This is a genomic window from uncultured Bacteroides sp. (assembly GCF_958445495.1).
Taxonomy (GTDB): domain Bacteria; phylum Bacteroidota; class Bacteroidia; order Bacteroidales; family Bacteroidaceae; genus Bacteroides.
This window is the reverse complement of the sequence record NZ_CAUCSQ010000009.1, coordinates 57,672-115,342: the sequence shown is the minus strand read 5'-3', so window position 1 is coordinate 115,342 and position 57,671 is coordinate 57,672. Positions and strand designations below refer to the sequence as shown.

Annotated in this window: 38 protein-coding genes and 1 tRNA gene (2 of these 39 cut by a window edge); 13 read left to right on the top strand and 26 right to left on the bottom strand. The window is 45.4% G+C overall.

Annotated features, from left to right (window positions below; all coding sequences use genetic code 11):
* The 7 genes from wecB to Q5076_RS05130 form a co-directional block, all read right to left on the bottom strand.
* Window positions 1–832: the 5' portion of a non-hydrolyzing UDP-N-acetylglucosamine 2-epimerase gene (wecB, locus tag Q5076_RS05160; protein ID WP_303011365.1), read on the bottom strand. Its footprint begins 317 nt before the window's first position; 832 of the gene's 1,149 nt are visible here — the first part of the coding sequence; its start codon is at window positions 830–832; its stop codon lies off the left edge, out of view.
* A 9-nt stretch (window positions 833–841) separates the two neighbouring features.
* Complete coding sequence (gene wecC / locus Q5076_RS05155) at window positions 842–2,047, bottom strand: UDP-N-acetyl-D-mannosamine dehydrogenase (protein ID WP_303011363.1); 1,206 nt, start codon at window positions 2,045–2,047, stop codon at window positions 842–844.
* Window positions 2,048–2,075: 28 nt separating this feature from the next.
* A complete protein-coding gene (locus Q5076_RS05150; protein WP_303011361.1) occupies window positions 2,076–3,218 on the bottom strand; it encodes an MraY family glycosyltransferase in 1,143 nt (380 codons plus the stop codon).
* A gap of 33 nt (window positions 3,219–3,251) precedes the next feature.
* Window positions 3,252–3,830 (bottom strand): UpxY family transcription antiterminator, encoded by a 579-nt coding sequence (locus tag Q5076_RS05145; RefSeq protein WP_303011360.1) that lies wholly within the window; start codon window positions 3,828–3,830, stop codon window positions 3,252–3,254.
* Window positions 3,831–4,177: 347 nt separating this feature from the next.
* A complete protein-coding gene (locus Q5076_RS05140) occupies window positions 4,178–5,134 on the bottom strand; it encodes a site-specific integrase (protein ID WP_303011359.1) in 957 nt (318 codons plus the stop codon).
* 189 nt (window positions 5,135–5,323) lie between these two features.
* Window positions 5,324–5,665, bottom strand: a complete 342-nt coding sequence (locus Q5076_RS05135; RefSeq protein ID WP_303011358.1) for a hypothetical protein — start codon at window positions 5,663–5,665, stop codon at window positions 5,324–5,326.
* 130 nt (window positions 5,666–5,795) lie between these two features.
* The gene (locus Q5076_RS05130) at window positions 5,796–6,515 is read right to left on the bottom strand and encodes a DUF3845 domain-containing protein (protein WP_303011387.1); all 720 of its coding nucleotides are present in this window, start codon (window positions 6,513–6,515) and stop codon (window positions 5,796–5,798) included.
* A gap of 107 nt (window positions 6,516–6,622) precedes the next feature.
* Here Q5076_RS05130 and Q5076_RS05125 point away from each other — a divergent pair, with 107 nt between their 5' ends.
* Window positions 6,623–7,207, top strand: coding sequence for a Crp/Fnr family transcriptional regulator (locus tag Q5076_RS05125; protein ID WP_303011357.1), 585 nt, complete (start codon window positions 6,623–6,625; stop codon window positions 7,205–7,207).
* Between the two features lie 90 nt (window positions 7,208–7,297).
* Here the strand turns inward: Q5076_RS05125 and Q5076_RS05120 are convergent, their stop codons facing one another.
* From Q5076_RS05120 to Q5076_RS05110, 3 genes are all read right to left on the bottom strand, one after another.
* Window positions 7,298–8,203 carry an AraC family transcriptional regulator gene (locus Q5076_RS05120; protein ID WP_303011355.1) on the bottom strand — a complete coding sequence of 302 codons (906 nt, stop codon included), beginning with the start codon at window positions 8,201–8,203 and terminating at the stop codon, window positions 7,298–7,300.
* Window positions 8,204–8,290: 87 nt separating this feature from the next.
* Window positions 8,291–10,039: a bifunctional UDP-sugar hydrolase/5'-nucleotidase gene (locus Q5076_RS05115; protein ID WP_303011354.1), complete on the bottom strand. Its 1,749-nt coding sequence runs from the start codon at window positions 10,037–10,039 to the stop codon at window positions 8,291–8,293.
* On the bottom strand, window positions 10,036–11,958 hold the full coding sequence (locus Q5076_RS05110) for a HAMP domain-containing sensor histidine kinase (RefSeq protein WP_303011353.1): 1,923 nt from the start codon (window positions 11,956–11,958) through the stop codon (window positions 10,036–10,038). The genes Q5076_RS05115 and Q5076_RS05110 overlap by 4 nt, the downstream gene beginning before the upstream one ends.
* A 122-nt stretch (window positions 11,959–12,080) precedes the next feature.
* Between Q5076_RS05110 and Q5076_RS05105 the strand changes: the two genes are divergently transcribed.
* Window positions 12,081–14,213 carry a Tex family protein gene (locus Q5076_RS05105; protein ID WP_303011352.1) on the top strand — a complete coding sequence of 711 codons (2,133 nt, stop codon included), beginning with the start codon at window positions 12,081–12,083 and terminating at the stop codon, window positions 14,211–14,213.
* Here Q5076_RS05105 and Q5076_RS05100 read toward each other — a convergent pair.
* Complete coding sequence (locus tag Q5076_RS05100; protein WP_303011351.1) at window positions 14,185–15,081, bottom strand: CPBP family glutamic-type intramembrane protease; 897 nt, start codon at window positions 15,079–15,081, stop codon at window positions 14,185–14,187. The two genes, Q5076_RS05105 and Q5076_RS05100, sit on opposite strands and share 29 nt — an antisense overlap.
* Window positions 15,082–15,184: 103 nt before the next feature.
* Between Q5076_RS05100 and Q5076_RS05095 the strand changes: the two genes are divergently transcribed.
* Window positions 15,185–16,234: a leucine-rich repeat protein gene (locus tag Q5076_RS05095; protein WP_303011349.1), complete on the top strand. Its 1,050-nt coding sequence runs from the start codon at window positions 15,185–15,187 to the stop codon at window positions 16,232–16,234.
* 165 nt (window positions 16,235–16,399) lie between these two features.
* On the opposite strand, the gene Q5076_RS05090 is transcribed toward Q5076_RS05095, so the two are convergent.
* On the bottom strand, window positions 16,400–18,019 hold the full coding sequence (locus tag Q5076_RS05090) for an ABC-F family ATP-binding cassette domain-containing protein (RefSeq protein WP_303011348.1): 1,620 nt from the start codon (window positions 18,017–18,019) through the stop codon (window positions 16,400–16,402).
* Between the two features lie 353 nt (window positions 18,020–18,372).
* Between Q5076_RS05090 and Q5076_RS05085 the strand changes: the two genes are divergently transcribed.
* Both Q5076_RS05085 and dnaJ read left to right on the top strand, forming a co-directional pair.
* Entirely contained in the window at window positions 18,373–18,960 is a 588-nt protein-coding gene (locus tag Q5076_RS05085) for a nucleotide exchange factor GrpE (protein WP_303011346.1), read from the top strand.
* A 38-nt stretch (window positions 18,961–18,998) separates the two neighbouring features.
* The gene (gene dnaJ, locus Q5076_RS05080) at window positions 18,999–20,174 is read left to right on the top strand and encodes a molecular chaperone DnaJ (RefSeq protein ID WP_303011345.1); all 1,176 of its coding nucleotides are present in this window, start codon (window positions 18,999–19,001) and stop codon (window positions 20,172–20,174) included.
* 350 nt (window positions 20,175–20,524) lie between these two features.
* Here dnaJ and Q5076_RS05075 read toward each other — a convergent pair whose 3' ends face one another.
* From Q5076_RS05075 to Q5076_RS05025, 11 genes are all read right to left on the bottom strand, one after another.
* Window positions 20,525–22,159 (bottom strand): RagB/SusD family nutrient uptake outer membrane protein, encoded by a 1,635-nt coding sequence (locus Q5076_RS05075; protein WP_303011385.1) that lies wholly within the window; start codon window positions 22,157–22,159, stop codon window positions 20,525–20,527.
* Between the two features lie 77 nt (window positions 22,160–22,236).
* Window positions 22,237–24,987, bottom strand: coding sequence for a SusC/RagA family TonB-linked outer membrane protein (locus Q5076_RS05070; protein WP_303011344.1), 2,751 nt, complete (start codon window positions 24,985–24,987; stop codon window positions 22,237–22,239).
* 228 nt (window positions 24,988–25,215) lie between these two features.
* Window positions 25,216–27,288: a family 20 glycosylhydrolase gene (locus Q5076_RS05065; RefSeq protein ID WP_303011343.1), complete on the bottom strand. Its 2,073-nt coding sequence runs from the start codon at window positions 27,286–27,288 to the stop codon at window positions 25,216–25,218.
* Window positions 27,288–29,612, bottom strand: a complete 2,325-nt coding sequence (locus tag Q5076_RS05060) for a glycoside hydrolase family 20 protein (protein ID WP_303011341.1) — start codon at window positions 29,610–29,612, stop codon at window positions 27,288–27,290. Before Q5076_RS05060 ends, Q5076_RS05065 begins: the two co-directional genes overlap by 1 nt.
* Window positions 29,613–29,650: 38 nt before the next feature.
* On the bottom strand, window positions 29,651–32,245 hold the full coding sequence (locus Q5076_RS05055; protein WP_303011340.1) for a glycoside hydrolase family 2 protein: 2,595 nt from the start codon (window positions 32,243–32,245) through the stop codon (window positions 29,651–29,653).
* Between the two features lie 434 nt (window positions 32,246–32,679).
* A complete protein-coding gene (locus Q5076_RS05050) occupies window positions 32,680–35,835 on the bottom strand; it encodes a cyclically-permuted mutarotase family protein (RefSeq protein WP_303011339.1) in 3,156 nt (1,051 codons plus the stop codon).
* Window positions 35,835–36,500, bottom strand: coding sequence for an SGNH/GDSL hydrolase family protein (locus Q5076_RS05045; protein ID WP_303011338.1), 666 nt, complete (start codon window positions 36,498–36,500; stop codon window positions 35,835–35,837). Before Q5076_RS05045 ends, Q5076_RS05050 begins: the two co-directional genes overlap by 1 nt.
* 7 nt (window positions 36,501–36,507) lie before the next feature.
* A complete protein-coding gene (locus Q5076_RS05040) occupies window positions 36,508–38,544 on the bottom strand; it encodes a family 20 glycosylhydrolase (protein WP_303011335.1) in 2,037 nt (678 codons plus the stop codon).
* A 20-nt stretch (window positions 38,545–38,564) separates the two neighbouring features.
* Window positions 38,565–40,205: a sialidase family protein gene (locus tag Q5076_RS05035; protein ID WP_303011333.1), complete on the bottom strand. Its 1,641-nt coding sequence runs from the start codon at window positions 40,203–40,205 to the stop codon at window positions 38,565–38,567.
* Between the two features lie 175 nt (window positions 40,206–40,380).
* A complete protein-coding gene (locus tag Q5076_RS05030; protein ID WP_303011331.1) occupies window positions 40,381–42,012 on the bottom strand; it encodes a RagB/SusD family nutrient uptake outer membrane protein in 1,632 nt (543 codons plus the stop codon).
* A gap of 26 nt (window positions 42,013–42,038) precedes the next feature.
* Entirely contained in the window at window positions 42,039–45,332 is a 3,294-nt protein-coding gene (locus tag Q5076_RS05025) for a TonB-dependent receptor (RefSeq protein WP_303011328.1), read from the bottom strand.
* Window positions 45,333–46,829: 1,497 nt separating this feature from the next.
* Here Q5076_RS05025 and Q5076_RS05020 point away from each other — a divergent pair.
* The 6 genes from Q5076_RS05020 to Q5076_RS04995 all read left to right on the top strand — a co-directional run bounded on the left by Q5076_RS05020 (window position 46,830) and on the right by Q5076_RS04995 (window position 53,501).
* Window positions 46,830–47,048, top strand: coding sequence for a hypothetical protein (locus Q5076_RS05020; protein WP_303011326.1), 219 nt, complete (start codon window positions 46,830–46,832; stop codon window positions 47,046–47,048).
* A 626-nt stretch (window positions 47,049–47,674) separates the two neighbouring features.
* Window positions 47,675–49,768 (top strand): ATP-binding protein, encoded by a 2,094-nt coding sequence (locus Q5076_RS05015; protein WP_303011324.1) that lies wholly within the window; start codon window positions 47,675–47,677, stop codon window positions 49,766–49,768.
* Between the two features lie 242 nt (window positions 49,769–50,010).
* A complete protein-coding gene (locus Q5076_RS05010) occupies window positions 50,011–50,922 on the top strand; it encodes a YafY family protein (RefSeq protein ID WP_303011323.1) in 912 nt (303 codons plus the stop codon).
* Entirely contained in the window at window positions 50,922–51,440 is a 519-nt protein-coding gene (locus Q5076_RS05005; protein WP_303011384.1) for an exonuclease domain-containing protein, read from the top strand. Before Q5076_RS05010 ends, Q5076_RS05005 begins: the two co-directional genes overlap by 1 nt.
* A 14-nt stretch (window positions 51,441–51,454) precedes the next feature.
* The gene (locus Q5076_RS05000; RefSeq protein WP_303011321.1) at window positions 51,455–52,735 is read left to right on the top strand and encodes a PD-(D/E)XK nuclease family protein; all 1,281 of its coding nucleotides are present in this window, start codon (window positions 51,455–51,457) and stop codon (window positions 52,733–52,735) included.
* Complete coding sequence (locus Q5076_RS04995; protein ID WP_303011318.1) at window positions 52,722–53,501, top strand: metallophosphoesterase; 780 nt, start codon at window positions 52,722–52,724, stop codon at window positions 53,499–53,501. Before Q5076_RS05000 ends, Q5076_RS04995 begins: the two co-directional genes overlap by 14 nt.
* A 247-nt stretch (window positions 53,502–53,748) precedes the next feature.
* On the opposite strand, the gene Q5076_RS04990 is transcribed toward Q5076_RS04995, so the two are convergent.
* From Q5076_RS04990 to Q5076_RS04980, 3 genes are all read right to left on the bottom strand, one after another.
* Window positions 53,749–54,018: a hypothetical protein gene (locus Q5076_RS04990; protein ID WP_303011316.1), complete on the bottom strand. Its 270-nt coding sequence runs from the start codon at window positions 54,016–54,018 to the stop codon at window positions 53,749–53,751.
* 439 nt (window positions 54,019–54,457) lie between these two features.
* A tRNA-Thr gene (locus Q5076_RS04985) sits at window positions 54,458–54,530 on the bottom strand.
* Window positions 54,531–54,606: 76 nt separating this feature from the next.
* Window positions 54,607–55,815, bottom strand: a complete 1,209-nt coding sequence (locus tag Q5076_RS04980) for an ROK family transcriptional regulator (RefSeq protein ID WP_303011314.1) — start codon at window positions 55,813–55,815, stop codon at window positions 54,607–54,609.
* Between the two features lie 136 nt (window positions 55,816–55,951).
* On the opposite strand from Q5076_RS04980, the gene Q5076_RS04975 reads away from it, so the two are divergent.
* Both Q5076_RS04975 and Q5076_RS04970 read left to right on the top strand, forming a co-directional pair.
* A complete protein-coding gene (locus tag Q5076_RS04975) occupies window positions 55,952–56,398 on the top strand; it encodes a YhcH/YjgK/YiaL family protein (RefSeq protein ID WP_303011312.1) in 447 nt (148 codons plus the stop codon).
* Between the two features lie 564 nt (window positions 56,399–56,962).
* Window positions 56,963–57,671, top strand: the 5' portion of a protein-coding gene (locus Q5076_RS04970) for an MFS transporter (RefSeq protein WP_303011310.1). 527 nt of this gene lie beyond the right edge of the window; the window shows 709 of its 1,236 coding nt (coding positions 1–709); the start codon lies at window positions 56,963–56,965; its stop codon lies off the right edge, out of view.

Here is a 57,671-nt window from a genome sequence, read left to right as displayed (position 1 = left end):
TATTCTTTAAGTTGGAAAAGTTCTCACCGAATACTTCATGAATAGGTTTACGTACATTAGGATTCAAATGCATCGGATAGACAAAATCTACATTTGGATACTTTTGGGCAAGAGCTTTTATAGCCGTACACATTCGAATAAAACCACCTCCAAAATTTTCACGACGATGTCCTGTAATAAGCACTAACTTTTTACCACATTGCAGTCGTGTTGCATCGTACCCGCTCCGGTGGAGAACTTTTTCCAATTCAGAAGCAAGAACTGTATCCGTTTTTATTTTCATCACAACTTGATACAAAGCATCAATGACCGTATTTCCTGTAACGACAATTGAATCAGGAGCAATATTCTCCTTCAAAAGATTACTTTTACTCAATAACGTAGGTGCAAAATTATAAGTAGCAATACGACCTGTTATTTGGCGGTTGATTTCTTCCGGCCACGGACTATATATATTATGTGTACGAAGTCCAGCTTCCACATGTCCTACAGGAATTTGTTGATAAAAAGCAGCAAGAGCAGCAGCAGTACTAGTAGTAGTGTCGCCATGCACTAGTACAACATCCGGTCGAACTTTTTTTAGAACATCGCGCATACCGACAAGAACACAAGCTGTCACATCATAAAGATCCTGCCCTTGCTTCATTATATTAAGATCATAATCCGGTGTGATTTCAAATAAATCCAATACCTGGTCTAACATTTGACGATGTTGTCCGGTAACACAAACAATGGTTTGAAATTTATCAGGATATTTTTGAAACTCCTTAACCAATGGCGCCATTTTAATAGCTTCGGGACGAGTCCCGAAGACTAACATTACCTTTTTCATTATGTGTATCTATTTTTTGAAAATACCGCAAAAATCTAAAATAACTTTATCCTCATGGTAATCAAGTTTTTTAAACGGTTCATGGGCAGTCAGGAAAACTATAATATCCGCCTTTTCATACGCCTCTTTATAATCTGTAAGTTTAAAAACATTATGTTCTTTTACATTAGGTTCTACAACTAAAATATTGGCATTATTACAACTTTGCATGACCTTAGTAACAATGTATTTGGCAGGAGATTCACGCAAATCATCAATATTAGGTTTGAAAGCAAGCCCCATCATAGCGACACAAGGTTTACGATGATGTTCAAGCTCGAATTTCAACATTTCATTCTGTACTTTTTCCGCACACCAAAATGATTTATAATTATTAATTTCCCGCGCCTGAGCGATAATCTTAGATTCCATTGGAAATTCAGCAGTAATGAAATAGGGATCTACCGCAATACAATGTCCTCCTACACCACAACCAGGCTGTAAAATATTAACACGCGGATGTTTATTTGCCAAACTAATTAATTCCCATACATTAATACCAGCTTTATCACAAATCAGCGAAAGTTCATTAGCAAAAGCAATTTGTACATCCCGACTTGAATTTTCAGTCAACTTACACATTTCGGCAGTTTTACAATTTGTACGATGAAGTGTACCTTGTACAAACTGGCTGTAAAAAGCAATAGCTTTATCAGTAGACAAATCATCCATACCACCAATAACACGATCATTATGTATGAGTTCATAAATAACATTACCAGGTAATACACGTTCGGGGCAATATGCAATATATATTTTATCAATCAGTTCAGGACGTTCTGAAAAAATAAGACTCTTCATCTTATCAGTAGTACCCACAGGCGAAGTAGATTCTATTACATAAAGATCACCTTCCTTTAATAAAGGAAGCACAGCACGAGTCGCTGCTTCAACATACGAAATATCAGGCTCATGATTTCCCTTGAATGGCGTAGGAACCACCACAAAATAAGCATCACTTACTTCAGGAACAGTAGTGGCTTTCAAGCTACCCATTTTAACAACCTCTTGCAACATCTCTTCCATACCCGGCTCTATAATGTGCAATTTGCCCTGATTAGTCATTTCAACAACTTTCGGATTAATATCAACTCCGACTACTTGAACACCGTGTTTAGCGGCAATAATAGCTGTAGGCAGACCAATATAGCCTAATCCCATAAAACAAGCTTTCATGATTATTTTATTTTGAATATGATTGAATTTATTCATTGAATGGTACATGCAGATAAGTCTTATACCACTTTCTCCCCGTCAACTTTTCATGTTTCACAATAGCCCGATTGATAACCATGTGCAAAACACACCAAAATACCAAATCAAAAAGAAGCATGAAAGTCGCATTGATATAATATGACAATATAAAATTAGCAGCAACCAAAGACAGAGACAGCAATAACAGCGTAACCATTACCGTACGTACTTTCATGCCTGTACGCAAAAACTTATGATGAATATGATTCTTATCAGGTAAAAAGGGATTGCGCCCATCCTTGGCACGAGAATAAAAAACACGCACCACATCAAGCAAAGGGATAAGAAGGGTAGATATGGTGACCATATTCAGATTCAGTTCAAACGGGTCCCAATACCACTGACGGGTCCAGAAATGAAGTATCAAAAAACTCAGGATATAACCGAGAGTCAGACTGCCGGCATCTCCCATAAACAATTTGCGACCTGACACACTGAAAACATTATAATAATAGAAAATGAGGACAACTCCTAAAGTGGCGGAAGCCAAAAGAGCATGAGTCCACTGATCTACAAAGGCACAAACTATAATCAATAACCCCAATGCGATGCAGCTAAGTCCGGAAGCAAGACCGTCAATCCCATCTATCAGGTTAATCGCATTCGTTATATAAACCACGAGAAAAACCGTCAAAGGCATGCCAATATATGAAGGAATCTCATGAAGCCCCAATAAGCCCCCCAAATCATTTATCCAAAGACCGGAAAGAGGCAGAAAGGAAGCGGAAAGAATCTGAATCACAAACTTATAACGGTATCCCACCCCGACCAAATCATCAGCTACGCCGACCAAATAAAGCAAAGTAGTGCCAGCAACCAGAAAAAGATAACGCATGAACAGACCGGACGACCAAACAGAAACAACAGGAGCATTCATATAATAACCGACGCCTGTAACAACACATACGGAAATCAAGATGACAGGAAGAAAAGCAAAACCACCCAAGCGGGGAACCGGAGTCTTATGGACCTTACGCGCATCAGGAACGTCAAAAAGACGCTTCTTATAAGAAATGAATATTATTCTTGGAATAATAATAGTCGCAAGCACTACCGAGAGTAAAAAAACACCCTCAATATAAATGTACATCATAATGAAGTTTTCGAATTTATATTTCTGTTTTATCTAGACCCTCTCACCAAGAGACTCCACATACCCCACCGGCATATCCGCACAAGCACAACCCAACATATTCAGACGGACAGCAATCTTACTCCTGCCGTCAACAGTGACCAACTCACCCAACAAACCCCTTAAAGGACCCTTGATGACACGGACCTTCTCGCCACGTGCCAAAGGAGAACTGTTCATCGAAATCACATCATCAGAATAGTCCAGCATAAAACGGAAACGAGCCATCTGGTCGTCAGGAATTACGGTAGGACTGCTCTCACCACGCATTACCAGATAGCGGCTTACGGTAGAAAAAGAAAGAACCTCCTTACGCTCCTCAGGAGTAACATGGACAAAAACCATCATGGGAAGCAATACGGATTCCACAACCTTGCGGCGGTCACTCCACTGGTGAACCTCCTGTTGAACCGGCACGAAACTCTCGATACCAATCTTGCCCAAACGCTCGCAAACCTTCTTCTCGTGATGCATACGGACCAACGCGACATACCAGCGTCTTGAGTGTGCTACGCCTTCCCCTGTCCCATAAATAGGCCCAGCAATTAAAGTTCCTTCTTCTCTTTGAATCATACTTTTTTACCCCATAAAAATCCGTTACTTCTTAGGTAACGGAAATAAATTTGTTGCAAAGATATGCAAAAATGTAAATAGCATACAAGCAAAATCTTCTTTTTTTTCGCTTTTACTTCAATATATAGCAAAAATATATTTGGACATGAAGATTATCTTTCTTCATGTCTATTTTTTCTTATGCTTCATCTTCAAGCATGTTTTCTCCTTCGCGTAGGTTGGAAAGCATGCTTGCGGGCAGTTTGTGTCTATGTTTATCTGTTTTCATCTGTTGTTGCGAATGGATACTTATTTCCGTTACCTAAGAAGTAACAGCTTCTATTTATACTTTATTATCAAGAACTTAACTAAATAGACAACTTCTTTTTGTAATTCCTTACGTAAAAATAATTCATCCTATTAACTTTAGTACGCTCCGCCAAATCAAAACTCTTCAAATAAATCTGTGTTGTCTTAATTGATTTATGTCCCAATGACTCGCTAATCATTTCTATCGGCACACCTCTATATTTAGCCGTCGTAGCCCATGAATGCCGGAAAGAATAAGAAGTGACAGAAGAGTGCAACCGGAAATGCCTGGCTAAACTTTTCAACTGATTATTGAAACGGCGCAACGCAGACTGATACTCGATATAAGCCCCCTCTTCCTTCAATCTGTGTCGTCCACTCAATATCTTGAAAAGATAGTCCGGATAATCGGAAGAATCTACCGACCGGTCATTATTCAAAAGCCTGGACATAATATTGACGGCGCTATCCAGTATTTCCATACTCATAGGCGTACCGGTTTTAATACGATTGTATTTTAAAATCCCATCCTTCAAATCTGCCTTCTTCAAATGGGCAAGGTCAGAAAACGACATACCGCAAAATAAAAATAACAGTTTGGCAATATCCTGCGTATGGCGCAATTTGTCAACCCCGGGATCTTCATAAAGCAACGTATGCAATTCATGAACAGGAATCGCCTTCTTTTGACGAGAGTCCACACCTGTGAAAACATCATGAAACAAACGATAAATATAAGGAGCCTGACCATCATCCACTCCCCGGTTATAAATGGAACGCAACATCCTCATATAAGTAGAAATAGTATTCAATCTCAATTGGGAAGCCGCAAGATAGTTGCCATACCGTTTTAAATTCTCACGGGTGATTTGATTGAACGATACCGTTTTTGTTCCACAAAACACAGTGAAAGAACGGAGAGCATTCTGATAAACATGAGCAGTAGCATAACGCCCCTCCCGACGCAAACAACTGACATAGTTGTTGGCACATACAGTAAATCCGTCTTTTTTCATAACTTATTTCTTAAACAATTTACAAATTAGTTTGATAACACAGAAATAGAACGAATTTACGACCAACAGAGTGGTATATAAAAGTTTTCTTATAAAGTTTTAGCACCCTATACCTTTTCTTCTCAAAAAAGCCCCAAGCATGAAAAACGGAGTTACAATAAAAATTCTAAGCTTCCCTATTGATAATCATCAAAAACACCCTAAAATCAATCCGCTGCAGTTCAAGTTGATACCCCCTCTTCCAAATCCGTCCTCCTCGGACCATATACCGGCATAAGAACACTGTTTACCAGAATAAATTCCCCAAAAGAATTCATCCCCCCTTTCAACCCAACCTTGCGTATCCACCCCAAAATAAAATAAAGGTGCCTGAACTACTTCACACCCCAATTCAACGGATGCAAAAACATCATACCCCCATAAACGTTTTCGGAATAAAAAAAGACCGCCGCCTTCAACAGATATACATAAATTATCAAACAAGAACCCAATACATCTTTCAAATAGCCGCCCATATACTTCTTGATTCAAAAGCCCCTTGCCTTAACCCCGGCTTAAAAACTGACACAAAAAGCTCTTTCCAACCTGTAAATAAAAACCGCCTCGCTTCCATATTCTGGAATCCAGCTTCCTAACCCAACCGGTTCACCTCACGGACAACCTATTTTTTAACATATATCTTAAAATAAGACTCCTTATCAATCCTTAGCCGAACCCTGTTTTCCCGTTTCTGCCCCGCCAGATTGACAAACAAGTTAAAATATAACTGGCTGAAAGATAGACCGGAACGATTATAAGTTATATCGAACGTCCAAGTCCTACGGAAAGAATCAAAAGCAGCAAATGACTGTTCCCCTCCCTTGCACATGAAAACCTCCGGGAAAGATTCGGGAGGATAAGGTTGAAACAAACCGGCCAATTGCGCATAAACATAATCAATCATCCATTCATCCCCGGTTGAAACCAGTTCCCCCTTTAAGCGAAGCTCAACCGCATAACCGGCATCCACATCCGTCGAAGTATAAACAGGAACCTGGCTCTCCGCCGGATAATTGCCATCTTTGTAACCCAGGCTCATAGTTAACCCGGATTCACCGACCCCGTTAAATCCCGGAACATTCCCGGTCCCCAACCGATTCCTCAAATTTATCATAAACGTCAGCTTGCCGATAGTAAGGTCTCCCGGATATTGTGCAAGCGTATCCAACACATAATCCTCCTCATTATAACATTGGGCCACCAATACCCTTTCCTCTTCCGGCAAGGCAGGTCCGCCCCTCTCGATATCCACATTACCTACGGGATAATATATAGCATCTTCATCCTTTGCACAACTGCACAAACACAATAGCAATATCACTACTCCTACAATTTTATCCATCATTATCTACCTCCAGATTTACCTCACAAAGATACATCTTTTTTGCACCACACTTGATTTATGTCAATCGTTTTTAGTATTTTTGCACACATCAAGACAAAAGGAACATGGATACACTATTAAGAGACACAGTAAATGCCGTTGTAAATTCCCGTTTCCCGGAAATGAGTATCGAAGGAAGACGGCAAATAGAGAATATTCTCATCCGTGAAGAAATCCCGAAAGGAGCCATCGCGCTAAATGAAGGAGAAATAGCCCATGAAATCGTTTTCGTCGGTAAGGGAATGATTCGGCAGTACTACTATAAAAACGGGAAAGACATAACCGAACATTTCTCATACGAAGGTTGCATTGTAATGTGCATCGAGAGCTTCTTAAAACAGGAACCCACCCGGCTGATAGTAGAAACCCTGGAACCCTCCATCATCTATTTGTTTCCCCGCGACATACTGCAAAAATTAGCGAGGGAAAATTGGGAAATCAATATGTTCTATCAGAAAATATTGGAATACTCTCTGATTGTATCACAAGTCAAGGCAGATTCATGGCGTTTCGAATCTGCCCGTGAACGTTACAACCTGCTGCTTGAAACACATCCGGAAATTATCAAGCGGGCTCCATTGGCGCACATCGCTTCCTATCTGTTAATGACACCGGAAACGTTAAGCCGGGTACGTTCCGGAGTTTTGTAATTACAAATCCCAATCAGTTCCCGTTCCCATTAAACAAACTCCTCATAGGACAAAAAAGAGACATATACCGACACTGCACCCCTAAACACATCACCGTTTCTTACGGTATTCTTTAGGGGACATACCCGTATAATGCTTGAAATACTTCCCAAAAAAAGACTGGTTTGCAAAATTCAAACGGTCGGCGATTTCCTGAATATTCATGCTCGAAGAATTCAAGAGAGCCTTCGCTTCCAAGATAACCAGTTCGTCAATCCACTCACCCACCGTTTTACCGCTGACCTCCTTCACCACACCGGAAAGATGTTTCGGTGTCAGGCACAACTGGTCAGCATAAAACTTCACACTACGTTCCGATTGATAAGATTCCACCAACGATTCATAAAAACGTTCGAAAATATACTCCTTCCGGCTTTTAGTCTTCACTGCAGAAGCGGCAGCCGGAGCATGACTGTTAAAAATATTGCAGAGTTCGAAAAAGAAACCCTGCATTATTCCCATAACCACCTCCCGGCGATACATCTCCTCTTCCTTATTTCTCAACCTCCTTCTGATAAAATGATGATACTCCTGAATTATCTCCTGTTCATGCAGGGTGAGGTCACAACAAGGACAATCTTTCAAGTAAAAGAATAAAGAAAGCACATTTCCCATCTTAGGCAACGCCTCCAACTGATTCTTCGATACGGCAAAAAATATAGCTTTGAAGTCCGGGCTGAACCATCGATGCTCGATAATCTGGTTCGGCAATACAATAACCATCCGCCCCGGAACAATCTCATATTCCCGCAAACTGATATTAAAACGGCTTGCACCTTCCAGACAAAGTCCTATAGTCAACACTTCCAGCTTACTGGGGCCACTGTATAAGGAAACAACGCTCTCCGTATCGAAGAGCGCTATATCATTATCAACCACATCAATGCTGTCCGGATTTATATGCTTGGAATGAACAACCGAGGAAATACCTATTTTTGGAACACTTTGAACATCCATACTCTCTCTCTTTTTGGCGACAAATATACCAGCTACAAATCAAATATACAACCATCCGGAGATATTATCAGACAAAACGGACATTTTTTATTCCTTATTGACCACCCCGAACAGATATTGATAATCACGTCCGGCAGCAGGACGTGTCCATTCCTCAGGAATAAACTTCCATTGTTCCAAAGCTTTCGGAGCCATTGTCCCTTTCTTCTCGATATAATTCATCAGATAAAAACGAAGGTCCTTATCCGTAGAAAAAACAATACGCTCCTTCAACTCTTCCTGGGGAATACCCGCCCCTTTAGTCAACAATTCCCCGCCGCCATTCCCCCGATAGGAATTCAGAGCCACTTTGTACACCTTGTCCATATAAAAAGGAGAACCGTCCGCCATGCCGGCAATCGTAATCTTCTCCCCCTTCGGTTTAGTGACATCCACAGTATAGATAATCCCCGACGCCGAATCAAAATTAAAGCTATAATTCTGAAAAGAGGCCCTATCCTCGGCACCCTCCCGACGCTTCTCCTTAAACCAAAGCAGATGGTCGTCCGCCGATTCCATCCGGTTTGTCCACATATAATAAGACATCTCCAGAAAATCCTTGATTTCTTTCCCCGACAATGTCATGACATAGAGCATATTCTCATACTTATACAAATTAAACATATCGCTCACATATACATCCCCCTTCTTTATTTCGGCATCAAACGAAAGCGGAGCGGTAAAAGAAATATCCGCACCGGTTATGTCGAGTTGTAAAGTATGTATCAAATCAATGAAAGCGGAAGGACCGAAAAAAGAAGAACGAGTAGAAATTCCCTCGGTAAATGTTCCTATCTTTTTAGAAACAAAATGCTTCACCGCTTCATACTGCACAACAAAACGTTTCATGAAATCCTCGCTGACACCGTAATCCTCCGTCTCCGTCAACACCCCTTTGATATCCTTGCCCGTCACTTTCCCATCTTTCAACCTCAAAGTCACATCCACATTGGAAAGCACAATACCGTTATTGGCAGGATTAATAACCAACACCGAATCACCGGCCACATTCATTACCTTCTTACATTCACGGGCATGGTCATGTCCCATCAATACCATATCAAACCCCGGAACATTCCTCGCCACATCCAACGATGCATTTTCATTGTACTTGCCGGACATCCTGAAAGCCTCCTGTCCGGCATGGAACAAACCTATCACCAAATCCGGCCTCTCCTTTTCACGGATAATCTTCATCCATTTACGTGCCGTCTCCTCCATATCGTCAAACCGGAGTCCCCTCCACAAATTTTCAGAAAGCCATGCGGGAATAGCCGGAGTAATCATCCCCAACACGACAATCCTCACCCCGTCTCGTTTCATCACCTTATACGGGGGAAGATGAGGTTCCCTGGTAGAAGTGTCTATAATATTAGCTCCCAGCACGGGAAAGCCGCAAGTTTCAATCCAACGGTCAAATACTCCGCGTCCCGTCTCCACATCATGATTCCCCATATTACCGGCATCATATCCCATATAATTCATCATTTCCGCACAAAGATGAGAAGAGACGGTATCTATATAATTATAATAATAAGCCGTAGGTTGTCCCTGTAAAATATCCCCGTTGTCCAGCAATATCAGATTCTCCCCATACTGCCGGCGTTCCTTTTGCACAAAAGAATAAATCCGCGCCAGACTCCCCTTCCATTCCTGGCGGGTTATGAAATTATAAGGATAATAATTACCGTGTACATCACTTGTCTGCACAATCTTCAACTTTACCACCTTCTCCTGCGCCGCAACCGACAATACCCAAAAGAGAAGCCAGCCATAAACCAATGTCATTCGTTTCATTCTTTCTCTATATTTAGCGGATGTGAAAATACAAAACGTGCTCCCTCCGTATAGTCAGGGTCAATCCATATTTCACCTTTCCATTTATACACAATCAATTTGCAGATAGAAAGCCCCAGTCCGGTTCCCTGTGCATACTCATTCAATTTCTCAAAACGTTCGAACACCAATGCCTGCTTTTCCTTCGGGATGCCGCACCCGGTATCCGTTACGGAAAAGACAGCCTTCCCCGTCTCTTCATTTACAGAAAAATCCAATGTAATCTTCCCCTGTTTCGTAAATTTGTCAGCATTAGACATCAAATTGATAATCACCTGCTGCAAACGCTGCACATCCGTCTCCAAACGATAAGTCTCGAAAGGAGAGGTAAACAGGAACCGGTTGTCCGAACGGCGCGAGAAACTGACAGAAGCCACAATCTGGCTGCACAACTGCACGACATCACACTTCTCCCATGTCAGAGTGACCCGGTCCGCTTCCAGACGCGAAAGGTCAAGAATATCATTAATCAGACGAAGCAATAAATCCGAATTAGTCTTTATAATCTGATAATAAGACTGCCGTTCCTCCTCCGTGCTGCCATCCACAGCCAATACATCCGAGAAACCGACAATAGAATTCAACGGCGTCCGTATCTCGTGGCTCATATTTGCCAGGAAAGCACTTTTCAGCCGGTTCGACTCCTCCGCCCTATCCTTTGCAATACGTAAATCCTTTTCCGATTTCAGCAGTTCGTCTTTCAGCCGTTTGGTACGGAAATAATAAAAAAGAGAAATACATAATCCCAACAATAAGACGACGAACAGGACACATGCAGACCATATATGATACGTATATTGCTGGTAAAACGAAACCGACTGGTTGATAAGCTGGACATCAAAAGGGAGGACTTCAGGATTCAGCCCCCATTCCTTGACCTTCCGGCTATCCAGTACCGCTTTACAACCGATTACGGCAAGATGCCTCTCCATTTTTTCCGGATGCCTGTCCAGCCGCACAGATTCCAAAGCCATTTCCTTCCCTACCTTCCGGTAATCGGGCAATACCCCGCCGACCGCCCAATATCCCAAACTGACCGAAGAAGGCGTAAAAGCCGGAACAGCAGGAGTAGCTTCCATCATGGCATAAGTAGCATTCCGCATAAAATACCCTTCGTTCATATCCACACGCCAAGTACCCACCATAATGACCGTATTTTCAGGCAGATGCCTCAATTCCTCAACGATTGTATAAATCGTATGCCTGCGCCCGTCCAGTAAAATCAAATCCAGACCGGGAAACTTCTTCATCTCCTTACGTACCAGCGCCTGCATCGTCACTCCCCCGTAAGTATTGTCGGAAATGAAAGCGATATGCTCCGTTTCCGGATAAAAAGCCTGAATCATGCGGATATTCCCTTCCATATCATATCGGTTGATAAAACCGGACCTTAGTTCGGGAATATCCATCCCGTCGGCAAACATATCCACCGATTCAGGCATCCAGCTATCAAGATGCCCCACAGTATCTTCCGGCAATATCACCACATTGCTGCTAACCAGGCTACACATCACCGGAACCTTCACCCGCACGGAATCTCTTTGCGACAAATAAGCCGCCCAAGCCTCCTGTCCCAATAAAATAATCTGTGCCGGAAGCTTCTCGCCCCGGTATTTGGAAAGAATCTGCGTCATTACGCCACTCCAGAGAGGAGACTCCGAGAAGCTTTTACAATTCATATTCTCAATGATAATATCGCGTTTCCCTCCCAGATTACCATATTCCTCCATATAATCGGAAACAGTGACCGACGTCTGCTGAGCAGCCGGATTATAGGAACAAATTATCAAAATGGGATTCTTATATTCAGAAACAGCCCATACTTCTACAGGCAAAAGCCCCATGAAGCAACAGAACAAGTACCCTATATATCTCGGCATAATAACTGCATCATTTTAATCTGTAAACATCCGAATTTTACATGCAAATATAATAAAAGTTACCGGGTATAAAAGATTTATATGTATTTTTGTCGCTCATTCATTCTCAAAAGATACTATTTATGGAATTATTTCACAAGATGATTTCCGGTTCATCAGGCATACCGGAAAAACAAATCGGCAGTACCCTCCGTCTTTTGGAAGAAGGCGCTACAATCCCATTCATCAGCCGTTACCGGAAAGAAGCCACAGGCGGGCTGGACGAGGTGCAGATAGAGCAAATCAAAGAGCAATATGACAAGTTATGCGATATAGCCAAACGAAAGGAAACCATTCTCGGCACCATCGGTGAACAAGGCAAATTAACAGCCGAACTTGAAAAACGCATCAAAGACACCTGGAATCCGACAGAACTGGAAGACATCTACCTTCCCTATAAGCCCAAGCGGAAGACACGTGCGGAAGCAGCCCGGCAAAAAGGGCTGGAACCTCTTGCCGCAATCCTGCTGATGCAACGCGAAAATAACCTCACGGCCCGTGCATCCTCCTTTGTGAAAGGCGAAGTAAAAAACGTAGAAGATGCCCTGAAAGGCGCTCGCGACATCATAGCAGAACAAGTGAATGAAGACGAACGCGCCCGCAATACCGTACGCAACCAGTTCGCCCGGCAAGCGGAAATCAGCGCAAAAGTCATAAAAGGCAAAGAAGAAGAAGCCTCCAAATACAGAGACTATTTCGATTTTTCCGAACCTCTGAAACGATGCACCTCCCACCGTTTGCTAGCCATCCGCCGGGCAGAGTCGGAAGGGCTTTTAAAGGTATCCATCACTCCGGACGACGAGACATGTATCGAACGCCTGAAACGCCAATTCGTACGAAGCAACAACGAATGCGGCGAGCAAGTGGCCGAAGCCGTCACAGATGCGTACAAACGTCTGCTCAAACCTTCCATTGAAACGGAATTCGCCGCCCAATCGAAAGAAAAAGCCGACGACGAAGCCATCCGTGTATTTACGGAAAACCTTCGCCAACTGCTCCTTGCGGCTCCGCTCGGACAAAAACGGGTACTTGCCATCGATCCCGGATTCCGTACGGGATGCAAGGTCGTCTGCCTCGACGCACAAGGAAACCTGCTTCATAATGAAAACATTTATCCCCACCCTCCGGTCAACAAAACCGGCGAAGCAGCCTCCAAACTCCGTAAAATGATAGAAGCCTACCAGATAGAAGCAATCTCCATCGGCAACGGGACAGCCAGCCGTGAAACAGAAGATTTCATCAGCCGCCAGACCTTCGACCGGCAAATTCCCGTATTCGTAGTGAGCGAACAGGGAGCCTCCATTTATTCAGCATCCAAAATTGCACGGGACGAATTTCCCGATTATGACGTTACGGTACGGGGAGCAGTCTCTATCGGCCGCCGCCTCATGGACCCGCTGGCAGAATTGGTAAAAATCGAACCCAAATCCATCGGCGTAGGACAATACCAGCACGATGTAGACCAGGCAAAACTGAAAAAAGCGCTTGACCAAACCGTAGAAAACTGCGTAAACCTTGTAGGAGTAAACCTGAATACGGCAAGCAGCCATCTGTTGACATACATTTCCGGCCTGGGCCCCCAACTGGCACAGAACATCGTAAACTACCGCGCAGAAAACGGAGCCTTCAACTCCCGGAAAGAGCTGATGAAAGTTCCGCGCATGGGCGCCAAAGCCTTCGAACAATGCGCCGGATTCCTCCGCATCCCCCAGGCCGAGAACCCGTTGGACAATACGGCCGTACACCCGGAAAGCTACCACATTGCAGAACAAATGGCAAAAGACCTGAAATGTACGATAAACGAACTGATAACCGACAAAGAACTCAGACGGAAAATCAACATCTCCGATTACATCACTCCCACCGTCGGTCTGCCTACCTTACAGGATATCCTGCAAGAACTTGACAAACCGGGACGTGACCCCCGCAAAACAATCAAAGTCTTCGAATTCGACAAAAACGTACGCACCATCGACGACCTGCGTGAAGGCATGGTTCTCCCCGGCATCGTGGGAAATATAACGAATTTCGGCGCTTTTGTCGATATCGGCATCAAGGAAAACGGGCTCGTCCACCTCTCCCAGCTTGCCGAACGATACATCTCCGACCCCACGGAAGTCGTTTCAATCCACCAGCATGTCATGGTTAAAGTCATGAACGTAGACACCGGCCGGAAACGGATTCAACTCAGCATGCTTGGGATACCGCAAGACTAATCGCCTCCTTTTTCTCCCCCCGCCAGATAATCAGAAGCGTAAATACAATCATAAGCACCGTACAAATGAGAGAGCCTTCAAACCCGAAGGCTCCCCCATTCAGTACATTCTCCTCGGGCAGATGCAGCGACAACATGGAAGACATGAAATTATTGCCACTCACCTGATAACCCAATACCGGCCCCTGAATCCAGTTCCAAAACAAATGGAGAGAAATCGGAAAACAAAGGTTTCTCGTATATAGATAAGAAGCTCCCAGCAACACCCCCGCAAGCAACAGGTTAAGCAAAGGCAGAAAATCTATTCCGGGATTAAAAATATGCAGAACCGCAAACAATGCAGCCGACAGAAGCAATGACAAAAATTTATTCATGCGTGTATAAAGCAAATGTCCAAGAATATACCCACGCATCAGAATCTCTTCAAACAACGCCACAAACAAAAAAAACACCCATGAACACAGCAAGTCCTCAGGTTCGAACCGGAATCCCGTGATTTCCACCTCCCCCAAAAGAAGGGACAAGCCGAAACCCGTCGAATAAAGCAAAACAGCAACTAAAAAGCCATACCCTATTCCCCGCAAATGCCCCCTGACAGACAATCCCAAATCCGAGAACGGACGACGTTCGAAATAATACATGACGACAGATGCGGTGAGAACCGCCAGAAACATACCCAATTCCATCAGAATATATCCCACGGTTCCAGGGTGGCGCGCCTCCGTTCCGAAAGCCAAAGAAAGAACCCCTTGTATCAACATGCCGTACAATAGCATAACCACAAAAAATACCGCAATAAACAACGGGATACACGCCCATACGGGAAGTCTTCCTGCCTTTTTCCTATCCGCCATACTGTCCGTTTCCATTTTTACAATTTGTTAATCCGGTTACAAAATTAGATATAAAACATAAAAAAACATCCTATCTTGCCTATTTTTCCTATATTTGCCCGAACAAATCTGTGAAATTATGAAAATAAAACTACTCTTGATAAGTTGCCTGCTGGCCGCCAATGCGTTAGGAGCGGCCGCCCAAGTAAGTAAGACCTATTATGTAAGCAAACCCGGCACATTGATTTCCATGATGACGGAAGAAGAAGCCAACAGTATCACCCACCTCACCCTGACCGGTAAAATAAACGCCGAAGATTTCAGACATCTGCGGGACGAATTTTCCAGCCTGAAAGTACTGGACATCTCCAATGCGGACATCAAGATGTACACCGGAAAAGCCGGCACTTATCCCAATGGGAAACTATGCGTCTACATGCCCAATTTCATCCCCACCTATGCATTCTCAAACATCATAAACGGAGTGGTAAAAGGCAAATCCACACTGGAGAAAGTAATCCTTTCCGACAAGATTAAGAACATCGAGGATGCGGCATTCAAAGGATGCGAAAACCTGAAAATCTGCCAAATCCGTAGAAAAACAGCTCCCAACCTGTTGCCGGAAGCATTGGCAGACAGCATAACAGCCATTTTCGTCCCCCTGGGCAGCAGCGATTCCTACCGTTATAAAGACAGGTGGCAGAATTTCGCCTTTATCGAAGGCGAACCTGTAGAAGCGGCCTTACAAGTGGGATTAATGGGCAAGCTGGAAGAAGAAATCCTAAAAGCGGGATTACAGCCGAGAGACATCAACTTCCTGACCATCGAAGGCAAACTGGATAATGCGGACTTCAAGCTCATCCGTGACTATATGCCCAACCTGGTATCGGTAGACATCTCAAAAACGAATGCAACAGCCATTCCCGATTTCACTTTTACACAGAAAAAATATTTATTGAACATCAAGTTGCCGCATAACCTCAAAACCATCGGACAACGAGTATTCAGCAATTGCGGCCGCCTCTGCGGCACACTGGAACTTCCGGCAAGCGTCACCGCCATCGAATTCGGCGCATTCATGGGATGCGACAATCTCCGGCATGTGTTAGCCACAGGAAACCAGATAACCACCTTGGGCGACAATCTGTTCGGCGACGGAGTACCCAGTAAGTTAATCTACAAAAAATAAGGCATAAGCTGCCTTAAAATAGATTTTGCCAATCGAAAAAACCGCAAACTGAAACCGCTTTAAAATAAATCCCCTTGTTCTTGCCCTGCGATAAAACCAAGGCTAAAACAAGGGGATTTCATACATCAACTGACAAGCGCCCCACAAGGATACCCGGCAAACACCTTACTTATCCCCGTACATTTTCGCTCTCAATTCTTTGATATGGTCTGACGTAATGTACTCGTCATATTCCATCATCTTATCAATGATTCCGTTCGGCGTAAGCTCGATAATACGATTGGCGACCGTCTGGATAAACTCATGGTCATGAGACGAGAAGAGAATATTTCCTTTATACGTTTTCAGATTATTGTTGAACGCCTGAATAGATTCCAGGTCCAGATGATTGGTCGGAGTGTCCAGAATCAGACAGTTCGCATTCCGCAACTGCATGCGGGCAATCATGCAACGCATTTTTTCACCTCCGGAAAGCACGCTTACCTTTTTCAACACCTCTTCGCCGGAGAACAACATACGGCCGAGAAAACTCTTCATATACACTTCGTTCCCCTCACCGAACTGGCTCAACCAGTCCACCAGATTCAAATCCGTATTGAAAAACGCAGTATTATCCAAAGGCAGATAAGCAGTCGTGATAGTCACTCCCCAATTAAAACGTCCGGCATCCGGCTTCATGTTTCCGTTGATGATTTCAAAAAGCGCAGTCATCGCACGCGGGTTACGTGAAAGGAATACAATCTTATCCCCCTTCTCCACATTAAAATTCACATCATTGAAAAGTACCGTCCCCTCTTCCGTTTTCTTACTTAAACCGGCCACTTCCAAAATCTGGTTACCCGGCTCCCGTTCGGGAGTGAAGATAATGCCCGGATACTTACGGGAAGAAGGTTTGATTTCCTCTACGTTCAGTTTCTCCAGCATTTTCTTACGGCTTGTCGTCTGTTTGCTTTTCGCCACATTCGCACTAAAACGACGGATAAACTCCTCCAGTTCCTTCTTTTTCTCCTCCGCCTTCGCCTTCTGGTTCTGTTGCTGACGAAGAGCCAACTGGCTGGACTCATACCAGAAACTGTAATTACCGGCAAACATATTGATTTTACCGTAGTCAATATCCACCGTATGCGTACATACGGAGTCCAGGAAATGGCGGTCATGGCTTACCACCAGTACGGTATGTTCAAAATTGGAAAGATACTCCTCCAGCCAGGTCACCGTTTCCATATCCAAATCATTGGTAGGCTCATCCAGCAAAAGATTATCAGGATTTCCATACAACGCCTGCGCCAGCATGACACGTACCTTCTCCTTACCGCTCAACTCTCCCATCAACGTATAATGCTTATCCTCTTTGATGCCCAGGCCGCTCAACAGCATAGCAGCGTCACTTTCCGCATTCCAGCCGTCCAATTCGGCAAACTTCTCTTCTAGTTCGGAAACCTTCAATCCGTCTTCATCCGTAAAATCTTCTTTAGCATACAACGCCTCACGCTGTTTCATAATGTCCCACAATACGGTATGCCCCATCATTACCGTATCCATTACAGTAAAAGCATCCCATTTGAAATGGTCCTGGCTCAACACGGAAAGACGTTCACCCGGCCCTAAAGCAATCGAACCGGTAGTAGGCTCCAAATCTCCGTAAATCGTACGGAGAAAAGTCGATTTTCCCGCACCGTTCGCACCGATAATGCCATAGCAGTTACCACTTGTAAACTTCAGGTTTACATCATTAAACAACACCCTCTTACCAAACTGTACCGAAACGTTTGAAACTGTAATCATTATTAATAACCTATTAATTTATTTCTATATGCCAATGCGCCTTATAGCCGCGTATCCCTGTTTTTCAAGAAAATTTCCCGCTTTTCGTTGTCCGGGACCGGGATGCCATTATGCAAACGCATTATTTTTGGCTGCAAAGGTAGACATTTAAAATGAATAATGAACTATCCGATATATGCCAATCTGACATAAAAGTATTACCTTTGCAGAGTTTTCCGGCAAAAACACCACCTTGGCAAAGTTTTTGCTCCGGATATTCCTGACAGGAGGGACAACCCTGTGTGTCACCTTTCCGGCGGTACATACCCAAACGGCGGAAAAAAGAAAAATAAATAATAAAAGTAAGTACAAATATGGATCCGAAAGAAAAAAAAGTAAAGGAAGAAGAGCTGAAAAGCGAAGAAAATCAGAATAAGGCGGAAGAACAGCCGCAGAACGAGAACGGACAAGTTGAAGAAACCATTCCCCCCACCCGTGAGGAAGAGCTGGAAAAAGAGTTGGAAAAGGCACAGGAAACGATTGAAGAACAAAAGGACAAATACCTGCGTCTGTCTGCCGAGTTCGACAACTACCGCAAACGTACCATGAAGGAAAAAGCCGAACTGATTCTGAACGGCGGCGAAAAAAGCCTTAGCAGCATCCTTCCGGTAGTCGACGATTTTGAACGCGCCATCAAGACAATGGAGACGGCGACCGACGTAGAAGCCGTAAAAGAAGGAGTCGAACTGATTTATAACAAATTCATGTCCGTCCTCGCACAAAACGGCGTGAAAGCCATTGAAACGAAAGACCAACCGTTAAATACCGATTTCCACGAAGCCATTGCGGTGATCCCCGCACCGTCGGAAACACAGAAAGGTAAAATTCTGGATTGCGTACAGACGGGATATACGTTAAACGATAAAGTACTCCGCCACGCCAAAGTGGTAGTCGGAGAATAAGACAGCGGGGAATTAAGTAGAATAAATCAAATAAAGGCATGGCAGAAAAAAGAGATTATTACGAAGTTCTGGAGGTAGCAAAAACAGCTACGACAGAGGAAATTAAGAAGGCTTACCGTAAAAAAGCGATTCAATACCACCCCGATAAGAATCCGGGTGACAAGACGGCCGAAGAAAAATTCAAGGAAGCAGCCGAAGCGTATGACGTATTGAGTAATCCTGACAAACGTGCGCGCTACGACCAGTTCGGACATGCAGGAGTAAGCGGCGCGGCTGGAAACGGCGGTCCGTTCGGAGGTTTCGGCGGTGAAGGTATGTCTATGGACGATATTTTCTCCATGTTCGGCGACATCTTCGGAGGCCGGGGAGGCGGATTCGGAGGCTTCAGCGGATTCGGAGGCGGCAGCAGTTCCCAACAGCGGCGTCATCGCGGAAGCGACCTTCGCGTAAAGGTAAGACTGACCTTGAAAGAAATCTCTACCGGAGTAGAAAAGAAATTCAAACTCAAGAAATACGTTCCCTGCGACCACTGCCACGGCAGCGGTGCCGAAGGTGACGGCGGTTCGGAAACCTGTCCGACATGCCACGGCAGCGGTACGGTAATCCGCAACCAACAGACGATTCTGGGTACGATGCAGACCCGTGCCACATGCCCCACCTGCAACGGTGAAGGCAAGGTCATCAAAAACAAATGTAAGAAATGCGGCGGTGACGGAATCATCTACGGCGAAGAAGTAGTAAAAGTAAAAATCCCCGCCGGAGTAGCGGAAGGCATGCAACTCTCCATGGGAGGGAAAGGAAATGCAGGCAAGCACAACGGGATACCGGGCGATTTGCTGATTCGTGTGGAAGAAGAACCGCATCCGGACTTGATTCGTGACGAAAACGACCTGATTTACAACCTGCTGCTTGGTTTTCCGACGGCAGCATTGGGCGGAGCCGTGGAAATACCGACCATCGACGGCAAAGTAAAAGTAAAAATCGACTCCGGAACACAACCGGGCAAAGTATTACGCCTGCGTGGCAAAGGATTGCCCAACGTAAACGGGTACGGAACAGGAGATTTGCTGGTCAATATAAGTATCTACGTACCGGAAGCCCTCAACAAAGAAGAAAAGAATACGCTTGAGAAACTGGAAGAATCGGACAACTTCAAGCCCAACACTTCCGTGAAAGAAAAAATCTTCAAGAAGTTTAAAAGTTTATTCGATTGACGTCTTCGATAAAGCCCGTCACTTCCTCCGGAGACGCTATTCCCGGTTTTGTGCAACAGCAACGGGAATCTCCGTGAGAAAGACGTGTCAAAATCTCCAGTTCATCACAAAGACAATCCTTAAACTGGAATTTGACAATCACTTGATTTGACAGTCACTTTCAATAATGAAAAGCCATATCATTCTCAAAAAAGAGCCTGATATGGCTTTTTTCCGAATACAGCCGTTACAGCCCGTCGCCTTTTCCAGCAATACCCGCAACCCGTAATTCGGCAGGTATCACAAAACACATCGGCAAATCCATGCAATCTCTTACGGAAAGCCCCTCCGCCCTCCGTGCCGTTTCCCGGCTAATATCCCGGATTCTGTACAAGATTAGTGTTCATCACCCGTATCTTCTCCGGAATAGGGAACACGGTCGTATATCCGTTTTCCTCATCCGGAAGCTGAGGACGGCTGCTATACGCTCTCGTAAACATCCCGAAACGAATCAAATCTTGGCGTCTCCACCCTTCCCATGCCAATTCGAGCTGACGTTCGGCAAGTATATTTTCCAAAGTAGCTGTCCGGGCAGGAGCATTCACACGTCTCCTCACCTCGTTCAATTCAACATCCCCGCTTTCCCCGTTACGCACCTTAGCCTCACTCTTCATCAATAAAACATCCGCATACCGGAACAAGACAATATCATTATCCATCAGCTTACCGTCTTTCGTGGCCGTAGGGTCAACCTCATATTTCTTCATACGCGCCCCCGCCGTCTGTTCATAAGCAGTATTTGAAATATCCAGCCCCACCTTCCACGGCAGATATTCCAATACCGTGCCATCATCCAGCCTGACAATATTCCCTTTCAAATCATACACCTTCCCCGCAAAATAACAGATATCAAAACGAGGGTCCTGTCCTGCCGTCCCATAACCGAAAGTTTCGAGAGCCTCAACCGTCGCACTGGGACCATTCTCCCCGCTCAACCCGTAAGCCTTCGCATGATTGTAATGCCGGGAACGGAAAAGATACTGCATCTGGTTCGTGTACAACGTCTTATCCATTGGGATAGTGAAAATATTTTCCACAGAAGACTCGTTGAATATGGAAAAGTTCATTTCATATTCCGGCTCCAGTTCATATCCCATATCCTTCAACCGGTCACAATAATATATCACCGTCTCCCAGGCATTCAGCACCTTCCCGTCTACCGTAAAGCTGATAGCCTTCCCGTCAGGACGTCGCCCGTCCGTCCAGTCGTTATCCGTATAAACCTCAGCGTTCAACGCCAGCTTAGCCAACAGGAAAAACGCCACCGGACGGGTAATACGGCCATAATAAGGACCGGACCGGTTGCTGTGCGCATCACTCAGCAAAGGAGCGGTCTCCTGCAACTCCCTGAAAATAAAATCAAATACCTCTTTCCGCTCGCTCTGTACCACCTCCTTCATCGCCGGAGAAGAGGAACGCACCAACGGAACCCGTCCGAATAAATCCATCAAGTAATAATAATACATGGCCCGTATAGCCCTCACCTCCGCCCGATAAGCCGGCAGTTCCGCGTCAGAATGCGGCTCGCAGAACTTGTCAATCCGCTCTAAAGACCTGCAACTCAACATCACGACCTTATAAAGATATTCCCATGTAGCCTGAATAGCATCATTCTCAATCCCCCAGTCATGCAGAAACAATCCCTGCCAGAATCCCCCGTCATACCAGTCTCCACCCCGCGTCGGTATAATAGCCTCATCCGTGGTAAACGTATTCAAGTCATAGACTCCCCTGCCCGTTCCCTGCAATCCCTGGCTGTCGCTATAACCGCCCACATAAGTATAAAGCGAAGCCACCGCATTCAGATATACATCCGAAACAGAAGCGTAAACATCCTCTTCCGGCAATCTATCTTTCGGATTCTCTTCCAGAAACCTGTCGCATGAAAACAAAAACAGGCACATCACAAAAACAAAGCCCGCCTTTCCCGACCGCAGCCCTGTCATTCTTAATTGCCGCCGGCCCGCATCCGGTCGCCGGCCCGGCATATCAGTCATTTCCCGTTTCATCATCCCGTCCTCCATTAAAAGTTAATACTCAATCCCAACGTATAAGTACGCGCCAACGGATAATTCCGTTTATCGTCCACCCCCAAGGTGGAATTCACCGTAGAGCTGTTTATCATCGGCGAAAGCCCGGAATAGCCGGAGATAGTCGCCAGATTATTAACAGTAAAAGCCAGACGCAACGAACGGACATATTTCTTCAACTTCCGTACATTCTCAATCGGCACATTCCAACCCAGCGTGACATAATCAAAGTTTACATAATCGCCCTTCTCCAACCAATAATCGGTGGCAGTCTGGTCTTTGATATTCCGTGCAGGCGCATCCTTCATGACATTATAATCGGGGAAAATATTCATATTCATATAAGTCAGCGAAGTCCCGTTATACACTTTATGCCCGAAAGCGCCGTTGACCTGCACCGAAAGGTCAAACCGCTTGTAGCGAAAACTGATATTGGAACCCAGAATCGTTTTAGGAACCGCCTGTCCCGCCACATAACGGTCCTCGCCATCCTCCAGGCTGACCCCTCCCCCGTTCAAATCGGCAATTCCGTAAACATATCCGCCGTTTCCGTCAGAAACCAGCCCCGTGCTGTGAGGCAGGTAAAACACCCCCAACGGCTCGCCCACCATTTGGTAAACAATGTGGTTGTATCCGCCATGAAATCCGGCACCGTCAAGGCTTGCAAGACTCTTGTATTCGGGGGCGGAAAGCATCTCACCGTTAAACATGCCGCTCAACGAAAGCAGTTTGTTACGCTGGAAAGTCACGTTGGCATTAATATTCAACTCCATATCCCGTGTTTTCAGAGGAGTGATGCCGACAGCGATTTCCGTCCCCCAGTTACGCATGGCGCCCATATTGGCAAGCAAAGTATTGTAAGTAAAAGGAGGAACACTCACGTTGTAGAGATAAAGCATATCCGTCGTCCTGGAATTATAATAGTTGGCGGAAAACAGCAGACGGTTTCCGAACAAAGCGATGTCCACACCCGTATTGAACGTATGCTTCACTTCCCACTTCAAATCAGGGTTCGTATTTCTCAAGTCCCCCAGCGACACGACAGCCGAGTTTCCCGCCGGAACAACCCCGTTCGGTTTCATCAGACTCAATGTGGTATATGAATCAATTCCGCTCTGGTTGCCCGCCAAACCGTAGCCGATACGGAACTTCAAATTATCAACCACCGGCAACCGCTTCATAAACTCCTCCTCGCTAACCACCCATGCGGCAGACACAGACGGGAAAAAGCCCCATTTATGGTTCGCCCCGAATTTGGAAGAAGCATCCGTGCGGGCATTCAGCGTCAGCACATAACGGCTGGCATAAGTATAACTAAAACGTCCCATGAAAGACGCCAGGCGAGGCTGTTCGTAGTATGACCTTGTCCCCTCCCACAAGCGCAAAGCCCCCGCCTGCAGATTGTTATAGCCGAACTTGTCCGTACTGAAATTGCTCACCGTCGTACAATATCCCGTGTACGTCTCCTTTTGCAATTCCGCCAGCGCCAATGCGTCAAAAAAATGTTTCCGCCATCCCTTCTTATAAGTAAGCATCATGTTTCCGAGCAAAGACTCCATCTTCCTGGTCTCCTTATACGCCTGCCCGTTCGCCCAGACCGATTTGGGAAGATACTGCGAATTCTCCGCGATATTATAAGTATAAGCGCCGAACAATACCAGTTTCAACTCCTCCGTCAGATTGAAAGTCAGCCGTGCATGCGTACTGATATGTGAAGTAGCGTCGTCGTCGTCCACCTCCATCCATGCCAGCGGATTCGTAATCTGGCTGGCGGCGGTGATTCCGTCCCACGAACCGGTAACGGGGTCTTTGTGATTCGGATACGTCGGATTAAAAGTAGCCGCCGAATAGAACGTCTTTTGATAATCCACCAGATTGCGGTTTTTCTGGATAGACCCGAACATGCCCAGCTCGCAATTCAGAAACCCGTCAAACATCTTCTGGTTCATATTCATATTGGAAGTGAAATTCTTCATTTCCTCATTCAGAATCACTCCCTGACGGTCCATAAAACCGAGAGACACGCGATAGCTGGATTCGCCGGAACCTCCATAGAAAGCAATGTGATGATTCTGCTGCAAACCCGTCTGTTCTATTTCCTTCTGAAAGTCAGTGTCGTTTCCCTTATCCAGAATCGGAATCCCGCGTTCGGAAGCCACCCTCCGGAACTCATTCCCCGACAGCATCCTCAGATTCTTATAAACGGCAGAAATACCGAAACTCCCGTTATAAGCAACTTGAGTCCTTCCCTGCATTCCCTTTTTCGTCGTAATCTCTATGACGCCGGACGCACCGCGCGAGCCGTACTGGGCCGTCTCGGAAGCATCTTTCAGAATCGTAAAACTCTCAATGTCCGTGGGGTAAATGGAAGCCAGCATATTCAAGTCGCCAAACACCCCGTCAACGATAATCAAAGGGTCATTGCCGCTAGTCAGAGAAGTAGTTCCCCGCAGGCGCACCGCATCCAGGGCCGCCGGGCCGTTCGTACCCCGCTGGATAGTCAATCCCGGAACCCTGCCTCGAATCGCCTCCAACGGATTGGTTATCTGCTCCCTGTTCATCTGGCTTTCCGTAATCTTCTCCACAGAACCGGACAAAGTCTTCAAACTTCCGGTTGCATACCCTACCGTAATCAATGAATCTGCACGGGAGACGGACGGCTTCTGCGCGAACACGCCTCCATTTCCGCACAAAGTTGCCAGAAGAAAGCCTAAAATAGTCAGTTTTTTGTGTTGCCGTACCATAACTATTAGTTTTTAAGGTAATAATACAAACTTACCTATAAATACCGGTTTATAGGTCATTGGGCCGGGAAATATTTTCCCTCTGAAATAAATAACAAAAAAAGGAGGAATCTTGTTGAACAGATACCTCCTTTTTTTGTTATTTTCACCTATAAACGCATCAGGACCAAGGCATTCCCGCTTTTAGCGGTTCCGGACCGTTCCGCGTATCCGCGAGCACGGAACCCCCTACCTGACTATGATCTCATCCGTAAATACCCAGCCGCCCAGTTCGTCGCCGGCACGCGCCTGATACCGCACATACCTCCCTTTCGCATCTCCCTTCCATGAGATATCCTTGAAACGGATAGCCTTTTCCTTGTCTACGGGAAAAGTCTGCCTGCTCAACTCGGTAAAGTTAACCCCATCGTCGGAAACAGAGATGATGACGGAAGCGGGAAGATAAACCATCGCCCCCACTACCTGCATAAAAGTCGCGGTAACAGAACGTATGGCCGTTTCACTTCCTAAATCAACCGTCACGTCCAGCCCTCCGGCGTCAATGAATCCCTGCCACGAACCGTCGCCATAAGTCCAGTCACCGCATACGCCGTCCGTAAGGGCCGCGGCTCCCTGCGCCGGATAATGCGGGCTATAAGGAGAATTGTAAATCACCTTCTTACCCGATGCCAGATGCGTAACAGGCTGTTTGGATTCAGGACGGCTTCCAATCTCTTTCTCCAAGTCGAAAGGATGATACCCTTTAGCCTTCAACCCGGATACCGCCGCTACCGCACGAGTACGGAAATCAGCCCATGACTTGCGTTCGGGAGCCGACCATGCCACCTCCGCCAATGCCAGCACACGGGGATAAATCATATACTCCACATGTTCCGGAGTCCGGATATATTCCGTCCAAAGATTAGCCTGAGCGCCATAGACCAGTTTCGACTGTTCCGCAGAAAGCGAGTCGGAAACCGGATTGTAAGAATAAACCTTTTCCAGAGGCAGATACCCGCCGATAGCTTCCGGCTGCGAATACGGCGCATCCTGGTAACTGTCCAGATAACAAAAAGCGCCGGGAGTCATAACCGCCCGGTGACCGGAACGGACAGCCGCAATGCCGCCCTCCTCCCCGCGCCAGGACATAACCGTCGCGTTAGGAGCCAAGCCGCCTTGAAGTATCTCGTCCCAACCCAGCAAATGACGTCCGCGGGCATTCAGGAACTCCTCAACCCGATGAATCAAATAACTCTGCAAGCCGTCTACGCCGGACAAGTTCTCTTCCTTTATCCGCCGCTGGCATTTCGGGCAAGTCTTCCATGCGCTTTTACTGGCCTCATCACCGCCTACATGGATATATTCCGAAGGAAAAAGCTCCATCACCTCAGTCAGCACATTCTCCAGGAAAGTGAATGTCTCCTCGTTCCCCACACAGAAATCCGAGTTCTTATACGGCTCGCCCGAACACGAAAGTTGCGGATAAGCAGCCAGAACCTCCTCCGAATGTGACGGCATCTCAATCTCCGGAATAATCGTGATATAGCGCCGGCGGGCATACTCTACGATTTCACGTATGTCGTCCTGCGTATAATAACCGCCATAAGCCCCCGGCTCGTCAAAACGCATATACCGGCGTCCGCCGTTCCACCAATCTTTCCAACTGGCATCCGTGCGCCAGGCGGCAAACTCGGTAAGACGCGGATATTTCTTGATTTCGATACGCCATCCCGCAGCATCCGTCAGATGCAGATGCAGGCGGTTTATCTTGTAATACGCCAGCGCGTCAATCTGCTTCTTTACAAATTCCTTGGAAAAAAAGTGACGGGACACGTCGAGCATCAACCCGCGATAGGCAAAACGGGGAGTATCCTGCACCTCGACAGAAGAAACGACCCGTCCCCCTTCCGAAGGTTCCGACAGTTGCAAAAGCGTCTGAATCCCGTAAAACAATCCGGCCCCGGAAGTAGCTTCAATAAGAATACGGGCGGGAGTGACAGACAACGTATAACTCTCCGGAGAAGGCAACAGTCCGCTTTTCTCCGTTATCATCAAAGAAAGTACATTCTGCGCGTCGTTTTTCTCTCCTTTTTGCAGATGTACCGGGAAAGCATGCAGGCAATCCTCCAGAAGCCTCGCCTCTTCCCCTTGAAGGTTTGTATAAAGTTTTGTTTTCCCTGAAAGCAGAAAAGAACCCGTACCCTGTTCCATTTTCAGCGGAACAGGGATTACGGATTGTGCTTGAAGAGGAGACGCAAAGGCGCATATCCCCGCTATTCCCAGGAAAAGACAAACTTTAGAATATCTTTTCCATCTCTTCATTAATTAACATTGATTTCGTCCACAAACAAGAAAGCTGCCTTCCCTTTTCCCCCGTGCCATTCAGGCATTGATTGTTCCGGCGAAGCTATCACCCTTACATACTGCGTAGTCACAGGGGTAAATGTAAGCTTATGGTCATAAACGCCGTCCTTATCCGTCTGTTTCATTGCCGGATACTCCTCGGAAGCCACCTCGGTAAAATTCTTCCCGTCATCCGAAACCTCAACGGAAAAACTCCTCGCATCAAACACCCAGTCACCCTTCGCGACATTGGCGGATATAGCCACGCTCGAAATTTCCGTCGGTTTTTGAAGGTCGATAGTCATATCCATGTCATTGCCGCTGAAAGCAATCCAACGGCCTGTCCGGTAACTGCTGTTTCCCTTCAAGCCGTCTACCAACGTAGAGGCACCGTTGAACATGTACTGCTCGTTAATCGGCTGGTTGGCGACAATCGGTTTCATGCTGGATTTGCTGAAATCTATCTTCTCGGAAACCACTTTGCCCGCCCCGGAAGGACGAATCGCCCTTGCAGACAGCGTTACATTCTCTTTAATGTGCAAAACGCCCTCATAAAGAGGAGAAGACGCGGTAGGTTCCGTTCCGTCCAGCGTGTAATGGACAGGAGCGTCGTCAATGGTAGACAAAGTAACATCCAATGTCCCTTCGGCAGGATTCGGCTTGTATTCGGCCTGCACCTCAAACACATGCTTGGCATAATTGTATCCTTCCGCCTCATACCACTTAATCAACCGGGGAAGACGGGACAGGAAATCCGCATAATTTTTCTTGTCGGGACTTGTCCACTGCACTTCACACAAGGCGGCCCAGCGGGGCAATACCATATATTGCACATGAGGGAACGTAGCAATATATTCAGTCCACAGATTAGCCTGCACTCCTTTTATATACTTCTGTTCTTCCGGAGTAAGGGAAGCAGGCATCGGCTCATAGCTGTACACCCTCTCAATCGGCAGATAACCACCGATACCGAAAGGTTCGTTCTCTATATCCTTAGATTGGTAATAATCAAAATACAGGTAAGTGTTCGGCGTCATAATCACGTCATGTTTCTGCTTTGCAGCCTCAATGCCGCCCTTTTCGCCACGCCATGACATCACGGTAGCATTGGGCGCAAGCCCGCCTTCCAGAATTTCATCCCATCCGATAATCCGGCGTCCGTGCTCATTCAGGAACTTCTCGATATGGTTGATAACGAAACTCTGCAAACGTTCTTCCTTAGAATGGTGTTCGTCCGATTTCAGCCCCAACGCCTTGATACGTTCCTGGCATTTCGGACACTGTTCCCACCTGACTTTCGGGCATTCATCTCCCCCCACATGGATATATTCCGACGGGAAAACCTCAATCAGTTCACTATATACGTCTTCCAGGAATTTCAGAACCTGGTCGTTTCCGGCGCAAAGCACATCTTCAGACACGCCCCACTGCCTCCACACTTCGTACGGCCCGCCGCTGCATCCCAATTCCGGATAAGCGGCAAGAGCAGCCTGCATGTGTCCCGGAAGGTCGATTTCCGGAATAACGGTGATGTAACGTTCCGCAGCATAAGCCACCACCTCTTTCGCCTGTTCCTGGGTAATGAACCCTCCGTAAGGCTTGCCGTCATATTCTCCGGAATTACGTCCGATTACCGTCTCCCTCCTTTGAGAGCCGATTTCCGTCAGTTTCGGATACTTCTTGATTTCCAGACGCCATCCCTGGTCGTCCGTGATATGCCAATGCAGACGGTTCATGTTATGCAAAGCCAGCATGTCGATATAAGCCTTAACCTCATCCACAGTAAAAAAATGACGGCTGATATCGAAGTGAGCCCCACGATAACCGAAACGGGGAGCATCTTTAATTTCCACCGCAGGCAATGCAATGTTTTCGTCCGTCACAATCGGCAATGACTTGCGCAACGACTGGATGCCGTAAAACACTCCGGCTTCCGTAGGAGCCGTGATGGTAACCCCGTCGCCCGAAACGTTCAACTGATAGGATTCCGGATTTTCCGTCCCCCCTCCAAGCGACAATACGATTGCGTTTTTACCTTCCTTTCCGGCTTCGATTGCAAACTCTCTTCCGGTGGCCGTTTTCAGATACTCAGCCAGGAACTGCGCATTACGCAACATTTTCTCGTTTCCTTCCGGATAGAGGATTTTCACACTGCCCTTCAAGATAAAAGGTTTTCCCTGAACGGTTGCAATCTCTTGCGGCAAAGGGACAATCTGGTAATTAGCCTCCTGTTTCGCTGATTGGCAAGAAGCAAAAAGCCCTGCAATCGCCAGACACCCGGTTAATTTTAAAAGCTGTTTCATAAACTAAAAAATTAAGTGTTAAGTTACTAATAGATTATTTAATTATAGGTTTCACGAATATGCCTGATTTTCAACGGCAATTTTTCCCCTTTCCCGATATGGGGAGAGGTAATCGTAACCGTCTTGCGTTCTCCGGGCAACAAGTCGAAAAAGTTGTCGCTGAACCGGGCTCCCTGAACAGGGACCTCGATAAAGACATCTTTGGCAAGGCCGGCAGAAAACAAGGACAACTCACATTTGCCGTCGCTCTGTTTCAATTTACAAGTTATGGCAGTTTCGGGCAGCAGCAAATCTTTCGTCTTTTCGAAGAAATAGACGTTTTCCGCTACGGTACGTCCCGTTTTGTCCTTCAATGCCAGTTGCAGGAAGCAGCGCCGGCGTTCCTCCCCGGACAGCCAGGTGTCGGTTTTCACCCGGTAGACGCAGCAGGAAGTGTTTGCCGGAAGCGTCAGGGACTCCAGACGTACCGGTTTGCCTTGCCTTTTCCCGTTAAAGTCGAGTATCTTCATTTCCAATGTCATGCAGTCCGCCGTATCCAAAAGGTCAGATATCAGGTAAATACCGAGACTGTCATTCTGCTGGACAGGATTAATGAGAATAGGGGCAAAAGCCCGCTTCGCCTGATAATGCAAGGCTTTCCAGTTGCCGTAGTAGTCGATGCCCGACCAGGATACGACAGGCCAACTGTCATTCAACTGCCAATATAAAGTGCCCATGCAATACGGGCGGTTTCTGCGATGCGCCTCCAAACCGCGGCGTATCCCCTGCCCCTGCAAAACAAGCCCGATATAGACAAAATCCTCGAAGCGTTCCGGAACGATGTAGTCCCGTTCCATATACGTACGAATCAGAGCGTTGCCGATGCTGCTTTTCTGATGGGCGTTCATGACTTCCGATTCGAGCCGGTAGTCTTCGGGAGATGCGAATGCAGCGATGGTTTTCATCTCCGGAAAAGACTGGAAACCGAACTCGCTCATGAAACGGGGCAATTCCGTGTCCAATGATTCGAAAGGTTTCCGCCCGTACCAGACTCCCCAGTTATGGCTGTCGCCCGTCCCCCACGACTCAGGGCGCCCCCAGTTGGCGAAGTAAGGCGAGCTATGGATATAGAAACGCCCGGCATCCAGCTCCTCCACCTTGGCGGGAAGAAGCCGCCGGAAAAGTTTGTCGTAACCGCGGAGCATTTCCTGATAAACCTCCTGAGTGAATTTCTTTTCGAATCCCCAGTATTTAAGGGCTTCGAGAATTTCGTTGTTACCGCACCACATCGCCAGAGACGGATGGTTGCGCAGACGGCGGATGTTGTAGCATGCCTCCGCCTCCACCCTTTTCAAGAACGCGGTATCAGACGGATAAGAAGTACAGGCAAACATGAAATCCTGCCATATCAGGATTCCATTCTCGTCCGCCAAATCATAAAAACGGTCGTCTTCGTAAGTCCCGCCCCCCCATACACGGATAACGTTCATATTCGCCTCCCGGATATCCCTGAACAGAGTCCGGTAGCGTTCGGCGGTTACGTTAGTCAGCAAGGCGTCCTGCGGTATGTAGTTAGCTCCTTTGGCAAACATCGGGATGCCGTTTACCTCGAAATAGAAAGACTCCCCGTCTTTGTCTTTTTCATTTACCAGGCGAACGGTACGCAGGCCGATGCGGTGGGAACGCTCGGCAACGATATCGCCTTGAACGGCGATTCGGGCGGAAAAGTCGTATAAAGCCGCTTTCCCCCAGCCGTTCGGCATCCAGCGTACCGGCGAGAGGATTTCCACAGGGATACGGACACTGTTGATACCGGGTTGCAAGGTGACAGTCCGGCTGACGGCGGATTCCTGTTCTCCTTCAAACGAAACAGTGATTTTCACTTCCGCCTCCACCGATCGGGGAAGTATGTTGTTTATCTCCAACTCATTGGACAACTTTGCCACCCGGTCGGTCAGGGAGAGTTGCTTCACATGATAGTCGCTGATAGAGGCGGCATCATAAAAACGGAGGGTCACCGGTCGCCATATCCCGCTGGTTACCATGCGGATTCCCCAGTCCCAACCGTAGCTGTAAGGAGCTTTACGGGAGAACACGCTCAGATGTTTCTCGTGGTGGTCGTTATCGGCGGGGTAATTGAATCCGTTCGAAGCGTATTGAGGCAGCGTCTGCCGGATGGGTGAATGAAAATAGACGTGAAGGAGATTCTCTCCGAGACGAAGATGTTGTTTGACGGGAAGCGTATAACCCACGAACATATTGTCGGCTTTCAGCAGCAATGCCCCGTTGAGGTAAACGTCGGCATAAGTGTCAAGCCCCTCAAATATGAGCTGGGCATCGTCACGTTCCAATTGTCCGGCGGTGACTGTGAAAGCGGTCCTGTATTCCCAGTCTTCATTTTCCACCCACTGGATTTTCTGTTCGTTAGTACCGTAAAAAGGATTGGGAATGAGGTTATGATGAATAAGGTCCTGATGCACCGTACCGGGCACTTCGGCAGCGCGCCACAGCTCTGTGCCTGCTTGAGAAAACTCCCAACCTGTGTGCAAAGTCAAAACTTCCGAATTATCATTGCTTTGGGCATAGGCCAAGCTGCAACAGCAGAGTAGTCCGCACGCTATTTGAGCTTTTCTTCCGGTCAAATTAATCATCATAGTGGGGGTATTAGATATTAACGGTGTCAAAGATATTATTTTTCCTTTAGATTTCACAGATAATTTAACAAAATATATAGTACATCTGCCAATCGGTCAGGAATGAAGAAAATATAAAATGCCGGAATAATGGAAGAAAAAAACATCTGTTATCCGGAATACTGTGAAAAACACGGTAAAAAATCCCTTCTTTAATCTATTCAGGCTAAAGAAAGGATGCTTTGACAAAGCCGGTGTAACAGATACTTTTAGAAACCGGCATTATTCTTATGTTTTCGACTGTTTCTTCTTTAATTTTTTCTGAATATTGTCTTTTCCAACTTCTTCCTGAACGTTGTCTTTTCAACCTCTTACGAACGTTATCTTTTCAGCCCCTTACGAACGTTGTCTCTTTACTCTTCCCAACTATCGTTTTTTCTCCGACCGTCGTGTCTTTATTCGGCAAAGTCCCGTGTTTCAACCGTAATCTTTATAATTTCAGGAGTACGTACACCCGGTTTCAATTCTCCGTTTATATTGTAAAAAGTTTTATTCCACCCTGCCAATGCAGCTCCGGCACGAGCCGTTTGCGGGGTACGGGCAACCTCCTGCCAAATATTCCGATTAGCGTTATACACCAATATCCGGTCATTGAACTTATACCATTCCACAGGATGAAGGAGGTAATCCTTTTCAGGATGCCGGAGAGCCGCAAGGAAAATATCTTTGTTCACTCCGCCCGTGCAAAGAATCAGACTGTCATTCACAGCAACGGCCATTCCACCACCCAAAGACACAGTTTCCCCGTCATCTCCCGCCGGCGTAGCTACGGGAGTCCACTGCCGGGAAACGGACGAATAACAATAACCGTCGGTAGAAAGCGTAGCGGGTCTGCCATCTACGGAAGCCGCGAATCCTCCCCACAGGTAGATACGGGTTTCGTCACCCTTGCGTTGTCCGGCACAGACAGGTTGCACCCGTGCTGCTCCGGGAAATTCGGGAAGACTTTGCCAACCTGCCTCAAGATTGTCCAAATCAAGGCAAAGAAAAGAATTCGAAGGTTTTCCATTCCTGTTTCCACCTGTGATGAAAAGACGGTTACCAACCAGAGTCCCATACATATTATCCAATGCGTAAGGCAAATCAGGCAATGTCTCCAAGGCAACCTTGCCTTTCCTTTCGTCCCACCGGATTTTGTAAACGGCAGCCAGTGCACCCCGGCCATTCATACCGCCCGCACAGACAATACCGTCAGGACAAGATACGGAAACACCGTATGCGGCAGGCGAAGGAAGTTCGCCGACCTTGCGCCAGAACAACAGAGAATCGGGATTCATTTCCGCCGCATAGATACCCCGGTAATATTTCTTCTTTCCGCCTTCGCTGGCAGGTGTTCCGGGAAAGTTACAACCGCCTGCCACGAATAACTTCCCGTCCAAGGTCCCCGCATAACAGGCGGAAACGCCTGAACCGATACCTCTCTCCGACTCCGGGAAACCCTTCATCTTCTGCAACCGGACACCCCGGATGAAAGATTCCGGCGCTTCGGCCCTGAAAGTGGAAGCGGGCAGCCCGGCTTCATTTACCAGATTCGCCCTGGTGAAAGGCTGCCAGCCGTAGCGGACATAACGGGGACGCCTCACTCGGTTGCTATATACCTTAATACATGCAGACTCCGCCATTACCTCTGCCGTTGCCGGAAAATAAAGCCCCTCCGTCTCCGCCACTTCAAAAGTACGTATCGGAGAACCGTCCGAAGTTCCCAAACCTTCGGCATAATCAAAAGCGACATAAACGGCGCCGTCGCGAAAATCAGCCTGACGGAACAGCGGACCCGAAGGAATCACCTGAGACCTGTTGTAAGTCTTGTTCAATGCCCAGCGGGCCAGACGCTCTCCCACCGGTTTCTTATTTACCGGATGCACATTCAGCGAATCGCCGTGGTCGCTGGAAACAGCCATGCCCGTATGGGGAATCTCCCTCATCATCCTGCGCTGGCTATCACGGAACCAAGGCCATGAGGGACGGTCGATGCTCGATAGCTGCACATAATAGAACGGCAGAGACTCGTTATTCCAGTTTTTGCGCCAACTGCCGACGAGCAACTTGAAAAGTTTCTCATGGGCTTCATAGTTATGGGCATTCGATTCGCCCTGATACCATATCACCCCTTTAATAGGATATTGCTCCAGCGGGCGGATACCGGACTCGTACAAATAACAAGGCTCATAAGGATGGCGCTGCAATTTATCCGTCGCCTTCCTTATATTAAGGCCGGCCCGTCCGCGCACCCAATCCTGAATAAAATTATTCCTCTTCCAATCACGGAGAATAGTGGGAAAATGATACTCCAAAGAATTCCGGTCAATCCATGATTCCGTAGGCGAACCGCCCACAGCATTACAAATCAGGCCGACCGGCACTTGCAGGCTGTCTTGAAGCATCTTTCCGAAATAATACGCCACAGCAGAAAAAGAGGCGGCGGTTTCCGGACTGCACGTTTCCCATTTCGCGGCAGTGTAATATTGAAGATGATTCAAAGAATCGAGAACCGAACTTTCCCACTCCACCGGATATGTCATCCAACGCGCTTTCATATCGAACAGACGGATGCCGGGATTGCCCGAACGGGGAATATCCCGCCCGGCGGTGGAAGCGGCTTTCAACATAAATTCCATATTGGATTGCCCGGAACACAGCCAAACCTCACCTGCCAGCACATCATTGTACCGGAGCTTCCTTTTCCCGGTGCAGACAGTCAACGTATAGGGACCGCCGGCCTTCAAAGGCTGGAGAGTAACTTCCCATTTCCCGTCGAAAGCGGTTTCCACCGTCTGCCGTTGACCGGCTATGCCGACCGTTACCCTCTCCCCGGCGTCGGCCATTCCGCGGATAGTCAGCGGACAACCGTGCTGCAACACCATCTTATCCGTATAAAGTCCGGATAACCGCAGCCCGCCGTAATCGCCGGTTATTGCAGAATAAACAGTTTTTGCAAGCATCCCCGCACCTTCGGCATTGGGATGTATGCCATCCGTCAGGACGAAAGGATAAGGATAAAGCGGTTCGTGGAAATCTATCAACCGGACTCCGGCATAACGCGCCACCGTTTCAATGGCCTGTTGGATTTGGCCGTGCCAGTCGCGTGTACCGGATTCGAAACGGGGATGGCGGTCGGCAATCGGCGTCAGCCTCGCAATCAGAATCCTGCAATCCGGATTCACCTGCCGGAAAGAGTCTATCAGAGACAGGTAATCCTTTACGAAGAAATCGCGATAGCCCGGCCAGTCACGGGGGTCAGTGTCATTGATTCCCAAATGGATGACAACGATGTCACCAGCAAAATCGAGCGCCTTCCGATACTCCTCCTGTCCGATATACGGGCGATGCCCTTTATTCAGCAGAGTAGCCCCGGACTTCCCGAAATTCCCGACCTTATAACGTTCACCCAACAACTGCTGCAACTGCGCGGGATAAGCCTGCGTCGCACGGTCGGACAAGCCGGCGCCATACGTAATACTGTTTCCGACACATGCCACTTTCACCCGTTTTTGAGCGAATACCACCCCGCAAACGAACAAACAGAATAATAATATTATACTCTTTCTCATCATTTCTTTTCTACATAAGGCCTTATTATCTCCACCCATTTCAGATAGCCTGCCCCCAAAAGATGCAGGCCGTCATTCGTATAATCCTCATTCATCTTTCCGGTTTTCTTATCCGTAAAATGAGAGTACAAATCTATATAGGCAACTCCCTCCTTCTCCGCCAAAACCTCCAGCTTCCCGTTGATTTCAGGAATATCCCGCCAACGGGCAGTATGCCCCCGGAACATTTTATAACAGTCGGTCACCGGAAGGATGCTTTGCACATACAATTCCGTTTTCGGAGAATCCATCTTTATCTTCCGCACAATCATACCGATACGTGCAACGATAGTGTCGCACGGAGTTCCCCTGCTCACATCGTTAATACCAATCAGAAGGAATATCTTGGCGGGATTTCCTTTCAATATGGCATCCAACCGGTCATATACCCCCATACAGACATCTCCGCTGATTCCCCGGTTTTTCACGCGACTGTCATTGAAAAGTTCTCCCCATTCGGCTCCGTTCGTAATGCTGTTCCCTAAAAAAACAATGTCCCTGGAGGTAACGGGCAGTTGCTCGAACAACGTGGCGCGCTGATAATAAAATGTCGAATATTTGCGTTCCTGCGCACGGCAGACAAGAGGCAGTGACATCAGAACCATCAAAAGAAAAAGTTTTTTCATATCCGTTTTATTTCAAATTTCTTTCAGGAGAATAAACAAGCCCGTCTACAGCCTTCTGTCCGTCAAGAGTGACAAAAACCGCGGTGAACATCCATTTTACCAGCCGCACCTCAGGAGTGTTGAATTTTCCGACCGGCAATTTCAAGAAAACCTTGTTCCAACCCTTGTGCAGGTTCACCTCTATGGGCGGGCGCACCACGCAGTTCTCATTGCCCAAAGCTATTTCATAGCTCCTGGTCCGGTGAACGGCCGTCCAAACCGGAGGAAGTATTTCCCGGTCATTAATCCAGATGCGGCTTCCTTTATAGTCCCACTTACCCGGCAAAGGAGGAAGGTCCGCCTCCGAACGGCTGTAATTCTGAAATTCCGCCCACAGCCCCACGGTCTGTTCTTTAGGAGAATAAACATAAGTATAGGCATAAGCCGTATGGTTCTCTTTCGGTTCTTTATAGAATGCAGGCATCAATGTACCCCACACATGACGCAGGTAAATTCCTGCGCCAACGGCCGGACGGACCTGGTAAACCTTCCCTTCATAATCATAACTGTTTGGCAGGACTTCTCCCGTTCGCAGGGTTTCCTCCGGCGGAAAGGAACGCCCCAAATCACCGCCGTTGGGAAAGGCCTCTGTGATATTCCATCTCACGTCAGTCTGCCGGACGTATGCAAACGGATAGCCGGCAAACGTATGTTCCTTATGCCATAACAGGCGACGTTCAAAATCGGCAAACTCCAGAAACGGTTCCGACTGCCTGTCCGTAGGAAGCATCGTTCCCCGCTTGTCAAAATATTCGGTTCCCCCGCCTTTCCATGCCCGTTCCGCCATCGCCAGCATATTCGGATAAAAATTGTTCCCGGCAATCATTTCCCGTTCGGAACCCACCAGCCGGTCATTCCAAACCGCCATAATCGTCCCAGCAATCCCGTCACTCCCCTGCTCTTCATTACCAACCCGGCTATGATATAAAGCGATTATATCGCCGAACGTATCGAAATGATTCAGATAGTGAAAACGGGAGTCGATAGCGGGAATCCCTCCCTGCGCTTTCCCCCGGTAACTCCAAAGCTGAGTCATGTCAACCTCTCCCGGTTTATAATGCCATCCCGGGTTCCACGAAATCACCTTCTTGCCTTTGGAACGTATATAGGCAACCATTTCCGGCACAAACCGGGGATTCGTAAACTTCACCTCATCCGTTCCTATATGAAGATAAGGCACATCAAACGTTTCACAAACCTCATCCAGCAGAAGTTTCAAAATCTTCATTCCCTCCGGGCTCTGCATGTCATGGCGGAAAGCGCGGACAAACGCCGCACTATGCCCCGGCATATCTATCTCCGGGATAAGCATCACCTGATGCGCCTTGCAGAATGCGACCAGCTCTTTCGCTTCCTCCAAAGTATAATATTTGCCGGGCATCCGGAGCATATTCGCACTGTCATTGAGCATCGGAAAAACCTTACTTTCCAGGCGCCAAGCTTGATTCTCAGTCAGATGCCAATGAAAAACATTGATTTTAAATCCGGACAATACGGCTATTTCCCGTTTCAGTTCCTCCATTGAAACATAACTGCGCCCCACGTCCTGCATGAATCCGCGGATGCGGAAAGCCGGCCAATCGACAATGGCACAGCCCCGAACCTGCATTCCCGTCCTTTTCTTCTCCACCAGTTGCCTCAACGTCTGCATCGCCCAATAGATGCCACGAACCGTTACAGCCTCGATGACAATCCGCTTTCCGGTAACGTCCAGTTTATAGGCTTCCTCCTGATTCACCGGAACTTCGGGCAATGAGGCCGATAATCTTACCTCAACGGAACGGGCGGCTTCCGGTGAAACCGTTCCTTTCATTTCGAGGATAAAATCTTCCCATTCCCGTTGAAGTACAGGCGTGGAAAGCCTTACTTCGCCCCATCGAAAAGAGGTATTGAGAGAAACGTACTTTTGCGGCAAGGGGAGCAGGTGGTTTTCACCTGCCCGTACCGCTGAAATTGTGTATAAGTTAATAAAAAAACAAATGAATACTGTCAGTTTACCCGTCATGGCATATTCGGCATAAAGCCCTATTTTATAATATCCTTCAACTTGACAGCCTGAAAAGTCATATGAGCCACGCTGCTCTCGTACAGGATTCCTACAGTCTCCCTGTCAATCATGGATAAACAGGAATACCCCCATCCGTTATCCTCATCCAGCATCAGTTGATGTTCGGGCAACCACGTCATACCGCCATCCAAACTGGCTTTAATCGTTATGTGGTTGCGTCCTTTCACCGTATCCGGATTGGAAAACAAAAGAATATCCTTATTGAGCGCGTTATCTTTCGCTTTGACACTAATCAGGCTAGCCATACAAACCGGTTCACGCAAGGCTTTGCGGGAAGACGGATGTTCCGTCCATGTTTTTCCCAAATCTCTCGTGACGGAGACAGCACGGCTGCCTCCCCGGTTATCTCTCATATTAAGCATTAACACGCCCGGCTCCACCTCCGCCACCTGGGCTTCGGTCGTATTGGTACGGGCATAGTTATGTATCTTCCATGTCTTTCCGCGGTCCTTGCTATACATGATTCCCGCATTCGGGACACGGGTGGAATCGATAAACTGGATAGGAAACACCAGTGTGCCGTCCTGCATAGTGATGCCGCGGCCGGGACCCTGCAAAAGGAAATACCATGAAGAATCCTTCACCTGTTCCGTCACATTGACAGGTTCCGACCAAGTCTTGCCGTCATCCGTACTTTTGGACATCACTAACTGAGCCGTATGATTCATATCCATTCCCGGATGAGAGCTCCACCAGGCGCGTTGATTCCCCATGCCATGCGTCCATGCAGCCACGACCCACACCGTATTGGTTTTCGTATCCACAAGAATGGAAGGGTCGCCCACCCCGTTCTGTGCGGCAGGCAAGCCGCCCGTCTGTCCGAAAGCCAAAGGCAGACGCATCTTCTCCCATGTCTTTCCGCCATCTATGCTGCGGCTCAATCCCACGTCCACATGTTCCTGCAAATCGGCGCTGTTATTGTAACGCACATCATACACCCCCAGCAACGTCCCTTTATTTGTCGTAGCCAGACCCGGAATACGGAAAGCAGCCGAACCGTCGTCACCGGCATGGCGCACCCCCACCCCTACTCTATGGACTATATTTTCCGGACTAACAGTATGTACCGCCGCCTCTTTGCCGTCCAACCGGACGGAAACGATTTTTGCCGAGACCTTGCTCAATAAAGATGCATCCGGTTTCATTTGCAGGCTGACCCAAAAATAGTTAATACCCGGAAAAAGTTGTTGATTCGCGGCCAGCGCCACTTTCCTGCCGGGATTGTCTACCTGCGATTTGCGGATTGAATAAGACGGGTTGGCAGCCAATGTTTTTCCCGGAGCATGGCTGGATATATACGATACGGGAGCAAAGAAATTCTTTCCATAATTCTGCCTGGCTTCCGTGCCGCCGTAATATAGCTTAACGGACTGTATATCCGCCAGGTTCACATCTTCGCTAAAATTCAAAACCACGTTATCCATGCTACGGCTTTCCTTTGCATTCAAACGCAACATAAACAGCACATTGTCCTGACGTTCAATCAAAACAGGAATCTGGGTTTCACGTACAAAAACGGTGTCCGAAGCTACTGACTGCAATGTTACACAGAAACAGAAAATGAGGACAATCGGAGATAAAAGCAGTTTTCTTTTCATGGTATTACTAATTGTTTGGGCGCAAAGATATAAATTTATCATATCACCAACAAATAATTAAATAATTTATTATCTAACGGATACATAATAAAACGCAACTGGAGTTCGTATCATAAGAAGCGGCTTTCCGACCGCTTCCTACGATACCTGTCATCCGTTTATCCCTGAACAACCTTTATTCCTGTTTCTTATAAGTTTCGTAACCGGGCGTCTGATAAATCAGCGGGTCATTGCCCAGCAAAGTTATATCTACCGGCCACAGCACCTTGTGAGCCTCCGTCGCCTCATCCAACGTAGGCTGTTCCGTCCCGATACTTCCTTCCTTACAGAACACCAGCGGTTTGCCGCCTTTCGTCAAAGTCATACGGCGAAGGTCCCACCAGCGCTGCCCCTCCTGAACGAATTCTTTATCTTTCTCATGTAAAATAGCCAGTTCGTTCGTCGTGAAGTCAGCATTTTCGTATCCGTACATATCCTCATCCCACGCTTCTCCATAAGCGCGCTCACGGACCTTGTTGATGTAATACGCGACATCTCCTCCCTGCATATTCTCGATTTCGGCCAACATCAGATAGACCAATGGCAAACGGTAAATGATATAATCGCCGCAATAAATACGGACCCCTTGTGCATTTACGTAACCGATATTCTTGCACACATGCGTGCCGAACAAAGACAATGTTCCGTCAGGTTCCTTGTTATAAGAAGCCATGAAAGTCGCGTCCCTGCGTGTGTCCTCCAAATCATAACTGTTATAAAGCTCCTTTTTATATTCCAACTGTTGACTGCCTGTATTGCCGATATCCATCGCATCCAGGAAACTCTCCCCATTCGCCTTGTACCGGTCTTTAGTGCTACCCGTAAGCATGGAATAAGTGAAAATATTGTTCGAATTCGTAGCCTCCCCTTCCATATAGCGGACCGCAAAAATAACCTCCTTATTGCCTTTGTTGTTTTTAGCCTCAAATACATCCGCAAAGTTGTCCATCAATCCAAGCCCGTAGTCATTTAAAACATTCAGCAAATGAGCCTTCGCCACAGCCAGATTGTTTTCGTCCGCAACATCATTCCCCGTAGTCACTTTGGAAATCCAGAGATACACCTCACCCATCAGGCATTCCGTCGCTGCTTTCGACCAATACCCTTTTTTATTTCCCCGATTATTCGGGTCGAAGGAATTATTCTCCCCAAAACACTCCATCGACTTATCCAAATCTTTCTTTATCTGCGTCATTACCTCCTGGGGAGTGGCACGTCCCAAATAGAGCTGGTTAGGGTCAATCACACCTTCCACCACGTCTGCCGTCAGGCGCAAAGGCACTCCGCCGTAGGTGCGGTATAAGTCGAAATAGTAGAAAGCCCTCAAACCGTAAGCTTGTCCCAGATAATACTCCTTCTTCGCCTCATCCATGTAAGTGGCTTCCGTCACCCTGGCAATGAAGAGGTTTATATTTGTCAAACGCCCGAAAATATCTCCGAATTTAGAAACTCCGGTATGAGCCTCATCAAAATTCTGCAATTTAATATCCCCGTACAACATTCCCATGCCATCCGAGCTAGTCCCGGCCGCTATCAAGTTTCCTCCTCTGGCCTCCCCCCATAAAAAGGTATGTTGAAATGCCGCATCACGCAAATGTTTATGAATGCCGTCCATATACCCTATCACATGGGCTTCAGTCTTCCAGTAAGAACCGCTTCCATAGTAATCGACAGGAGCCAGATTCAGCTTGTCGGCGCAAGAAGAACAGACACCTCCCGTTATGACTGCGAACAGGCTGCAGAAAAATGTGTATTTTACTTTTTTCATAATTTCTTTCTTTTAAAGTTAGTTACTTAAAACGTTACATTCAATCCGAACAAAAGTGTTCTCGGCAAAGCGTATCCGGAACCGGCACTGGAAACTTCGGGAGTAGCCACATTGGCAGAAGTTATGTATCCCAAATTCTGTCCGGTGACAGAGACATCCACCTTCCGGCAGAAGATTTTCTTAGCCCACATTTCCGGCAACGAATAAGTCAGCGACAACTCGCGGACAGCCAGATAATTGCCCTTATAAGCAAACATCGTGGAATTACGGGCGTAATTGGCATTTGTCAGCAAATCGGCATAAGCAAAACGCGGATATTTCGCATTCACATTCTCTTCCGACCATGTGTCATATACGTCCGTGGTCGTATTATACGTACCCTGCGCACAAGCGAGGAAAACTTCCGGAGTAGTATGGTCGTAAATCCAGTAATCGAAAGCAAAGTCAAAACGCCCGTACAATTGGAAATTCTTCCAGCGCAACGTCGTGTTAAAGCCGCCTATCCAATGCGGAGTGGTATTGCCCGCCACCACCTGGTCATACTGGTCAATCATGTTGTCGCCATTGATATCTTTCCATTTCATATCGCCGGGCATGATAGGCAAAGCATTCTTCTGCTCGGCTTTAGTCAGTTTCTTCCATGCTTCGGGACCATACATTTTCTTACCGTAATAATTTCCCGATGTAATAACCAGGTCACCGGGGATTTCATCCCAACTGCGATAGATACCTTCTGACTGGTAAACCACCATCACACCCGGTTCCATACCTACCTGGGTCCCTCCGACCCAACGTTTCACGTATTCAATCTCCCCTTTCTCATTCGTGAAACTTTCTCCCGTATATATCTGCTGTCCTCCCTGCCGATTGCGTTCCAAACCGTTGTCCGGTAAAGAAATAACCTTATTCTTGTTGTACGCAATGTTACCGGACAAATTCCATGTCCAGTCTTTCGTGTTTATAATCTTCCCGGAAAATTCAATCTCCAACCCCCTGTTACGGAATTCCCCATTGTTATTTTTTATAGAAGAGAAACCCGTTGTCGAAGGCAAGCTGAAATTCGCATATTTATCCGAAGTCAAACGATTGTAAAAGGTAAAGTTGGTATTCAGGCGGTTGTCCAGGAAACTCAAATCCAGACCAACCTCGGCAGTCCGCGTTTTTTCCCATTTCAATCCCGGATTAGGCAACGAGCTTATCAAAAATCCCGTATTGCCATTGTAAGCCGCCGAAGTGTAAGACCCCTGCAACGTATAGGCGCCGATTCCCGTGGCATTACCGTTCACACCGTAACTGGCACGCAACTTTCCGAACGAAAGGAAAGGAACGGCGTCTTTCACAAACTGCTCCTGCCCGAATATCCATCCCGCAGATATTCCGGGGAAAAATCCCCAGCGATTATCGCCCAATAAAGAAGAATAACCGTCATGACGGAACACCGCCGAAAGCAAGTATCTCCCTTTGTAATCATAATTCACCCTGCCGAAATAGGAAAGAATGCGATACTGCTCATGCCAAGAATCGATGGAACGTTTCCCTTCATCCTTTACCGTCAAAGCCAAATCCGCGAAATCATCTGTCGGTGCACCCGAACCAGAAGCGGAGAATCCCCGTTTTTCATTGTCATAATACTCCATACCCAGCATCGCACTTACATTATGCTCCTTAGAGAACGTACGCGAATAATTCAACACCGCATTATAAGTCTGCGCAAAGTTACGTTCAAACTTGGCGGAAGTATTGCGGGAAGTCGTATAATGATTCGTCAACATATTATCCAAATAATCCTTCGTAAAGCTTTCATACAACCCTTCCGAATAATACCAATTGGCGGAAGCTTTCACATATAGCCCTTTCATGATATCAACCTGGAAAGACTGTATCATGGTAAACTTATCCGTTTGATTGAAACTCGTCCATTTTTCCGGCTGAAAAGACTGGTTGCCGTCCGCTACATTCGGACCGAGAGTTTTGTTGCCCTCCTCATCCTCAAAACGCGCAGTAGGAGGAGTAGACATAATACGTCCGAAATAATTGCTCTCACTCGTATTTGAACCGGGCATATTTTTCCAGTTCGCACGATTATAGTTAAAATTAGAAATGCTCGTCAGCCAATCAGTCACCTTATAACTCGCATTCAGGATAAAGCTGTAACGCTCATAATAGGTATTGATAGGCAAGCCTTCCTGGCGGTTATAGCCGACGCCTGCATAATAGGTCGCCCTATCCCCGCCCCCGGACATATTCACGTTATAATCCTGAGAAAAAGACGGGTTATTCAAGTTATAATCAGCGGGACTCATATCCTTATATATAATTGTCTGTGTCGGGTCCAAAGGGTCAATCATTTCTTTCCAACCGTGCTGTTGCACCAAATAAGCATTATCGGCAGTTTTACCCATAACATTCCATGCCGACTTGCCCAATTCGTTTCCTAACCCGAAAGGAGACGCACCTGTCAGATTGCTCAACGGGGCTATCGATACATACTCCCCGTCACTACAATAATACCCGGACTTTGAATAAGCCGTACGCAAAGTCCTGATATATTCCTCTCCGTTCAGGAATTCATAAGGGTTATTGACATAGTTCAATCCCATTTTTATTTTCAGGTTAATTTCCCGATGCCCCTTTTTACCGCTTTTCGTGGTGATAAGAATCACGCCGTTACTTGCACGGGCACCATAAAGGGCAGTCGCTCCCGCATCTTTCAGTACCTCCATGGATTCAATATCTTCAGGATTTATATCGCTCAAACCATCCCGGAGCTGACCATCGATAATAACCAACGGGGAACCGGTACCATTAAAATCCGTACCGCCACGAAGGACAATGGCAGGCGTAGCGCCCGGACTTCCCGACGACTGGGTTACTTTCAAACCCGCCACCGCACCGGAAAGAGCCTGGGCAGGATTGGAAAACAAGCCGACTTTTAAAGTTTCTTCATTTACCTTGGAAATGGAGTTAGTAACCTTTGTACGCAACTGCCTGCCACCATACCCCGTGACAACGACCTCCTCCAGCATTTCGGAGTTCTCCTTCATCCGGATTTTCAAAGAAGTCCTCCCCTTCAATTCAATAGTCTGCGTCTGAAATCCGATGTAGGAAATTTCGATTTTGGCATTCGGCCCGACCGTTAAGGTAAATCTGCCGTCAATGTCGGTGATGATACCATTCGTGGTACCTGCTTCAACAACACTTGCACCGATTACGGGTTCACCGGTTCCATCCGTCACCACACCGGTAACTGATTTTGTCTGTGCCAAAACTCCTATGGAACTGAATAGGCACAACATCAACAAAAGGATGTCTTTTTTCATTAGTATTACTTTTTAGTTTATAAATATGAGTTAATTAAAATATCTGCCTAAGTTCATGAAGAACTTATCCGATAGCAATACTACGCCACATCCTGCTAAATGAAGGATAAAAATACCGGTATCATTAAAAACAAACACTTCGAAATGATTTTTGCGCTACCCGATTCCATACGGCGGATTCCTGCCTGCATCTGACAGATAAACTACTTTTTTGTAAATTTCTGCCATATATAAATAATATTTTTATTAATTATTTTGTAATTACTAAATTATATACATATATTTGCAGCGGTTTATAATAAAAAAATAGATAAACCGAACAATGACTGACATGAAACGGAAAAACATTCATAAACTCATTCACTAAGTTCTTCATGAACTTAGGTGCGCTTCCATAAAACGCCTCCATATTATTAAAAAATACAATACTTACAGAAAAAACATCTCCGGGCCGATATCATGTCTATAAACTCCATAGTGAGAATCGCACGGACAAGCCAGTCACCGAAACAGTAACAAATAACACCGAAAAAACGGGTATCGGCTCAAACGCCGCATGAACCGGTATCACAAATAATAATACGAATACAAAGTTTGATGCAAAACTCATCTTAACAGTATCCGTAAAAACATAAAAAACTGCTGCAAGCATCCGGTACATCCAGCCGGCTCCGGTACAATGATGGGAAAATCTTATAACGGCATATAACTCCGTATTGAATCAGTCTAAAAAAACATCCATAGCAAAATGTTCTGTTTTTAAGATTCCAATGTAAAAAAGAGATTGCAAAAGAAAGCATCCGGAAGAATAAATGCATATTCAAAAGCATATATATTCATAATTATACCTTATATTGCATTTATTTCCCTGAAATATGCAGGCAACAGCGTTACCATCCGAATCGTTTCTTTTAATGAAACGTATCGTTCCTCGGTGTCGAACGGTTCATTCCATTAAAAGAAACCAGTTGCCGGTTTTAAAGGAAGCTGAATCCAGCCTCTGAAAGAAGAATCAGAGACCTGGTTCATCGTTTTTTATCAAACACTTCAAACAAACAATTTCATACGTAAAACAACCGATACCGTCCATTCATCCACAATAACCCCCGATTAGGCATACAAATACAATATTTGAAGCAAAACCAAACTCTTTCCGTTCATTCATCATTCAAAATGCACGAGTTTTTTCCGGCAATCACATACAGGTATCGAATAAACCCGAAAATTCAGAAACAGAATATACGTTTTTTAATGCCGGCCAATTTTTCAGATTGGTACAAATTGACGCCAATCTTATTTCAAAGCCGGAAATCTATAGAAGAACCCAACTATATACCTTAATGTACCCCAATATAGTTGGGTTCAAGAATATCAAAATTGAGTTTAATAAGGCGATATGCCGCTATTTCACAAGAAACAAAATAGCCTTATTGATTGAACTTAATGAAGATATAAAGAAGGACTATCAAAAATATGGTGGAGTAACCTCATCATGCTATGAAGATGAGTGATGGGCTTTGTCTCATTAGGACTTCTATTGAATATCGTGTAGATATAGAAACTCAAAAAGAAATAGCAGAAGCGCTAGGATTTGTTTATGTTATCTTTGTTGATGATAACACTCTGACTAATTCTCAAAATGAAGTAACCTTCATAGAAAGTCTTCGAGCCTTTCAAAAAGTGTTTGCAGAACTGGTCGCAGACATAAAAGAATAAATCATACGTGTCAAAAATTCTTAGAAACAAGTTTAAGAGATATTCTATGGACATTTTCCGGAAGCAAAAGCACAAGAATAGACGGATACAAGTAGAAATAATCTTATACCAACTGGAGACAAAGCTAAACTTGGAATAAAAGGTAATTAATACATACCACCTCTTATTATAAAATAGCTGCTCACCCGTTCAATAACTTGCCGCCCTGTTTTGCGAGGATGGTATCCCCCCGTTCCGTGAAACGGATGAACTTTACCATCATTTCCTTAAATACTTCTTTCTGAATAATCAAGATTTCCACTGTCGATACTGTTTTAATGTTGATACTCGGTTTTGTCTACAAAGTAAAGGTATCATGCATCGGACAATAGGTTAACATTTTCGTGAAAGCATTTGGCAATGAGTGGCGTTGTTGGAAATGCTGTAATTATTCGAAAATCAATCTTGCTTGATTGCGTCGGCCTATAAAATGATATAATTTATGCCAAAAGAAAAACAGCTTATACACTAAAATGTTAATACAACTATTACTCAAGTACTTATCAAATGAATTTTATCTTTATTTTATTATATGTCCATATTTGGCATATCTGATAATGCAACTTTGTGGCATAAATTAAAGGTATATGGAAAAGACATTGATTCAATTAATAAAAGCGGCTGCTTCAAAGTTGCATGACAGTAAATTGAAACGACTTGGTGGAAAGGAAATGACACTTGCTCTTGAAGGAGTGGTACAAGCATTGAACTTGGAGGGTAAAGAAGAAGCCATCATTTTTATAGTACTCTTTGACAAAAGTTGTGCGGGACGTAGTTGTGACCTTGAAGATATGGCTTCTTACTTCGGATGTTCCCAACTGGATATAATGGAATATGTGTCCGCTCTTAAATCGCTTGTAAAGAAAGGACTTGTCGTTCAGACTGACTTGAGCGAGTGTAGGTTGGCAAGGCAGAATTTCATGGTAAGCAATTATACCATCAGTTGCATCCTTGAAAATAAAAAGCCTGAGTTTCGTGAAGCACGTATCCTTGAAAAGGAGTTTGACAGATATGATTTCTGCAAATTGGTCAATGCCCAAATTCAAGATGGCAATGTCACGGCAGAGGCTCTTTTCCAGTTCATTGAACAAATAGAAAAGGAAAATATGACTATGCCTTTAGTAGAAGATTTAAAAATTGTGATAACAAATCTTCCGGCACGCGCTTTGTTTTATGAGGTATGCTATGATTTTTTTGACCGTGACGGTAATGGGCATTCTGATTTGGTTCGTACACTAAGTGACATGTATGAAGCATACGGTGCCCGATTCAGGGAAAGGAAAGCCTTGTTGGATGGAACTCATCCGTTGATTCAGGCAGATTTGGTGGAAATATCCGGGGATAAGGAGGATATTCTTTTGACAGTTGCCGGGCAGCAGCTTTTTCTCGGGGAAGACTTCGGGGCGTTTGGCAAGCAATACTCAGGTCTTAACCGGTATTCATTCGCACGCGAGGTTAAGGAATACATTCATAGCAAAGAGCATGATGCGGAGAATCCAAAAGCAAAGGAGCGTCTTTGTTCAAAGATATGCCAGATAGAGGATTCCAACCGTAATATTGCTTGCTTGCAGAAAGTAAAGGACATCTTGTCCGAAGAAGATTTCCGTGCGTTGTTTTACATCATTTGCGATGCCTGTGCCAATGGAGATGTAATAAGTATTTCGAAAGAGTTGAATGAACTGTATCCAGTCAAGGAACGTAATATCAACCTGAAACTCTTTAAAGATGAGATGCACAAAATGCAGCGGCTCGATCTTGTGGAAATGATGACTGAAACCTGCTTCTTCGGGGAATATACCGTACTCCGGCTGACGGATAAAGGAAAAGAACTGTATTTTGAGGAAGACGCCCAATTATTCATTGAAAAAGTGGATAAGAAGGAACTTATCGCATCAACGGACATCAAGGAAAAACGGTTGTTCTTTTCTGCGAAAGAACAGGAACAACTTAAACTTGTCGGAGATGTTTTACAGGAGCAAAACTATCAGTCGCTTGTACGGCGGCTTGAATCTAAAGGTCTTGCAAAAGGTCTTGCCATTCTATTGTATGGTGCACCGGGTACAGGGAAAACCGAATCGGTCATGCAATGGGCACGACAAAGCGGGCGTGATATCATCCATGTGGATATCAGTGCGGCAAAAAGCATGTGGTACGGTGAGAGCGAGAAGATAGTCAAGGACATTTTTACACGTTACAAGAGAATGTGCAAGCGTTCGTCCGTCAAACCGATACTTCTTTTCAACGAGGCGGACGCCATCTTCTCGAAGCGCCGTAACATGGACGGCGGGCGGAGTACAGACCAGACCGAAAATACCATACAGAACATTATACTGGAAGAAATGGAGAAGCTGGACGGCATATTGATAGCCACAACCAATCTTGCCGACAATCTTGACAAGGCTTTCGAGCGGCGTTTCCTTTTTAAAATACGTTTTGAACGTCCTACGGTGGAAATCAAGCGCAACATTTGGATGGATAAACTGCCCGGTTTGGCTGTGAACGATGCCACCTGTCTTGCCAATGACTATGATTTCAGCGGTGGTGAGATTGACAACATTGTCCGTAAAGCGACAATGATGGAAGTGATAGACGGAATATGCCCTTCGATTGATGCAATACATCGGCTTTGCAGGGAGGAAAGGATAACCAAGCCTTATGCCAAGATAGGTTTCGGCCGTTAAGTGGATGTAAACGCTTTCGTTTAAGCAAGCAGTGCCCAGTTAGTACTAACGGCAAAGTACTGTGATACTTTGTCGTTAGTATTCCGGAACTTTGCCGCGAGTACTGAATCCGCTTCGCCTCTAAAATGGAAGAGCCGTGTGTAAACGACAAAATAGTAACCAACATTTCTTCTGATTTGAATTAATTATTCTTAGATTTGTAATACCTATTTCCTTTTGATTGGATTTTAAAACAAACAGATATGGCAGCAAACAAATTTGGCAGGTATGTATGGCTGATAGATATTATCAGAAGTCATCCGCACATTACTTTTAAGGAAATAAGCGAGAAGTGGGAAGATTCCGGACTTGGAGACGGGAAACCGTTGCCGTGGCGGACTTTCATGCACCACAAAGAAGCCGTGGAGTCCATTTTCGATGTAATCATCGAGTGTGACAAACGAGATTACGGCTATTATATCAATGATGAAGAACTGCTGAAAGGGGAGGGGCTGCGTTCATGGCTGATTGATTCATACGCTACTTTGAACCAAGTGCAAGCCGATGCGCAACTGCGAAGAAGGATTTCTTTTGAGAAAATACCTTCCGGCAACGCTTACCTTCAGGTAATACTTCAAGCGATGCGTCAAAGCAAAACAATAGAGGTGACGCACCAAGGCTTTGGTCGTGAACACCCTGCAACTTTCGAGGTAGAGCCTTATCATCTGAAAGTAGTGAGCCGTCGATGGTATCTCATCGGGAGAACTCCTTATTATGATGAAGTAAGGACATACGCTTTGGATAGGATACAGGCTATCAATATTACGGGCACAAAGTTCAAATTGCCTCGTTCCTTTGACATCAACCGATATTTTGAAGGATGCGTGGGCATCATCGCCGACAAGGAATATGATATTGAACGGGTTGTAGTCAAGGCATACTGCTGGGCTATAAAATATCTCTCTACATTACCCATCCATGAAAGCCAAAAGGAGACTGCGCACGATGACGAATCTGTTACTTTGGAATTTCATGTACGTCCGACATACGACTTCTTCCAGGCCCTGCTCCAACAGGGAGACCAGATAGAGATTATCGAACCTCAGTGGGTAAAAGAAGAGATGTGCCGCATTGCAGAAAACATATTGTCTTACTATAAAGAAAAACAGGAATGATTTCTAATTTGAATTTTATAGCCATTGATTTTGAAACAGCCACTTCTAAAAAGGCATCCGTCTGCGAAGTAGGTATCTGTGTGGTAAGAAACGGGGAAGCGGAAGCAAGCGAAACCCGTTCATGGTTGGTGCGTCCAGAAGATAACCGTTACCAATATTGGAACATTCGGATTCATGGCATCCGCCCGGAAGATACGGAGGATACACCGGGTTTCTGTCAGGTCTGGGAGGAGATAGAGCATACCTACCTTAATGAGTTTGACACGCTTGTGGCGCACAACGTGCCGTTTGACAGAAGTTGCCTTATCGGTTCGGCAGAGTTGTACCGCATTCATCTGCCTGAACTGGAATGGGAATGTTCCTTGCAGACCGCACGACATATTTATTCTTTTGGCTGCAACTCTTTGGATTATCTGTGCGAGCAACTGGACATACCACAAGGCATGCATCATCGTGCCGGTGATGATGCGGGGATGTGCGCAAGGCTGTATTCGCGGGAAATTCATGATATGAATTAATATATTATAGCAATATGGAAAAAACAGTTCAAGCCTTACTCGAAAAAATAGGAGAGTTACAAAAAAGGCAAACATTCAAACAAATTGAGGTAAGTAAACGTGGTGAGAATTTTAATGTATTTAATGTACTTGGGCTTTGGAATGAAGAAGTACGTTTACATTCAGCAATGCTTGCCGAGTTGCTAAATCCGGATGGAAGTCATGGATGTAGCGATGCTTTCCTTGTTGCATTTGTGAAAGAAATATTAAAGAAAGATAAAGGAGTACCAGACGTTATAAGTAGCCTTGGTAAGGCTATCGTTACAACAGAATATAAGATAGACAAAATTAGTGATGATGGCATGAAAGGAGGGCGCATTGATATTTTGATAGAAATCCCCCAAGAAAGCGGTGTACCTTCTTTTATAATTGAAAATAAGATTTATGCTAACGACCAACCTAACCAGTTGTGCAGATATTACAATTTTGGCATTGACCGTTTCCATTCTTCCGATGATTTTATAATATTATACCTCACTCTTTATGGTAGTGAAGCTTCCTCAAACTCTATTGGAGAAAAATCTACATTTTCGTATATAAGGTTATCATATATGGATAATATCAAAAAATGGCTGAATCAATGTGCAGCCATAGCATATGACAAACCTAAAGTAAGAGAAACTATTATTCAATACAATCATCTTTTAACCCAAATAACAGCTTATAATATGGAAGATAACAACTCACTTGTGGAAGAAATTACATCTAACAATGATTATTTGAGAAATGCAATTTTAATTTGTTCATTGCGGAATGAAATAATTAAAAAAGCAATTATGGGACCTATCAAACAAGCTCTAGAAAATATTCAGAAAATAGCACAGGACAGAATTAATCCTCTGAAAGTCGAATTTAAACCTGATGACGATTTTGGAGAAAAAAGCGAGAAAATCGATTGGAGCTTTAGTTATGTCATAACGGATGGTAAACATACAGTTAATCTCAAATACATATTTGATAGATGGGGATTAAATGGCTTGTATTATGGTATATTAAAACAGGATACAAGTCGGGAAATTCCGTTAGAGCAACCTATTTTCAATAATCAAAATGAGATTTGGTCTTGGGGATGGGAATGGATGCCGTTTAAGTATCAGTCTTGGAATGGAGAAGATTTATATAATCTCATAGGCGAGCTAACCGGTAATGCGTTTGAATCTTCTGATTTTTATAAAATTATAGTAGATAGTATACAAAAAGCTTCAGAATTATTGAAAATGGATTCTGACAATTTGAATAAAGATGCAATATCTTGATTTATCTGATAAAGAAGACTTTGTTGTAGTTTGCGGTGACATTCATGGTGAGTTTGAAACGCTCGTATTCAATATCGTGCAGAAAAATATAGAAAATGCGATTGTCATTGTAGCCGGAGATTGTGGCTTCGGATTTAACAAACTGGCATATTATGACAACCTATATAAACGAAAGATGCACAGAAAGTTAGAAAAGCAAAACGTGTTATTGCTTATGGTGCGTGGCAATCACGATGATCCTTTGTTCTTCGACAAGGAACTCATTGATTACCCATATCTGAAAACCCTGCCGGATTATACCGTTGTACATACGAGAAGTCATAATATCTTGTGTGTAGGCGGTGCCGTATCCATTGACAGGCAATTGAGGCTTTCACAAATGGACTTTGACCGGATACTCGGTAAAAAACGGTTACCTTTGTATTGGAGGGACGAACCGTTCAGGTATAATGAGGAACAGTTGCGAATTCTTAATGATGAGGCTGTCAAAATAGATACTGTAATCACTCATTCCGCTCCGGATTTTTGTCCTCCGTTTATCAAAGGAGATACAGAACATTTCTGTGCCAACGATGATGAACTGGCCTCTGACTTGGATAAGGAGCGGAAAGATTTCACCCGGTTATATAATTGGTTAATGAAGCATAGGCATCCCCTTTCCAATTGGTTTTACGGACATTTTCATGCTTCTGCCGAAAGTTTTGATAAAACTGCCGGGACTAAATTTCGTCTGCTTAATATCCAAGAGTTGGCAATGTTGCGATAATCGTAGAAGGATGGAGTTGGAATAAACCTGCCTCCTTCTATATGATTATACAGAAGGGAAAATTGGTACCCAATTATAAATTTAATTCACTATAATAATTTTTAGTTATCATTTTACCCGTATTTTCATCCTTAAAAAACATCACAACTTGCGCCTCAGCTCTTTTCACGTTGCTTAAATTCATTTTATCAAAGTAATACGAAACCGATAATTGTCCTTTAGGCTTTAAAGTTTTAACTGACACTCTTTAGCCCCCTTCTGTATCAAATAAAGGAAACAATGTTTCAGATTTCTTTCCATTAACATTTTGTATAATTGTAATACGGCTTCCGCTTAACTCATTTAAACTACTTTGATTCATTATTACTACTTCTTTATCTGTATTATGAGTCAAATTAAGAATCAAAAGATTATTCTGCTTTATATACATCATGCTTATTTTCACATCTTGCCCTTGGCTTTTTACAGGAATCCCTAGCAACAGTAAACTGAATACCAGATACTTAATTATATTCATAAACTTATTTTTTACTGTTCATCGGCTATTCTCAACATTTCTTCATAATACCACTCCCAATAGGCCCTTTCATTCTCATAGAACACAGAAACATTTAGAAAATTCTCTCATTCATTTCTATGCGTCTCAATTTCATTCTTATAATATTCAGGAGAATTAAAATGGGTAACAGTAATAGACACCATGCCATTGAGAATTCATCAATCGTAGCAGGAGAGGAACCTGAAGCATAATATCACCTAAAATGGACAGGATTTTATCTTAGGTGTATGTGTTCATGTCCGCATAACCTTCTCGACCTTCTTTTTTAAAGCATTTTATACGCAAATCCACTATTCTTTTACAGTAACAGGAGTATCTAGCCGTGTGTTTTTGCCTTTTCTTAAACATTGTTTTAAAAGAAAAAACGCTGATTAAATAATCAGCGTTTTTATTCGAGAGCCGCTAGCCAGACTTGAACTGGCGACCTACGCGTTACGAATGCGTTGCTCTACCAACTGAGCTATAGCGGCATTTGCTTCTCGTTTACGGCGTGCAAAATTACAACTTTATTTGAAATAACAAAAAGAAAAGTACGTTTTTTTTGCTTTAGCATTCAAACATTCTGCTACGTGCCAACATGCAAGCCCCTACAATACCGGCCCTGTCCTTTAATTTGGAAGTCTGGATGACCGAATCCTTATTTACCAAATTGAGGGAATACTTACGTACGGCCGTCTTGATAGGCTGCGTGAGATAATCCCCCGTAACCGAAAGAGTCCCGCCGATAATCACCAGCTCCGGATTGAAGATATTGATAAGGCCGGCAATCTGCTTGCCCAGCTTCTGCCCTATCTCTTCAACAATTTCTATGCACAGCACATCCTCCTTTATCACGGCTGCAATAATCTCGTCCAAAGTCAACGGATTGCTCTTCATGTCAACCCTATCGGACAAGATAGAACTTTCACCGCTTTTAATACGCTCAACCAGGATACGGTGAAGAGCAGAGCCCGATGCCTCCGTTTCAAGACACCCCTTCTTCCCGCAGTGGCAAATAATTTCGTTATCAAAGACATTGGTATGCCCGAATTCTCCGGAAAAGCCGGATTTACCCGTGTACACCTTGCCGTCGATGATGATGCCGACGCCCAATCCCCAACTGACATTGACAAACAGGATGTCTTTCTCACCCTTCACACAGCCTTTCAAATATTCGCCGTAAGTCATGGCACGGGTATCATTGTCAATCGTCACCTGGCATCCGATACGTTCGGATAAAACCTCCGCCAGCGGACGCTCCTCAAAATTAAACTGGCTGAAACTATACCCCGATTCCGGATTCACCCTGCCGGATATATTAATGTTGATATTCAAAATCTTCTCGGCATCAATGCTGATATTCTTTATAAAAGAACGAATTATTTTACAAAGCGTTTCCAGCCCTTTAGGAGTATTCTCAAACTTATAGGGAATATTCATTTTCAGCTCCACCATATCCCCCTTAAAATTAATCAGCCCTATATTGACCGCAAACTGCTTGATATCAACCCCGATGAAATAACCGGATTCCGGGTTTAACCCATACAGGCTGGGATGACGCCCGCCACTGGTCTCCAGCTTGCCGTAATCGTTGATATACCCCTCCTCACACATTTCCGTGATGAATTTAGTAACGGTAGGCACGCTCAAGTCCATTTCCCTGGCTAAATCCGTAATCGTGGAACAGCCGTTATATATATAATGAGTAATAATCCTCTTCTTTTGAAGGGCATTTTTGGTTCCCAACTCCATTTCCTTAAGTAAGTGTTGTTTCATTGCTCTTATCCATTTTAAATTGAGTGTGACAAAGATAATAAACAATTCGTTAATTATAGCAGAAGAAAATAAAATTAATACGTATATTTGAAGCCACATAAAAATAATTTTGTTATTTGACCCTAAAAAAGAACCCATGATTGTATCTAACTTGACAAACAGCCGGCGAATTGAAAATTTGCATCCCTTATTCAAAACACTTTTCGACTACGTTAAAACACATGATTTGCTTCATGCGGAACCGGGACGCATTGAAATAGACGGAGATAATTTATTCATCAACAACGTATCTCCCGAATGTACAACCCGCGAAAAGCAGTTGCTTGAGCTTCACCGGGATTATATCGACGTGCATATCTTACTGGAAGGCAGGGAAACAATCGGATGGAAAGCCATTGAAGACTTGACTTCGGAAACAAAGCCTTATGAAAAAGAAGGAGACTGCGCGCTCTACTCGGACACGCCTACGGCTTTCGTGGATTTACTCCCCGGACAATTTGCAATCGTTTATCCCGAAGACCCGCATGCGCCGGCAATAGGGAAAGGAAGGATACGGAAACTGATAGCGAAAGTGAAATTATAAACAAATGACAGCAAGAGGCCGGATTCTGATACCCCAGCCCGTTAAAATCATAGAATCTCACTCAGGCTGACGAAGCTTAACGTATCCCTGAGTAAGTTTTCTATAAGCATGACAAGGTTCCGGAGCGACATCATGCTTTCCGGAATAAGCATTTACAGGATGCGCATATCCCATTCCGCCAATGTTACGGAAAAGGTTTGCCTCAAAATAGAAACGAAAAGCCGGACATCTTACGGATTGAGACCTTAAAAGGAAGATTGGAACTTAAAAAAAGATTGGAGAATCTTAAAAGGAAAAATCCCCCTGTCCCTGTCTGCCCGCATTGTAACGAATGAAAGTTAAAATAGAAAGGCTCTCACGGAGCAGTCCGGTAACCCAGCCGGATTCTTTTTTCCATAACCTGTAAGTAATAAGTTTCTCTATCTCGGAACAATTCCCCTTTTGCTCATATTTAATTATCCAAGCAATATATAAAAAAATATTTTATTAATTAGTTGCATGAATTTAAAATTCACAGTACATTTGCGGATATTTAGAATCCTAATCACATAAAAAACACGTTTTATGAAAAGCAAAAACATTTATCCCTGGGTAGTAGTAGGCTTGCTGTGGGTGGTCGCGCTGCTCAACTATATGGACCGCCAGATGCTCTCCACCATGCAAGAAGCCATGAAAGTCGATATTGCAGAACTGAACAAAGCGGAAGCGTTCGGTGCTCTCATGGCGGTCTTCCTGTGGATTTATGGTTTTATGAGCCCTGTCGCCGGCGTTATAGCAGACCGTGTCAGCCGGAAATGGCTCATTGTGGGAAGTCTTTTCGTATGGTCTGCAGTTACTTTCCTAATGGGATACACGCACAATTTCCACGAGCTTTACTGGCTGCGCGCCATCATGGGAATCAGCGAAGCGTTATACATCCCCTCGGCACTGTCGCTAATAGCGGACTGGCATGAAGGGAAATCCCGTTCCCTGGCAGTCGGCGTGCACATGACAGGCCTTTACGTAGGCCAGGCTATCGGCGGTTTCGGTGCTACGGCGGCGGCAGCCTTTTCCTGGCAGGCAACTTTCCACTGGTTCGGAATCGCAGGCATCGCATACGCTCTCGTACTGGTATTGTTCCTACGCGAAAACCGTATGCATACGGCAGAAGAAAAGAAAATAAACTCCGGAACAGACAAATCGTCTGTCCTTAAAGGACTGTCCCTTCTCTTTTCCAACTGGGCTTTCTGGGTGATTCTGTTTTATTTCGCAGCTCCCAGTCTTCCGGGATGGG

What these genes read in the sequence shown, in the direction of transcription:
- Q5076_RS05100 (WP_303011351.1), bottom strand. Translation starts at nt 15,081, where the DNA reads ATGGAAACGGACAGTATGGCGGATAGGAAAAAGGCAGGAAGACTTCCC.
- Q5076_RS05145 (WP_303011360.1), bottom strand. Translation starts at nt 3,830, where the DNA reads ATGATTCAAAGAGAAGAAGGAACTTTAATTGCTGGGCCTATTTATGGG.
- Q5076_RS05025 (WP_303011328.1), bottom strand. Translation starts at nt 45,332, where the DNA reads ATGAAAAAAGACATCCTTTTGTTGATGTTGTGCCTATTCAGTTCCATA.
- Q5076_RS05020 (WP_303011326.1), top strand. Translation starts at nt 46,830, where the DNA reads ATGAAGATGAGTGATGGGCTTTGTCTCATTAGGACTTCTATTGAATAT.
- Q5076_RS05095 (WP_303011349.1), top strand. Translation starts at nt 15,185, where the DNA reads ATGAAAATAAAACTACTCTTGATAAGTTGCCTGCTGGCCGCCAATGCG.
- Q5076_RS05125 (WP_303011357.1), top strand. Translation starts at nt 6,623, where the DNA reads ATGGATACACTATTAAGAGACACAGTAAATGCCGTTGTAAATTCCCGT.
- Q5076_RS05015 (WP_303011324.1), top strand. Translation starts at nt 47,675, where the DNA reads ATGGAAAAGACATTGATTCAATTAATAAAAGCGGCTGCTTCAAAGTTG.
- Q5076_RS05060 (WP_303011341.1), bottom strand. Translation starts at nt 29,612, where the DNA reads ATGAAACAGCTTTTAAAATTAACCGGGTGTCTGGCGATTGCAGGGCTT.
- Q5076_RS05075 (WP_303011385.1), bottom strand. Translation starts at nt 22,159, where the DNA reads ATGACAGGGCTGCGGTCGGGAAAGGCGGGCTTTGTTTTTGTGATGTGC.
- Q5076_RS05090 (WP_303011348.1), bottom strand. Translation starts at nt 18,019, where the DNA reads ATGATTACAGTTTCAAACGTTTCGGTACAGTTTGGTAAGAGGGTGTTG.
- Q5076_RS05130 (WP_303011387.1), bottom strand. Translation starts at nt 6,515, where the DNA reads ATGGATAAAATTGTAGGAGTAGTGATATTGCTATTGTGTTTGTGCAGT.
- Q5076_RS05055 (WP_303011340.1), bottom strand. Translation starts at nt 32,245, where the DNA reads ATGATGATTAATTTGACCGGAAGAAAAGCTCAAATAGCGTGCGGACTA.
- dnaJ (WP_303011345.1), top strand. Translation starts at nt 18,999, where the DNA reads ATGGCAGAAAAAAGAGATTATTACGAAGTTCTGGAGGTAGCAAAAACA.
- Q5076_RS05085 (WP_303011346.1), top strand. Translation starts at nt 18,373, where the DNA reads ATGGATCCGAAAGAAAAAAAAGTAAAGGAAGAAGAGCTGAAAAGCGAA.
- Q5076_RS05110 (WP_303011353.1), bottom strand. Translation starts at nt 11,958, where the DNA reads ATGCCGAGATATATAGGGTACTTGTTCTGTTGCTTCATGGGGCTTTTG.
- Q5076_RS05105 (WP_303011352.1), top strand. Translation starts at nt 12,081, where the DNA reads ATGGAATTATTTCACAAGATGATTTCCGGTTCATCAGGCATACCGGAA.
- Q5076_RS05065 (WP_303011343.1), bottom strand. Translation starts at nt 27,288, where the DNA reads ATGAAGAGATGGAAAAGATATTCTAAAGTTTGTCTTTTCCTGGGAATA.
- Q5076_RS05140 (WP_303011359.1), bottom strand. Translation starts at nt 5,134, where the DNA reads ATGAAAAAAGACGGATTTACTGTATGTGCCAACAACTATGTCAGTTGT.
- Q5076_RS05000 (WP_303011321.1), top strand. Translation starts at nt 51,455, where the DNA reads ATGGAAAAAACAGTTCAAGCCTTACTCGAAAAAATAGGAGAGTTACAA.
- Q5076_RS05115 (WP_303011354.1), bottom strand. Translation starts at nt 10,039, where the DNA reads ATGAAACGAATGACATTGGTTTATGGCTGGCTTCTCTTTTGGGTATTG.
- Q5076_RS05040 (WP_303011335.1), bottom strand. Translation starts at nt 38,544, where the DNA reads ATGACGGGTAAACTGACAGTATTCATTTGTTTTTTTATTAACTTATAC.
- Q5076_RS05030 (WP_303011331.1), bottom strand. Translation starts at nt 42,012, where the DNA reads ATGAAAAAAGTAAAATACACATTTTTCTGCAGCCTGTTCGCAGTCATA.
- wecC (WP_303011363.1), bottom strand. Translation starts at nt 2,047, where the DNA reads ATGAAAGCTTGTTTTATGGGATTAGGCTATATTGGTCTGCCTACAGCT.
- Q5076_RS05120 (WP_303011355.1), bottom strand. Translation starts at nt 8,203, where the DNA reads ATGGATGTTCAAAGTGTTCCAAAAATAGGTATTTCCTCGGTTGTTCAT.
- Q5076_RS05050 (WP_303011339.1), bottom strand. Translation starts at nt 35,835, where the DNA reads ATGAGAAAGAGTATAATATTATTATTCTGTTTGTTCGTTTGCGGGGTG.
- Q5076_RS04975 (WP_303011312.1), top strand. Translation starts at nt 55,952, where the DNA reads ATGATTGTATCTAACTTGACAAACAGCCGGCGAATTGAAAATTTGCAT.
- Q5076_RS05035 (WP_303011333.1), bottom strand. Translation starts at nt 40,205, where the DNA reads ATGAAAAGAAAACTGCTTTTATCTCCGATTGTCCTCATTTTCTGTTTC.
- Q5076_RS04990 (WP_303011316.1), bottom strand. Translation starts at nt 54,018, where the DNA reads ATGAATATAATTAAGTATCTGGTATTCAGTTTACTGTTGCTAGGGATT.
- Q5076_RS05150 (WP_303011361.1), bottom strand. Translation starts at nt 3,218, where the DNA reads ATGATGTACATTTATATTGAGGGTGTTTTTTTACTCTCGGTAGTGCTT.
- Q5076_RS05070 (WP_303011344.1), bottom strand. Translation starts at nt 24,987, where the DNA reads ATGGTACGGCAACACAAAAAACTGACTATTTTAGGCTTTCTTCTGGCA.
- Q5076_RS05010 (WP_303011323.1), top strand. Translation starts at nt 50,011, where the DNA reads ATGGCAGCAAACAAATTTGGCAGGTATGTATGGCTGATAGATATTATC.
- Q5076_RS04980 (WP_303011314.1), bottom strand. Translation starts at nt 55,815, where the DNA reads ATGAAACAACACTTACTTAAGGAAATGGAGTTGGGAACCAAAAATGCC.
- Q5076_RS05045 (WP_303011338.1), bottom strand. Translation starts at nt 36,500, where the DNA reads ATGAAAAAACTTTTTCTTTTGATGGTTCTGATGTCACTGCCTCTTGTC.
- Q5076_RS04995 (WP_303011318.1), top strand. Translation starts at nt 52,722, where the DNA reads ATGCAATATCTTGATTTATCTGATAAAGAAGACTTTGTTGTAGTTTGC.